53 protein-coding genes, 1 tRNA gene and 1 riboswitch (2 of these 55 only partly in view) are annotated in these 56,840 nt (G+C 63.7%); of the genes, 33 read left to right on the top strand and 21 right to left on the bottom strand.

Annotation, left to right across the window (positions count from 1 at the left end; genetic code table 11):
* The 5 genes from OCL88_RS08025 to OCL88_RS08005 form a co-directional block, all read right to left on the bottom strand.
* Positions 1–883: the 5' portion of an aminotransferase class V-fold PLP-dependent enzyme gene (locus OCL88_RS08025; RefSeq protein WP_264962157.1), read on the bottom strand. 527 nt of this gene lie to the left of the window's left edge; only the first 883 of its 1,410 coding nucleotides appear in the window; its start codon is at positions 881–883; its stop codon lies off the left edge, out of view.
* Between the two features lie 31 nt (positions 884–914).
* Positions 915–1,028, bottom strand: a riboswitch (SAM riboswitch).
* A gap of 180 nt (positions 1,029–1,208) precedes the next feature.
* The gene (gene hisN / locus OCL88_RS08020; RefSeq protein ID WP_021471042.1) at positions 1,209–2,021 is read right to left on the bottom strand and encodes a histidinol-phosphatase; all 813 of its coding nucleotides are present in this window, start codon (positions 2,019–2,021) and stop codon (positions 1,209–1,211) included.
* Positions 2,022–2,076: 55 nt separating this feature from the next.
* On the bottom strand, positions 2,077–3,192 hold the full coding sequence (locus OCL88_RS08015) for a ribosome small subunit-dependent GTPase A (protein WP_021471041.1): 1,116 nt from the start codon (positions 3,190–3,192) through the stop codon (positions 2,077–2,079).
* Positions 3,193–3,194: 2 nt separating this feature from the next.
* A complete protein-coding gene (gene aroA / locus OCL88_RS08010) occupies positions 3,195–4,592 on the bottom strand; it encodes a 3-phosphoshikimate 1-carboxyvinyltransferase (protein WP_264962156.1) in 1,398 nt (465 codons plus the stop codon).
* Between the two features lie 6 nt (positions 4,593–4,598).
* Positions 4,599–5,114, bottom strand: coding sequence for a DoxX family membrane protein (locus tag OCL88_RS08005; RefSeq protein WP_021471039.1), 516 nt, complete (start codon positions 5,112–5,114; stop codon positions 4,599–4,601).
* A gap of 179 nt (positions 5,115–5,293) precedes the next feature.
* Here OCL88_RS08005 and OCL88_RS08000 point away from each other — a divergent pair, with 179 nt between their 5' ends.
* Positions 5,294–6,085: a sigma-70 family RNA polymerase sigma factor gene (locus tag OCL88_RS08000; protein WP_413775453.1), complete on the top strand. Its 792-nt coding sequence runs from the start codon at positions 5,294–5,296 to the stop codon at positions 6,083–6,085.
* Entirely contained in the window at positions 6,082–6,342 is a 261-nt protein-coding gene (gene rsrA, locus OCL88_RS07995; protein WP_021471037.1) for a mycothiol system anti-sigma-R factor, read from the top strand. Before OCL88_RS08000 ends, rsrA begins: the two co-directional genes overlap by 4 nt.
* Before the next feature lie 104 nt (positions 6,343–6,446).
* Here the strand turns inward: rsrA and OCL88_RS21265 are convergent, their stop codons facing one another.
* The 5 genes from OCL88_RS21265 to OCL88_RS07975 form a co-directional block, all read right to left on the bottom strand.
* Positions 6,447–6,521 carry a 50S ribosomal protein bL37 gene (locus tag OCL88_RS21265; RefSeq protein ID WP_369299106.1) on the bottom strand — a complete coding sequence of 25 codons (75 nt, stop codon included), beginning with the start codon at positions 6,519–6,521 and terminating at the stop codon, positions 6,447–6,449.
* A gap of 90 nt (positions 6,522–6,611) precedes the next feature.
* Complete coding sequence (locus tag OCL88_RS07990) at positions 6,612–7,238, bottom strand: PadR family transcriptional regulator (RefSeq protein ID WP_264962155.1); 627 nt, start codon at positions 7,236–7,238, stop codon at positions 6,612–6,614.
* A complete protein-coding gene (locus OCL88_RS07985; RefSeq protein ID WP_264962154.1) occupies positions 7,238–8,086 on the bottom strand; it encodes a DUF4097 family beta strand repeat-containing protein in 849 nt (282 codons plus the stop codon). The genes OCL88_RS07990 and OCL88_RS07985 overlap by 1 nt, the downstream gene beginning before the upstream one ends.
* 97 nt (positions 8,087–8,183) lie before the next feature.
* Positions 8,184–8,783, bottom strand: a complete 600-nt coding sequence (locus OCL88_RS07980) for a GDSL-type esterase/lipase family protein (RefSeq protein WP_021471034.1) — start codon at positions 8,781–8,783, stop codon at positions 8,184–8,186.
* A gap of 135 nt (positions 8,784–8,918) precedes the next feature.
* Entirely contained in the window at positions 8,919–12,719 is a 3,801-nt protein-coding gene (locus tag OCL88_RS07975; RefSeq protein WP_264962153.1) for a multifunctional oxoglutarate decarboxylase/oxoglutarate dehydrogenase thiamine pyrophosphate-binding subunit/dihydrolipoyllysine-residue succinyltransferase subunit, read from the bottom strand.
* A gap of 478 nt (positions 12,720–13,197) precedes the next feature.
* Between OCL88_RS07975 and OCL88_RS07970 the strand changes: the two genes are divergently transcribed.
* From OCL88_RS07970 to OCL88_RS07950, 5 genes are all read left to right on the top strand, one after another.
* Positions 13,198–14,550, top strand: coding sequence for a hemolysin family protein (locus OCL88_RS07970; protein ID WP_264962152.1), 1,353 nt, complete (start codon positions 13,198–13,200; stop codon positions 14,548–14,550).
* Positions 14,547–15,614, top strand: coding sequence for a hemolysin family protein (locus OCL88_RS07965; RefSeq protein ID WP_264962151.1), 1,068 nt, complete (start codon positions 14,547–14,549; stop codon positions 15,612–15,614). The genes OCL88_RS07970 and OCL88_RS07965 overlap by 4 nt, the downstream gene beginning before the upstream one ends.
* A 96-nt stretch (positions 15,615–15,710) precedes the next feature.
* A complete protein-coding gene (locus OCL88_RS07960; protein WP_264962150.1) occupies positions 15,711–16,709 on the top strand; it encodes a metal ABC transporter solute-binding protein, Zn/Mn family in 999 nt (332 codons plus the stop codon).
* Positions 16,710–16,884: 175 nt separating this feature from the next.
* Positions 16,885–17,718: a metal ABC transporter ATP-binding protein gene (locus tag OCL88_RS07955; protein ID WP_264962149.1), complete on the top strand. Its 834-nt coding sequence runs from the start codon at positions 16,885–16,887 to the stop codon at positions 17,716–17,718.
* The gene (locus tag OCL88_RS07950) at positions 17,718–18,608 is read left to right on the top strand and encodes a metal ABC transporter permease (RefSeq protein ID WP_264962148.1); all 891 of its coding nucleotides are present in this window, start codon (positions 17,718–17,720) and stop codon (positions 18,606–18,608) included. The genes OCL88_RS07955 and OCL88_RS07950 overlap by 1 nt, the downstream gene beginning before the upstream one ends.
* 12 nt (positions 18,609–18,620) lie before the next feature.
* Here the strand turns inward: OCL88_RS07950 and OCL88_RS07945 are convergent, their stop codons facing one another.
* Positions 18,621–19,088 (bottom strand): Fur family transcriptional regulator, encoded by a 468-nt coding sequence (locus tag OCL88_RS07945; RefSeq protein ID WP_264962147.1) that lies wholly within the window; start codon positions 19,086–19,088, stop codon positions 18,621–18,623.
* Positions 19,089–19,180: 92 nt separating this feature from the next.
* Between OCL88_RS07945 and OCL88_RS07940 the strand changes: the two genes are divergently transcribed.
* The gene (locus tag OCL88_RS07940) at positions 19,181–19,852 is read left to right on the top strand and encodes an MBL fold metallo-hydrolase (RefSeq protein ID WP_264962146.1); all 672 of its coding nucleotides are present in this window, start codon (positions 19,181–19,183) and stop codon (positions 19,850–19,852) included.
* On the opposite strand, the gene OCL88_RS07935 is transcribed toward OCL88_RS07940, so the two are convergent.
* A complete protein-coding gene (locus tag OCL88_RS07935; protein ID WP_264962145.1) occupies positions 19,849–20,931 on the bottom strand; it encodes a PLP-dependent cysteine synthase family protein in 1,083 nt (360 codons plus the stop codon). The two genes, OCL88_RS07940 and OCL88_RS07935, sit on opposite strands and share 4 nt — an antisense overlap.
* A gap of 108 nt (positions 20,932–21,039) precedes the next feature.
* Here OCL88_RS07935 and OCL88_RS07930 point away from each other — a divergent pair, with 108 nt between their 5' ends.
* From OCL88_RS07930 to OCL88_RS07920, 3 genes are read left to right on the top strand one after another with little or no spacing between them, the layout of a single operon-like run.
* Positions 21,040–21,933 carry a sulfurtransferase gene (locus OCL88_RS07930; RefSeq protein ID WP_264962144.1) on the top strand — a complete coding sequence of 298 codons (894 nt, stop codon included), beginning with the start codon at positions 21,040–21,042 and terminating at the stop codon, positions 21,931–21,933.
* Positions 21,930–23,084 (top strand): NAD(P)-dependent alcohol dehydrogenase, encoded by a 1,155-nt coding sequence (locus OCL88_RS07925; RefSeq protein WP_264962143.1) that lies wholly within the window; start codon positions 21,930–21,932, stop codon positions 23,082–23,084. The genes OCL88_RS07930 and OCL88_RS07925 overlap by 4 nt, the downstream gene beginning before the upstream one ends.
* A complete protein-coding gene (locus OCL88_RS07920) occupies positions 23,081–23,509 on the top strand; it encodes an HIT family protein (RefSeq protein ID WP_062097201.1) in 429 nt (142 codons plus the stop codon). Before OCL88_RS07925 ends, OCL88_RS07920 begins: the two co-directional genes overlap by 4 nt.
* A gap of 6 nt (positions 23,510–23,515) precedes the next feature.
* Here the strand turns inward: OCL88_RS07920 and hrpA are convergent, their stop codons facing one another.
* The 3 genes from hrpA to OCL88_RS07905 all read right to left on the bottom strand — a co-directional run bounded on the left by hrpA (position 23,516) and on the right by OCL88_RS07905 (position 28,847).
* Entirely contained in the window at positions 23,516–27,499 is a 3,984-nt protein-coding gene (gene hrpA, locus OCL88_RS07915; RefSeq protein ID WP_264962142.1) for an ATP-dependent RNA helicase HrpA, read from the bottom strand.
* A gap of 13 nt (positions 27,500–27,512) precedes the next feature.
* Positions 27,513–28,505 carry a helix-turn-helix transcriptional regulator gene (locus tag OCL88_RS07910; protein ID WP_264962141.1) on the bottom strand — a complete coding sequence of 331 codons (993 nt, stop codon included), beginning with the start codon at positions 28,503–28,505 and terminating at the stop codon, positions 27,513–27,515.
* A gap of 171 nt (positions 28,506–28,676) precedes the next feature.
* Complete coding sequence (locus OCL88_RS07905) at positions 28,677–28,847, bottom strand: hypothetical protein (protein ID WP_021471019.1); 171 nt, start codon at positions 28,845–28,847, stop codon at positions 28,677–28,679.
* An 81-nt stretch (positions 28,848–28,928) separates the two neighbouring features.
* Between OCL88_RS07905 and OCL88_RS07900 the strand changes: the two genes are divergently transcribed.
* Positions 28,929–29,897: a GlxA family transcriptional regulator gene (locus tag OCL88_RS07900; protein ID WP_264962140.1), complete on the top strand. Its 969-nt coding sequence runs from the start codon at positions 28,929–28,931 to the stop codon at positions 29,895–29,897.
* Positions 29,898–29,944: 47 nt separating this feature from the next.
* Here the strand turns inward: OCL88_RS07900 and OCL88_RS07895 are convergent, their stop codons facing one another.
* The 6 genes from OCL88_RS07895 to OCL88_RS07870 form a co-directional block, all read right to left on the bottom strand.
* A complete protein-coding gene (locus OCL88_RS07895) occupies positions 29,945–30,247 on the bottom strand; it encodes a protealysin inhibitor emfourin (RefSeq protein ID WP_264962139.1) in 303 nt (100 codons plus the stop codon).
* Positions 30,248–30,324: 77 nt separating this feature from the next.
* A complete protein-coding gene (locus OCL88_RS07890) occupies positions 30,325–31,368 on the bottom strand; it encodes a M4 family metallopeptidase (RefSeq protein WP_264962138.1) in 1,044 nt (347 codons plus the stop codon).
* A 197-nt stretch (positions 31,369–31,565) separates the two neighbouring features.
* Positions 31,566–31,638, bottom strand: a tRNA-Arg gene (locus OCL88_RS07885).
* An 81-nt stretch (positions 31,639–31,719) separates the two neighbouring features.
* Positions 31,720–33,219: an FAD-dependent oxidoreductase gene (locus tag OCL88_RS07880; protein ID WP_264962137.1), complete on the bottom strand. Its 1,500-nt coding sequence runs from the start codon at positions 33,217–33,219 to the stop codon at positions 31,720–31,722.
* The gene (locus OCL88_RS07875) at positions 33,216–34,088 is read right to left on the bottom strand and encodes an FAD:protein FMN transferase (protein WP_264962136.1); all 873 of its coding nucleotides are present in this window, start codon (positions 34,086–34,088) and stop codon (positions 33,216–33,218) included. The genes OCL88_RS07880 and OCL88_RS07875 overlap by 4 nt, the downstream gene beginning before the upstream one ends.
* A 5-nt stretch (positions 34,089–34,093) precedes the next feature.
* A complete protein-coding gene (locus OCL88_RS07870) occupies positions 34,094–34,573 on the bottom strand; it encodes an FMN-binding protein (protein WP_264962135.1) in 480 nt (159 codons plus the stop codon).
* Positions 34,574–34,796: 223 nt separating this feature from the next.
* On the opposite strand from OCL88_RS07870, the gene argS reads away from it, so the two are divergent.
* The 21 genes from argS to atpD form a co-directional block, all read left to right on the top strand.
* Entirely contained in the window at positions 34,797–36,446 is a 1,650-nt protein-coding gene (argS, locus tag OCL88_RS07865; RefSeq protein WP_062097182.1) for an arginine--tRNA ligase, read from the top strand.
* A gap of 3 nt (positions 36,447–36,449) precedes the next feature.
* The gene (lysA, locus tag OCL88_RS07860) at positions 36,450–37,922 is read left to right on the top strand and encodes a diaminopimelate decarboxylase (protein ID WP_062097180.1); all 1,473 of its coding nucleotides are present in this window, start codon (positions 36,450–36,452) and stop codon (positions 37,920–37,922) included.
* The gene (locus tag OCL88_RS07855; protein WP_021471010.1) at positions 37,915–39,231 is read left to right on the top strand and encodes a homoserine dehydrogenase; all 1,317 of its coding nucleotides are present in this window, start codon (positions 37,915–37,917) and stop codon (positions 39,229–39,231) included. The genes lysA and OCL88_RS07855 overlap by 8 nt, the downstream gene beginning before the upstream one ends.
* Positions 39,232–40,335, top strand: coding sequence for a threonine synthase (gene thrC / locus OCL88_RS07850; protein WP_071416297.1), 1,104 nt, complete (start codon positions 39,232–39,234; stop codon positions 40,333–40,335).
* Positions 40,336–40,337: 2 nt separating this feature from the next.
* Complete coding sequence (thrB, locus tag OCL88_RS07845) at positions 40,338–41,312, top strand: homoserine kinase (protein WP_021471008.1); 975 nt, start codon at positions 40,338–40,340, stop codon at positions 41,310–41,312.
* Positions 41,313–41,621: 309 nt separating this feature from the next.
* On the top strand, positions 41,622–43,751 hold the full coding sequence (rho, locus tag OCL88_RS07840) for a transcription termination factor Rho (protein WP_264962134.1): 2,130 nt from the start codon (positions 41,622–41,624) through the stop codon (positions 43,749–43,751).
* Between the two features lie 211 nt (positions 43,752–43,962).
* Positions 43,963–45,036 (top strand): peptide chain release factor 1, encoded by a 1,074-nt coding sequence (gene prfA / locus OCL88_RS07835; protein WP_021471006.1) that lies wholly within the window; start codon positions 43,963–43,965, stop codon positions 45,034–45,036.
* Between the two features lie 19 nt (positions 45,037–45,055).
* Entirely contained in the window at positions 45,056–45,928 is an 873-nt protein-coding gene (prmC, locus tag OCL88_RS07830) for a peptide chain release factor N(5)-glutamine methyltransferase (RefSeq protein ID WP_062097174.1), read from the top strand.
* Between the two features lie 12 nt (positions 45,929–45,940).
* Positions 45,941–46,861, top strand: a complete 921-nt coding sequence (locus OCL88_RS07825) for an L-threonylcarbamoyladenylate synthase (protein ID WP_264962133.1) — start codon at positions 45,941–45,943, stop codon at positions 46,859–46,861.
* On the top strand, positions 46,858–47,649 hold the full coding sequence (locus OCL88_RS07820) for a WecB/TagA/CpsF family glycosyltransferase (RefSeq protein ID WP_264962132.1): 792 nt from the start codon (positions 46,858–46,860) through the stop codon (positions 47,647–47,649). Before OCL88_RS07825 ends, OCL88_RS07820 begins: the two co-directional genes overlap by 4 nt.
* Positions 47,642–48,607 (top strand): glycosyltransferase, encoded by a 966-nt coding sequence (locus OCL88_RS07815; RefSeq protein ID WP_264962131.1) that lies wholly within the window; start codon positions 47,642–47,644, stop codon positions 48,605–48,607. Before OCL88_RS07820 ends, OCL88_RS07815 begins: the two co-directional genes overlap by 8 nt.
* 244 nt (positions 48,608–48,851) lie before the next feature.
* Positions 48,852–49,964, top strand: coding sequence for an MraY family glycosyltransferase (locus tag OCL88_RS07810; protein WP_062097168.1), 1,113 nt, complete (start codon positions 48,852–48,854; stop codon positions 49,962–49,964).
* Positions 49,965–50,083: 119 nt separating this feature from the next.
* The gene (locus OCL88_RS07805) at positions 50,084–50,575 is read left to right on the top strand and encodes a hypothetical protein (RefSeq protein ID WP_021471000.1); all 492 of its coding nucleotides are present in this window, start codon (positions 50,084–50,086) and stop codon (positions 50,573–50,575) included.
* The gene (locus OCL88_RS07800; RefSeq protein ID WP_264962130.1) at positions 50,562–50,897 is read left to right on the top strand and encodes a hypothetical protein; all 336 of its coding nucleotides are present in this window, start codon (positions 50,562–50,564) and stop codon (positions 50,895–50,897) included. Before OCL88_RS07805 ends, OCL88_RS07800 begins: the two co-directional genes overlap by 14 nt.
* An 81-nt stretch (positions 50,898–50,978) precedes the next feature.
* Positions 50,979–51,779 (top strand): F0F1 ATP synthase subunit A, encoded by an 801-nt coding sequence (gene atpB / locus OCL88_RS07795; RefSeq protein ID WP_021470998.1) that lies wholly within the window; start codon positions 50,979–50,981, stop codon positions 51,777–51,779.
* Positions 51,780–51,857: 78 nt separating this feature from the next.
* On the top strand, positions 51,858–52,061 hold the full coding sequence (atpE, locus tag OCL88_RS07790; protein ID WP_009356484.1) for an ATP synthase F0 subunit C: 204 nt from the start codon (positions 51,858–51,860) through the stop codon (positions 52,059–52,061).
* A 53-nt stretch (positions 52,062–52,114) separates the two neighbouring features.
* Complete coding sequence (locus OCL88_RS07785; protein ID WP_021470997.1) at positions 52,115–52,669, top strand: F0F1 ATP synthase subunit B; 555 nt, start codon at positions 52,115–52,117, stop codon at positions 52,667–52,669.
* Positions 52,669–53,496 carry a F0F1 ATP synthase subunit delta gene (locus OCL88_RS07780; RefSeq protein WP_021470996.1) on the top strand — a complete coding sequence of 276 codons (828 nt, stop codon included), beginning with the start codon at positions 52,669–52,671 and terminating at the stop codon, positions 53,494–53,496. The genes OCL88_RS07785 and OCL88_RS07780 overlap by 1 nt, the downstream gene beginning before the upstream one ends.
* Positions 53,497–53,579: 83 nt before the next feature.
* The gene (atpA, locus tag OCL88_RS07775; protein ID WP_264962221.1) at positions 53,580–55,217 is read left to right on the top strand and encodes a F0F1 ATP synthase subunit alpha; all 1,638 of its coding nucleotides are present in this window, start codon (positions 53,580–53,582) and stop codon (positions 55,215–55,217) included.
* Positions 55,218–55,293: 76 nt separating this feature from the next.
* Positions 55,294–56,184 carry a F0F1 ATP synthase subunit gamma gene (locus OCL88_RS07770; protein ID WP_264962129.1) on the top strand — a complete coding sequence of 297 codons (891 nt, stop codon included), beginning with the start codon at positions 55,294–55,296 and terminating at the stop codon, positions 56,182–56,184.
* 82 nt (positions 56,185–56,266) lie between these two features.
* Positions 56,267–56,840 carry the 5' portion of a F0F1 ATP synthase subunit beta gene (gene atpD / locus OCL88_RS07765; protein WP_264962128.1) on the top strand. It continues 878 nt past the right edge of the window, so the window shows 574 of its 1,452 coding nt (coding positions 1–574); it begins with the start codon at positions 56,267–56,269; its stop codon lies off the right edge, out of view.

Raw genomic sequence — 56,840 nt, 5'->3', positions numbered from 1 at the left:
CGCCCTCGTGCCGGGCAGGGCCAGTTGCCCAGCTCACCGAATCCAGGCGCGCTTCACGAACGGCGCCGCCTCCGGCAAGGTGGGGGGTTCCGGCGTCGAGCCAGTCGGGACGGCCGACCACGACGCCTGCGCCGAAGGGCGCGTAGAGCTTGTGCCCCGAGAAGACGACGTAGTCCACGTCGCTCTCGGAAATATTGATGCGCCGGTGCGGGGCGAGCTGGGCTGCATCGACGACGATCCGCGCGTCGAACTCATGCGCCAACGCTGCGAGCTCTGCGATCGGCAGGATTTCGCCGGTGACGTTGGAAGCGCCGGTCACAGCGAGCAGGGATATTCCGCCCTGGCTCAACTCATCGCGCAGGTTGGCGATGGTGGCTGACAACGTAGGGGAGGCGATGACGCTGCGGTGCGGTACACCCTGCCAGGGAAGCAGGTTGGCGTGGTGCTCAATGTCGAGGTACAGGACTTCACCGGCCGGTGCGCCGTCAAGCTGGGGGAGGCATCCGGCGAGGAGGTTCAGCGAATCGGTGGTGTTGCGGGTGAAGATGACTGAATCATCCGGCCGGCCGCCAACGAAGTTCCGCACGATGTTCCGCGAGTTTTCATAGACGGATGTGCTGATTTGGGACGCGTAACCGGCGCCACGGTGCACGCTGGCGTAGTAGGGCAGAATCTCGTTCAGGTAGGCAGAGACGATGGTCAGGGCCGGGGCCGATGCGCCGTAGTCAAGGTTTGCGTACCTGACGTGGCCCCCTTGGATCAGGGGAGCCTGCAGCTCTGCTCCTGTGACGGCGGCCAGCGGTCGCGCTGCGAGGGCTTCGTGTGCCGCGTGGTCATCTCCGAAAGCGGGCAGGACGGTGGAATCGAACGTAACAGTGCTCATGGGACCTCACTCAAGAAGGACCCCTCCAAGGGATCCGCGCTTGCCGTATCCGTTCCGGACCGGCCTGGTCGTCACCCGGGGCACCCCACCGCGAATGGAGGGTTGCCGGCCAGCAAACCGGGGTTTAGCGCTGGCACTCGTGACCTGTAGAAGAGACTAGGGCACCTTCCGTGGACGATTCAAAGCGGAAGAAGTTTGTTAAGCGGTTTGTTACGGAGAGAGCCGAATCCCGTTTTGGTCGAATAATCGACGGCGTTGGCACCCTGAAGTGGGTTTGTCGCCGTCGATTATTCGCAGCAATACGGTTCGGCTGTTGCCGGGCGCGCTAAAGGAGATCGTCGATCTCCGGGTTGAGGCGCTTCAGGACCTCTGAGTGGAGGATGGAATTAGTGGCCAGCGCGTTGCCTCCGAAGGGGCCGTCTTCGCCCTCAAGCGAGGTGAACCTGCCGCCGGCCTCCGTGACGATCGGCACTAAGGCAGCCATATCATAAAGGTTTAGTTCCGGTTCGCAGGCGATGTCTACGGCACCTTCGGCCACCAGGCAGTAGGACCAGAAATCCCCGAAGGCGCGGGTCCGCCAGACGTCGTCAGTGAGCGAAAGGAATTCGTCCAGGTTTCCGCGCTCCTTCCATCCCGAAAGGCTCGAGAAGGACAGTGACGCGTCCGCCAGCGAAGAGACATTGGAGACTTTCAAACGGGTGGCCGACGCGAGGGACCGCCCTGTGTAGGCTCCCATGCCCTTGGCGGCCCACCAGCGTTTGCCGAGTGCCGGCGCGCTGACCACACCCACCACGGGCTCGTCCTCGTCAACGAGGGCGATCAAGGTTGCCCACACCGGCACCCCTCGAACAAAGTTCTTCGTCCCGTCGATGGGGTCGATAATCCAGCGCCGCGATCCATGGCCGCTGCTGCCGAACTCTTCGCCCAGCACGGCGTCGCGGGGACGCGAACGCGAGAGCTGGCCGCGGATGGCTTCCTCGGCTGCCTTGTCCGCATCGGTGACCGGCGTCAGGTCGGGTTTGGTTTCGATCTGCAGGTCCAGGGCCTTGAACCGGTCCATGGTCTGGGCGTCCACCGAATCGGCCAGGACGTGGGCCAGCCGCAGGTCATCGTTGTAACTGGAAACGGGTTGGGTCATGCCACCAAACTATCGCGAAACAATCCCTGCACCCGGGAAGTGGTGCTTTCCCGTCTCAGTTGACGGTGCCGAGTTCCTTGGTTTCCTTCGCCTCCAGGCGCGGGTCCGCTCCGAGGAGCCGGCGCAGGGACGCCAGCCGTGCGGCGCCGGAAGGTCCGGCGTGTCCTTCGTTGACCCAGGCGTCCAGTCCGCAGTTGACGGCGTTGGCGTCGTGTTTGCAGCCCCGTTCGCAGTCTTCGGTGCCGGGCTCGAGGTCCGGGAAGGAGTGCAGGATCCGATCCGGGTCGACGTGGGCCAATCCGAAGGAACGGATACCGGGAGTATCGATGATCCAGCTGCCCGAAGGAGCGTCGGCCAGCTTGAGGGCCAGTGCGGACGATGAAGTATGCCGGCCGCGGCCCGTCACGGCGTTGACTCCGCCGGTTGCCCGTTCCGCGCCCGTCAGCGCATTGACCATGGTGGATTTGCCGACGCCGGAGTGCCCCAGCATGACGGTCACTTTTCCGTCGAGGTGGTCCCGCAGGCGGGACACCGCTTCACTGTCGAGCCGGGCGGACAAGCCGTCGTCCGAGCGGGCATCGATGCCGGATGCCTGTGAATCCGCTGTGCGGCTGATGATGACCGGAAAGTCCAGGCTGAGGTAGTTCGAAAGAAGTTCCGCCGGATCCTTGACGTCCGCTTTGGTGATGAGCAGCAGCGGCTCTATGCCGGCGTCGTAGGCTGCCACCAAGGCGCGGTCGATGAAACCGGTACGCGGCTCCGGGTTGGCTGCGGCCACCACCACTACCAGCTGGTCGGCGTTCGCCACCACTACCCGCTCGATCGGGTCCGTGTCATCGGCGCTGCGACGCAACAGGGTCCGGCGTTCTTCGACGCGGACCAGCCGCGCCAGGGTATCGGGGCTGCCGGAGACGTCGCCCACCAAGGCAACAAAATCGCCCGGAACCACCGGCGTTCGCCGAAGTTCGCGGGCCCTGGCTGCAATGACTACGCGTTCGTTGTCAGAGTCCTCGCCCACGATCGCCGTGTAGCGCCCGCGGTCGACCGTGATGATTCGTCCCACCACGGCGTCGTCGTGGCTGGGGCGGTCCTTGGTGCGGGGCCTGGAACCTTTCTTGTTCGGACGGATGCGGACGTCCGATTCGTCCCAGGAGCGTGCGTCGCGGCCCATGGTCAGCGGTTGCCCCCGGTTGTGCCCGCCTGTGGGAAATCACCGGAATCGCGCGAAGCCTGACCGAGCATGGCGGCCCACATGTGCGGGAACTCGGGCATGGTTTTGGAAGTCGTGGCGATGTCTTCCACTTCCACCCCTTCCACGGCGAGCCCGAGGATGGCACCCGCCGTAGCCATGCGGTGGTCCGCATAGCTGTGCACGACACCGCCGTGCAGGGCAGCTGGACGGATGATGAGACCGTCCGCGGTTTCTTCCGCGTCTCCGCCGAGGCGGTTGATCTCGTTCACCAACGCGGCGAGCCGGTCCGTTTCGTGGCCCCTGAGGTGGGCGATCCCGGTCAGGCGGGAGGGTCCGCTGGCCAAGGCGCACAGGGCGGCAACGGTGGGAGCCAGTTCGCTGGTCTCGTCAAAGTCCGCCCCCTTGATGTCGGGACCGCCCGTGACGGTGAGCGTGCCGTCTTCCAGCATGACGGTTGCCCCCATGGTGGTGAGGATGCTGCGCCAGAGATCACCCACCTGGGTTGTCCGGAGGGGCCAGTTGGGGATTCTGACGGTCCCGCGCGTGGCCAGCGCGGCGGCCAGGAAGGGACCGGCGTTGGACAGGTCCTGTTCGATGCGCTGGTCGAAGGCACGGATGGGGCCGGGAGCCACGCGCCAATGGTTGGGCACCGAATCGTCCACGCTGACCCCGACGCTGCGGAGCACGGATACTGTCATGCTGATGTGGTCGAGGCTTGGCACCGGCTTGCCGACATGTTCAAGATGCAGGCCTTCGGTGAAGCGCGCGCCCACCAGCAACAACGCCGATACGAACTGCGACGAGGCGCTGGCATCGATCACAAGGTGCCCGCCGCGGACTTCGCCGGTGCCTTCCACCGCGAAAGGCAGGGCCGACGGCGTCCTGCCGCCTTCGGCGCGAACCGGAACCCCAAGGGCTACGAGCGCCTCGATGATGGTTCCCATGGGGCGCTTGCGGGCGTGGGGATCGCCGTCGAAGACAGCAGTTCCCCGGCGGAGGGCCGCCACAGGGGGAACAAACCTCATGACAGTTCCGGCAAGGCCGCAGTCGATGGAGGTGTCGGAGGGAGTGTCCGTCGAACTGATGGGGCTGATCTCGAGGTCGGGACCGTAGTCCCCGTCGCCCGGCACCTCGGTGACGGTCGCTCCCAAGTGGCGCAAGGCCTGGACCATCAACGCGGAGTCCCGCGAGTGCAGGGGAGCCCGCAACCTTGACGGCCCATCAGCCAGGGCCGCCAAGATCAGGAACCTGTTGGTTAAGGACTTGGAGCCCGGTACCGTTACCGTGGCATCGACCGGCTGCTTGGCAAAGGGCGCCGGCCAGAGGGATTGTGCTGCGGCGCTTTCCGTGCCGGTGTTTGCTGCGGTGGTACCAGTCATGCTTCCTTATGCTCCAACTGCGTGGTCGACGGCCTTGCGTACTGCTTTGTCTGCGCGCTTGATCTGCTTCCCGGTGACTTTCTTTGCGTCGGCGGCAAGGTGTTCGGCGCGCCATGCCAGGCTGGGGCGTCCGGCAGTGTCCACGGAAGCGAGCAGCACGCCTCCGGTCAGGGAAATGTTCTTCAGCAGCTGGGCACGGCGTGCGTTACGGCCTTCCTTGGTGCTGATATCCGCTGAGCGCCACTCCACGTAGGTGTTAAGAGCCGAGGTCAAAGCGAGCACGGTGGCAGCGAAACGGGACATTTTTCCCAGGCCGAGGAGGGCACCTGCCCCCAACTGCGCGCCACCGATGACGCGGGCCAGGACTTTCTCGTCTGTCTGGAAAGGCAGGGACTCGGAAGCCCGGCGAAGTACCGGCGATAACTGCCTGGCAGTGTCATCCGCGTTCTTCAGTTTGTCCAGCCCGGTAATGACGAAACTTGATGCGAGCATGGGTCGCGCGAGGAAACGGATTACAGACATGTCTTGCCTCCTGGATGATTGGCCACAGGCGTCGTTTGACGTCGTGTTCAAGGGGTGCAGTCTGCTCTAGTCTTGCACCTTTGCGGAATATTTACCCACCGGTGGCCGTTGTGAACAGAAGGCGCGGTGAAGACCGGGCCGCGGCATGGTGTTGCCGCTTCACGAACGGAGTTGGTTTTTTGACCTTGGTGAGGGACCGCACGGATTTACCGGGGCCCACGTCGCCCGCGCAGCAGGATTCACTCCAGCTGACAGTAGACTTGGCATCGATGAGCACCATTGAACCGGCCGCAGCGGCCACGGACCAGGCCGCCGGCGACGACGCTCAGGCCCCGGCCGCCGTCGATCCCTCCACCGAAACCGCCGAGCAGCGCCGGGCGCGCTTTGAGCGCGACGCCATGCAGTATGTGGACCAGCTTTACTCGGCGGCGATGCGCATGGCGCGCAACCCGTCCGATGCCGAGGACCTGGTCCAGGAGGCTTACACCAAAGCTTTCTCTGCGTTCCACCAATACAAGCCGGGCACGAACCTCAAAGCCTGGCTGTATCGGATCCTGACCAATACCTACATCAACCTCTACCGGAAGCGGCAGCGGGAACCCCTGCAGTCCAACTCGGACACGATCGAGGACTGGCAGCTGGCCAAGGCGGAGTCGCACACGTCCGCGGGACTGCGCTCCGCAGAAGCCGAGGCCCTCGACCATCTCCCGGATTCGGACGTCAAGAATGCCTTGCAGTCCATCCCGGAAGAGTTCCGCCTGGCCGTCTACTTCGCGGATGTCGAGGGGTATGCGTACAAGCAGATATCAGAGATCATGAATACCCCGATCGGCACCGTCATGTCGCGCCTGCACCGCGGCAGGAAGATGCTCCGGGACATGCTGGCGGACTACGCCGCCGAACGGGGCTTCCGGGCCCAGACAGAAGACCAGGCCACGGCCGGTAGCAACAATCAGGAGAAAGAGAAATGAGCGACTGCCAGGGATTGGGCGATTGCGACGATACGCGCATGCAGCGTATTTACGAGTACCTCGACGGCGCACTGACCCGTGAGGACCTCGGCGAGATCAAGCAGCACTTGGACGGTTGCGAGGAGTGCTCCGAGCAGTACGATCTCGAGTGCCTCATTCGCACCATGGTCAAGCGCTCCTGCACCGAATCTGCGCCGGAGAACCTCAAGAACTCCATTCTTGACAGGATCCACTCGATCAAGCCCGTGGAGGCCTGAACCGGCTGCAGGTCCACTGACCAAAGCCGCTTAAACGCGAAAGGCCCTGGAAACCGCATGGTTTCCGGGGCCTTTGCTTTAAGCCTTGACTCCAAGCCTCTGGCTTAGGTGTTGGGGCGCTTGCCGTGGTTTGCGCCGCCGCGCTTACGGTCACGACGCTTACGTGCACGCTTGCTCATAGCTGGCCTCCTTCAATGATTGATTCACAATAAAGCTGCCCTCCAGTTTCGCACATCCGGGCAGGGCCTTGCGAACCGGGACGTCCGCACTCAGCTTCGAAGCGAGTTCCGGATGGAGATGCGGGCTTGGTCCAGGACAGTCCGGACTGTCTCCAGGGCCACCAGTGACAAGGGATGCGCCGCGCCTTGTTTCCGCAGTTCCATCCGGATGTCATCGCGGAAGGATTGGACCATGAGTTCGGCTTCTTTGAGGATCCGCTGTCCCTCGGGGGAGTAGGCGTACGTGCCTTCGCCGGCGGTCGGGGTGCGTGCAGAGGTTCGCGCAGTGGTTCGTGCCGCCTCGGCAGTAGCGGCAAGATCAGCCCTGAGTCCGCGCATGTTGCTGCGGATATCAGCCCTCAGTCCGTCGGCCAGCCTCCGGACGGAGGCGGAGATGGTCTCCTCGACGTCGGCCAGTTCCTGGCGTCTGCGGTCAAGTTCGGCCCGGCCCGCGTCAGTGATGGAGTATGTGGTCCGCCTGCCCTCTGATTCGGTGGCCACCAGGCCTTCCTCCTCCAGCTTGGCCAACCGCGGATAGATGGTTCCGGCGCTGGGTGAATAGGTTCCACCGAACCGTTCGCCGAGTGCCTTGATGAGTTCGTAGCCGTGTTTCGGCGCGGACTCGAGCAACGCCAGCAGGTAAAGCCTGAGCGCCCCGTGGGCGAAGACCGGAGGCATCAGAGTCCCGTCCCGCCGGACACCGGGCTGTCGGTTTCCGGAGCAGGCGCGGGGGCATGCATGATGAAGGTTTTGCCGGAGACGGTGTTGGTGCGCAACAGCATAAGCTTCTCGTCAGGGCCCACGATGGTATGGACGTTGCTTCCCGGCTGCGCGTACAGGCGGTCATCAATGACCACAGAGCCGCTGGCCGACTTGGCCACGACGTCAAGCCCGACGTCGTGCGGCAGACGGATGGTGAGGTCACCGGAGACGGAGTTGGCCCCGAAATCGTTGGTGAAATCCTGAAGCTCAAAGGTGAGGTCCCCGCTGACGGTGGATGCCCGGACGTTCGAGAACGTGCCCGAAGCGGTTACTTCACCGGAAACGCTCTTGGCGGTCAGGACGCCGTCGTGGTTTCTGGCGATGACTTCGCCGCTGACGGTGTTGACGTGCAGTTCTCCATTGGTGCCGTCGGCCATGACCGATCCGGAGACCGTATTGAGCCGGATGCGGCCGCTGATGCCTGCCACCAGTCCGTCACCGCTGACCGTTCCGGCCTCTACGTCCACTCCGGGAGGCAGTGCTACGCCGACTATCACCGAATTGGTGCTGGTGTTGTTGACGGTCCCCATCAGGTTACGGAACCAACCCTGCGGTCCTTGGAGCTGGTGCCTGATCTCCAAGCGGCCGTTGACCAGGGTAATGGTGAGGGGATCCCCGCTGATTTCGCTGACCTCGATCCGGACAAACGGCTGATCGTGGGTCACCACGTCGAAGCGGCCTTTCACGATTCCAAGCTTGAGCGAGCGGACGTCGTCCACCTCGATGGTTTGCGGGCCGGTCACGGTCCATAACTCGTCTGACATGATCCCTCCAATTGCGATATATCGCGTTTGATGAAAACACGATATATCGCGAATTGGCGGATGGCAATGGTTGCTGGGACCGGAGCCGGGAGACCGCCTACTCGGGCTGCGCGATATTAAGCCACTGGAACCACCCGCGGTGCAGCACGAGCCAAGCGATCAGTCCATAACCTGCCTGTCCGGGCGTGCCTCCGTTTGCGGCGAGGTCGGTACGCCATTGCTCATGATTAAGCAGCGGGGAGAACGTGTCCACGTAGTGATGGTTCCGCCGGGTGGTCACGTCAGCGAAGGCGGTGTTCAACTCGGCCAGGCGCTTGTTGCGTGCAGGATCAAGCGTGGGCGGAGGACCAACCACGAAGACTTCCACCCCGCTGTGCGACGCACCGTCAAGGATGTTCGCCAGGTTCAGGCGGCTGCGGGCTGTGGAAAGACCGAACTCAAGGTCCCGTCCCGAGAGGCCGATGACCAGCCGGTTCTCGTGGGTATCGCTGAACCGCCGTCCGGCCTCATCCTGCCACCGTGCCGCCAGGCCCTCGGTGCCTTCCATGGGGCAGGGGAGTGCGAAGGACTCAACCGCGACCGCCTCCTGCGGCGTACGCGCCAGGACCCGGCCCAACCAGCCCAAAGCACGCGGGTCACCGAGCCCCGCCAGCAGTTCGTCTCCCACGGCTGCTATGCGCAGCTTCCTGTCTTCCACGGTTACCTCTTCACACTCGTTACGGTCCATGCCCGGCTTACGACGGCGCCGGTTTGCGAACCGGGTATCTGTCCCATTAAACAGAACTGCCCGGCCTGAGACGCACAAGGCGCCTCGGGCCGGGCAGATTTCCTTCTACTGACGTTCGAACACTTGCTTGATCAGGGCATCCTGTTCAGCGGCGTGACGCTTCATGGAACCGGCCGCGGTGGAAGCCGATGCCGGACGCGACACCAGGCGGACCTTGCGATCCAGCTGCGGTGCCAGGTTCAGGCCCATGAACGGCCACGGACCCTGGTTGGCAGGCTCATCCTGTGCCCACACGATGTCGGCGTTCGGGTACTTGGCGAGCTCAGCTTCGATCTCAGCCTTGGGCAGCGGGTAGAGCTGCTCGACGCGGATGATCGCAGTGGACGTGTCGCCGGACTTCTGCCGGTTCGACAGGAGGTCGTAGTACAAGCGGCCGGACACCAGGACTACGCGGTCCACATTGGCCGGCTGGAGCTCGTGCTCTGCGATGACCGGCCGGAATGCGCCGGTGGTGAAGTCCTCGACGGCGGACGCGGCGCCCTTGAGGCGCAGCAACTGCTTCGGCGTGAAGATGATCAGCGGCTTGCGGGGCCGGCTGTAGGCCTGGCGGCGAAGCAGGTGGAAGTGCGATGCGGACGTCGTCGGATTCGCGACGATCATGTTGTCCTCAGCGCACAGCTGCAGGAAGCGCTCAATACGGGCCGAGGAGTGGTCCGGGCCCTGGCCTTCGTAGCCGTGCGGCAGCATCAGGACCAGGGAAGAACGCTGACCCCACTTTTGCTCTGCCGAGGAGATGAACTCATCAATGATGGTCTGCGCACCGTTGACGAAGTCTCCGAACTGCGCCTCCCACAGCACCAGGGCATCCGGACGCTCCACGGAGTATCCGTATTCGAAGCCCATGGCTGCGTATTCGGACAGGAGGGAGTCGTAGATCCACAGCTTGGCTTGGTCGTCAGAGAGGTTCGCCAGGGGCAGCCACTCGTTGCCGTTGGCGCGGTCGTGGAAGACTGCGTGGCGCTGGACGAACGTGCCACGGCGCGAGTCCTGGCCGGCCAGGCGGACGGGAACGCCTTCCATGATGAGCGAACCAAAGGCTGCGATCTCGCCAAAGCCCCAATCGATGCCGCCCTCACGGGACATCTGCTCGCGCTTCTCCAACAGCTGCTTGAGCTTGGAGTGCACGGTGAAGCCATCGGGGATCTCCACGTGGGCCTTGCCGATCCGTGCAAGGGTTTCGGCCGAAATGGCCGTGGACGCGGGGGAGTTGGTGCCAAAGTCCGCCTGCTGGGCAATGGGACGCTCGATGTCCGATACGGCTGCAGAGTCCGCAGTGATGATCGGGATGGGCGAGGTCTGCGCTGCATGCGTCTCCGCGAAGACCCGCTCGAGGCGCTCCTGGTAGTCGCGGAGCAGCTGCTCGGCTTCTTCCTCGGTGATATCGCCACGGCCGATCAGGGATTCGGTGTACAGCTTGCGGACGGAGCGCTTGGCCTCGATGAGGTTATACATCAGCGGCTGCGTCATCGAGGGGTCGTCGCCCTCGTTGTGCCCACGACGGCGGTAGCAGACCATGTCGATGACGACGTCCTTGTGGAAGCGCTGGCGGAACTGGTACGCCAGCTGCGCCACGCGGACAACAGCCTCGGGATCGTCACCGTTCACGTGGAAGACCGGTGCCTGGATCATCTTCGCGACGTCCGTGGAGTACGTGGACGAACGCGAGGAGGACGGAGCCGTAGTGAAGCCCACCTGATTGTTCACGATCACGTGGATCGTGCCGCCGGTGCGGTATCCGCGGAGCTGGGAGAGGTTGAGGGTCTCAGCGACAACACCCTGGCCAGCAAAGGCGGCGTCACCGTGGACCATGATGGGCAGGACGGGGAATGACTCGCCCTGGTCCAGGCGGTCCTGCTTCGCGCGGACGATGCCTTCCAGGACCGGGTCGACGGCTTCAAGGTGGGACGGGTTGGCCGCCAGGTACACCTTGGTCTGCTTGCCGTTGTCCGAGGTGAAGGTGCCTTCGGTACCCAGGTGGTACTTGACGTCGCCGGAACCCTGCACGGAGCGCGGGTCCTGGGTGCCTTCGAACTCGCGGAACACCTGGGCGTAGGTCTTGCCGGCGATGTTGGTCAGCACGTTCAGGCGGCCACGGTGCGCCATGCCGATGGCTACCTCGTCCAGTCCGTCGTCGGCAGCATCGGAGATGATGGCGTCCAGCAGCGGAATCAAGGACTCGCCGCCTTCAAGCGAGAACCGCTTCTGGCCCACGAACTTGGTTTGCAGGAAAGTTTCGAAAGCCTCTGCGGCATTGAGCTTGGAGACGATGCGCAGCTGTTCTTCGCGGCTGGGCTTGGAGTAGGGGTGTTCCAGTTCGTCCTGGAACCACTTGCGCTCGGCAGGTTCCTGGATGTGCATGTACTCGATGCCGGTGGTGCGGCAGTAAGCGTCGCGAAGGACGCCGAGGATGTCACGGAACTTCAGCTGCGGCTTGCCGCCGAAACCGCCCGTGGGCCACTCGCGGTCCAGGTCCCACAGGGTCAGGCCGTAGGTGAGGACGTCAAGGTCCGGGTGCTTGCGCTGGACGTACTCCAGGGGATCGGTGTCGGCCATCAGGTGGCCGCGGACCCGGTAGGAGTGGATGAGCTGCTGGATCCGGGCAACCTTGTTGATTTCGTCTGCCGGATCAACCTGGAGGTCCGGGCTCCAGCGGACGGGTTCGTACGGAATGCGCAGCGCTTCGAAGATCTCGTCGTAGAAGTTCTGGGCGCCCAGCAGGAGTTGGTGGACCAGCTTGAGGAACTCGCCGCTGCCTGCACCCTGGATGACGCGGTGGTCGTAGGTGGAGGTCAGCGTGAGGATCTTGCTGATGGCGTTCTGGGCTATGATCTTCTCGCTCGCGCCCTGGAACTCGGCCGGGTAGTCGAGCGCGCCGACGCCGATGATCGCAGCCTGGCCCTTGGAGAGGCGGGGAACCGAGTGGACGGTGCCGATGCCGCCGGGGTTGGTGAGGGACACGGTGGTGCCGGCGTGGTCGTCGGCGGTGAGCTTGCCGTTCCGGGCACGCTTGATGAGGTCCTCATAGGTGTGCCAGAACTCCGCGAAGTCCATGGTCTCCGCCTTCTTGATGTTGGGAACCATCAGGAGGCGGGTGCCGTCGGGCTTGGGCATGTCAATGGCGATGCCGAAGTTGACGTGGGCGGGCTGGACTGCGCTGGGCTTGCCATCGATTTCGTCGTAGTAGACGTTCATCGACGGGAACTGGGAAAGCGCGCGGACCACGGCGTAGCCAATGAGGTGCGTGAAGGACACCTTGCCGCCGCGGGCGCGCGCAAGGTTGGAGTTGATGACTACGCGGTTGTCAATGAGCAACTTGGCCGGTACTGCCCGCACGCTGGTGGCGGTGGGCACTTCGAGGCTGGTGACCATGTTGGAGGCGATGGCCTTTGCGGGCCCGCGGAGGACTGAAACGACGTCCTCTTCCGGCGCCGTGGGCGCCTTGGTGTTCTTGGGCAGCTGGGCCGGGATCGGCTGTGCCGCGTTGCCGCCGGCGGGCTTCTTTGCCCCGTCCCTGGCAACCGTGGCCGGTTCTTTCTTCGCCGGTGCCGGTGCCGGAGCGGCAGCAGCAGGGGCAGGAGCAGCCTTGGGCGCGGCCGGCGCCGGTGCCGGAGCCGCTGCAGCCGGGGCTACTACGGGAAGTACTTGGGTAGGGGGATTGGCAGCCGTGGCGGCTGCAGAATTTCCGTTGGAAGAAGTGCCCTCGCTGGTATTGAAGGACTCGAAAAGCGGCCACCACTTGGCGTCGACCGAATTCTTGTCCTGCTGGTACCGCTCGTACAGTTCGTCAACGAGCCACTCGTTTCCGCCAAATTCCTCTGGTAGACGGTGGCTGGGCTGCTCTGGCACTTGAAATACGCCTCTTCCATGAGTGTTATTTTCCCGCTGGCCACAGTTGCTGTTCCGCAACGATGTGCCAGGGTCCGCGTCCCGCGAACTCAGACCTTTGCCAGTCTAGTTAGGATCATTGGTTAACTGCCAATAGTGGTGACCTAAATCATGTCGGCTTTCGTGAGCGATGCTCAGGCACCTGTGATTGCGGGAATGAGCGCGGGTCCCGCGGCTTCCCGGGCTGTAGACTAAAACCCTTATGGACAGTAAATCCAGGTGCCGGCCTGGGTACTGCCGGGGGAGCCTGGACGGCACCTCCGCACACCGTACCCAGCACGCCGGCAGCACCCGTTCACATGCCCATCATGAACCGGCGGCCCCTGCCGGTGGACCCGCAGAGTCGTCTGCTGCTGCGCCCGACCAACCTCCGCCGGACCCTCACCCCGCCAATGCGCTGACCGTATTCAGGTCCGCGCTCCGTGGAGGGATGCGGTAGATGGAATGGATTCTCCTCCTGGCCGGTTTTGCCTTGATCCTGGGGACCGGCTTTTTCGTCGCCGTCGAGTTTTCCCTGGTAGCGCTTGACCAGGCGAGCGTGCAGCGGGCCGTGGACGACGGCGACCACGCCGCCGCGGCCCTTCTTAAATGCCTCAAGTCGCTGTCCACGCAGCTGTCCAGCTGCCAACTGGGCATCACTCTCACCACTTTGCTGACGGGTTTCGTCATGGAGCCTTCCGTGGGTCATCTCCTGAGCGGGCCGTTGGCACTGCTGGGCTTGAGCCCGGCAGTCGCGGCCTCCGTAGCGTTGGTTGTGGCCATGGCTCTGGCCACGCTTCTGTCCATGCTCCTGGGTGAGCTCGTGCCCAAGAACATGGCCATAGCCCTCGCGTTTCCTTTGGGCAAGCGCCTTGCCCCTGCGCAACTGGTCTTCACCGCGGTCTTCAAGCCGGCCATTGTGGTGTTGAACGGTTTCTCGAACAAGGTCCTCAACGTCTTCGGCCTGGAAGCAAAGGAGGAGATCTCCGGAGCGCGGACGCCCGCGGAGCTCGCTTCCCTGGTCCGCCGGTCAGCCGAACTGGGAACACTTGACGCAGGTACGGCGAACTTCGTGGCCCGAACGCTGAACTTTTCCGGCAGGACCGCGGCGGATGTCATGACCCCGCGTATCCGGATGGAGACGATCGACGCCGGCCAGCCCGTGTCGGACATCCTGGACGCCGCCCGGCGGACCGGTTACTCGCGCTTTCCCGTGATCGGCGATTCAGCTGATGACATCCGTGGGGTTGTCCACATCAAGAAGGCGGTAGCTGTCCCGGCCGACCGCCGCAGCAAACTGGAAGCCGGTGCGATCATGACCGACGTCCTGCGTGTCCCTGAGACCATCCACCTCGACTCCCTGCTTGCCGAACTGCGGGAGGGCAACCTTCAACTGGCGGTGGTCCTTGACGAATACGGCGGCACGGCCGGAATCGCCACCTTGGAGGACCTGGTGGAGGAAATTGTGGGCGAGGTTTCCGATGAACATGACAAGGTCCGTCCGGGATTGCTGCAGAGCGCTTCGGGGGATTGGTATTTTCCCGGCCTCCTGCGGCCGGACGAAGTCTCGGAGCAGATTCCGGGGCTGAAAGTTCCTGACGAATCGGCCTACGAGACCGTAGGCGGCTACGTCATGAGCAAGCTGGGACGCATCGCCACGGTGGGAGACACTGTGGAGGTCGACGGCGGAACGCTGACGGTCACGAGGATGGATGGTCGAAGGATCGACCGGATCTGTTTCCATCACATAGCTGAACCGCAGGACAACCCGACGGGGACCGATGAGCGCAACCATGAGGCAGGTGCCCTGTGAACGATTGGGTTGGCATCATGTGGCTCGTTGTCCTTTTGATCGGCAACGCCTTCTTTGTCGGCGCCGAGTTCGCCGTCATGTCGGCGCGCCGCAGCCAGATCGAGCCGCTGGCCGAAAGCGGCTCCAAGCGCGCTCAAACTACCTTGCTCGCCATGGAAAACGTGTCGCTCATGCTTGCTTGCGCACAGCTTGGCATCACGGTCTGCTCGCTGTTGATCCTGCAGGTGGCAGAGCCGGCCATCCACCACCTGCTGGCCGGACCCTTGGAAGTGGCGGGTGTTCCGGTCGAACTGGCCGATGTGATCGCTTTTGGGATCGCTTTGTTGTTCGTGACTTTCCTGCACGTGACCTTCGGCGAAATGGTGCCGAAGAACATTTCGGTGTCCGTGGCGGACAAGGCAGCACTGCTGCTGGCGCCGCCGCTGGTGTTCATCGCCAGGATGGTCAAGCCCGTGATCTGGACCTTGAACTGGCTCGCCAACCACATCCTGCGCCTGATGCGGATCGAGCCCAAGGACGAGGTTTCCTCTTCCTTTACCTTGGAGGAAGTGCAGTCGATCGTGCAGGAGTCCACGAGGCACGGTCTGGTGGATGACCAAGCCGGTTTGTTGACCGGCGCGCTTGAGTTCTCCGAACACACCGCTTCCAGCATCATGGTGCCCCTGGACAAGCTGGTGATGCTCAAGACTTCGTCCACTCCCGTGGAGTTGGAAAAAGCGGTCAGCCGTACCGGCTTCTCGCGCTTCCCGATGGTGGACGACGACGGCGAACTCGCCGGGTACCTGCACGTCAAGGACATCCTGTCCATCCCGGAGGAAGGCCGCAGGCACCCCATTGCCGAGGGGCGCATCCGTTCCTTTGCCAACCTCTCGCCCGATGACGAAATCGAAAGGGCTATGTCCGTGATGCAACGGACGGGCTCCCATTTGGCCCGCGTGGTTGGCCCCAAGGGGAATATCCAAGGCGTGCTCTTCCTTGAAGATGTCATTGAGCAGCTCGTGGGGGAGATCCGGGACGCTACGCAGGCCACGGGCATCCGGAGGTTGGGTGGACCGCACCCGTAGCAGTAAGGGATGCGGGATCGTGATTCTCTAAATAGGAATCATTCCTATTAGCAGCTACACTGGACACATTCATTTGTTGTTGTGCCCCATTCTCGTATGAGTAGATCCGAGGTTTCCGTGCGTCGCTACGCCGCCCGCCTGTCCGTTGCCGCTGTTTCCGCCATCGCTGCCCTGGCCCTTTCGTCCTGCTCGGGAAGTACCGGTGCGGGCGGCGGCGGGGAGTCGCCGTCGGCGTCGTCCGGTGTCCTGCAAGTGGTGACTTCCACCAATGTCTACGGGGAGATCGTCAAAGCCGTAGGCGGTGACAAGGTGGACGTGAAGGCGATCATCACCAAGACGAGCCAGGACCCCCACTCCTACGAAGCCAGTGCCCAGGACAAGCTGGTGGTCTCCAAGGCGCAACTCGTCGTGGAAAACGGGGGTGGCTATGACGGATTCCTCCACAAAATCGCCGACGACACCAACGTCGGCCACGAAAACATCGTCAGCGCAGTGGAAGTATCCGGGCTGGCTCCCGAAGGGGAGAACCACAGCGAGGACGCACACGCTGAAGACGACCATGGCCACGACCACGGCGAGTTCAACGAGCACGTTTGGTACAGCCTGGACGCCATGGGCAAGCTCGCGGACAAGGTTGCGGAGAAGCTCAGTGCCTTGGATGCCGCTTCTGCTCCCACCTTCAAAGACAACGCCGCCGGCTTCAAAACCGGCCTTTCGGAGTTGGCTGGAAAGCTGGAGTCATTGAAAGCCAGCCAACAGGGCGCCCCGGTAGCCATCACGGAGCCGGTTCCCCTGTACCTCCTTGAAGCCGCAGGGCTGGTCAACAAGACGCCCGAGGCCTACAGCTCAGCGGTGGAAGAAGGGACGGATGTGCCGGCTTCCGTCCTGAAGGAAACCACAGACATCGTGGCCGGAGTCCGCCTGCTTGCCTACAACAGCCAAACGGAGGGTCCGCAGACCGAGTCCGTGAAGAAAGCCGCTGAAGCTGCGGGCGTGCCGGTGGTGGACTTCACCGAGACCGTGCCCGAAGGCAAAGACTACCTCCAGTGGATGGCCGGCAACGTTGATGCAATCTCGGCTGCCCTGGCCAAATAGCGTCGCCATGGAACGCCGAAGGCCGGGATTCCCGGCCTTTGGCGCAACACCACCCGCCCGGGCGTCCTGAGTTCCTTCCCAGGCGTCCTAAGATGTTCAGGTGGCTGTGGGTCCCTGACCGCTGCCGCGAGGCGATAGGCCCCAACTATTTAAACTGCGCCCTGCCAGGAGGCGCATGGATCGAGGACAACTTTTGACACCGGTAGTGAGCCTCCGCGAAGCGAGCCTTCAGTTCGGCAAGAGGACACTCTGGAAGGGCCTTGACCTCGACATCAGCCCCGGCGAGTTCTTCGCTGTCCTGGGTCCGAACGGAAGCGGCAAGACCAGTTTCCTCAAGGTCCTGCTCGGGCTCCAGGAACTGCAGTCCGGAACGGTGACCCTTGGCGGACGCCCCGTGGAGCGCGGGAGCCGCACCATCGGGTACATTCCGCAGCAAAAGTCCTTCGCCCCTGACACGCCGCTACGTGCCAGGGACCTGGTGGCCTTGGGCATCGACGGCCACCGCTGGGGAGTCCGGCTGGGCACCGGAAAAGTCAATCGGCGCGTTGATGAACTGCTGGAACTCGTCGGGGCCTCCGACTACGCCAAGGTCCCCGTGGGTCAGTTGTCCGGCGGGGAGCAGCAGCGCCTGCGCGTTGCCCAGGCGCTGGCCACCGACCCCGCTGTGCTGCTGTGTGATGAGCCGCTGCTCTCGCTGGACCTGAACCACCAGCAGGGCGTGAGTGCCCTGATCAATGAGCAGTGCCACAAGAGGAACAGTGCCGTGGTGTTCGTGACGCACGAAATCAACCCCGTGATCGACTACGTGGATCGTGTCCTCTACCTGGCCGGCGGACGTTTCCGCGTAGGCACCCCGCAGGAAGTCATGACAACCGACGTGCTCTCCGATCTGTACAACAGCCACGTGGAGGTCATCCAGACCAACGGCAGGTTCGTCGTCGTCGGGCTTCCGGACGCCACCACGCACTTCCACGACGATGCGCACACAGCTGCCGGGGAGGAGTTCTGATGGACCTCGATGGCATCCTGCAGACCATCTTCAATTTCGAGAACTACGGCGAACTGCTGGCGCTGGTCCAGAACTCCATCTGGGCCGGAGCAGTCCTGGGCCTGCTCGGCGGCCTGGTGGGCACGTTTGTGATGAAGCGCGATCTCGCCTTCGCGGTCCATGGCATTTCGGAGTTGTCCTTTGCCGGTGCTGCTTTTGCGTTGCTCATCGGAGCCGACATCATCGTGGGCTCTCTGGTGGGCTCGGTGGCAGCGGCGGTTCTACTGGGCTTCATGGGCGTCAGGGCCAGGGACAAAAACTCGACCATCGGCGTCATCATGCCGTTCGGCCTGGGCCTGGGAATCCTTTTCCTGGCCCTCTATGAGGGACGTGCCGCCAACAAGTTCGGACTGCTCACGGGCCAGATAGTGTCCGTGGATACCGTCCAGCTCCAGACCCTGGCGGGAACGGCGGTTGTGGTCATGGCTGCCCTGGTTCTGATCTGGCGTCCCTTGGGCTTTGCGAGCGTGGATCCTGAAATGGCGGAGGCCCGCGGAGTCCCGGTGCGCGGGCTCGCCATCGGCTTCATGGTGTTGTTGGGCATCACCGTGGCACTGTCCATCCAGATCGTGGGAGCCTTGTTGGTGCTGGCCCTGCTGATTACGCCGGCGGCCGCAGCGCTGAGGGTAACGACGTCGCCCAAGCTGATTGTCCTCCTGAGCGTCCTCTTCGCACTCACGGCCACGGTGGGTGGAATCCTCCTGGCGCTGGGCAGCCGCATCCCCATCAGCCCTTACGTCACCACGTTGTCATTCCTGATCTACGTGGTGTGCCGGGTGATCGGTCGGGTCCGGGCCAACCGCGGCCTCAACGGCCGCGTGTCGCGGGACCAGCCCGCACGCGCCATCTAGGGGACTGCGGAACTAGAGTTTCCCGGCAGCTTTCCGGGCCGTGCACTCGGGGCAGAGCCCGAAAATCTCCACGGTGTGCGCCACTTCCGTGAACCCGTGTTCAGCCGCTGTCCTGGCGGCCCAGGTTTCCACTGAGGGCGCCTCGACCTCCACAGCTTTGCCGCAGTTCCGGCACAGCAGATGGTGATGGTGGCCTGTCACCGCGCAACGCCGGTATACGGCCTCGCCGTCGCCATTGCGGAGCACGTCGATCAGGCCGTCGTCAGCGAGCGACTGCAGGATCCGGTAGGCGGTGGCCAGTGATACTGAGATTCCCTTGTTTTGGAGCAACCGGTACAACTCCTGGGTGCTGACGAAGTCGTCCAGTTCATCCAGGGCGGCGCTGACAGCCAGGCGCTGCTTGGTGACACGCTGTTCCTTGACGCCTCCGGTGGTTGGTGTTGCCTTGCCACCGTTGGCGGAATGGGTGCCCTGTGGCATTGAAAAACTCACTTCCCTGGGATGCTGGCCAACCCCGATTTTACCGCAGGCGGTGCTTGGAATCGTTCGACGGCGGCCCCTAGGCTGTGACCATGAAGCTCACCAAGTACACCCACGCCTGTGTCCGCCTGGAGAAGGACGGGAACGTCCTGGTCATTGATCCCGGTGTTTATTCGGAATCGAAGGAGGCCTTGGAAGGCGCGCAGGCCATACTGGTCACCCACGAGCACCCGGACCACATCGACCAGGCCGTGCTGTTGGAGGCGCTGACGATGAACGAACGCCTGGTGGTCCATGCGCCGGAGGGGGTGGCGCGGACCCTCACCAAGGCAGCCGCTGAGGCATCGGTCGACGCCGGAGAGGAGCGGATTCACGCTGTTGATCCGGAGTCAGTCCTGGACATTGCCGGGTTCGAGGTCAAGACCTTCGGCGGGCAGCATGCCCTGATCCACGGGCAGATCCCCGTGGTGGCCAACATCGGCTACCTCATTGACGGCAATGTGTTCCACCCCGGTGATTCGTTCGTGGTGCCGGACGGCATCCAGGTCAAAACCCTCCTCGTGCCGATCCACGCTCCGTGGTCGAAGGTGGGCGAGGTGGTGGACTTTGTCATCTCCGTCCGGGCCCCGCAGGCCTACCCGGTCCATGACGGGCTGCTCAATGAGGTGGGCCGTGGCTTGGTGGAGGGGCATGTGACACGGTTTGGAGCCCGCTACGGCACGACGTATTCCAGCCTCGCGCCAAGGCAGACCGTGGAGGTTTAGCCGTTCCACGTCCCGGTGTCGAGGAAGTTGTCCAGCATCTGCTCGTAACCGGCAGGTTCCAGGCCCTGCCGTGCCAGCCAGCCGGCGTCGTAATAGCTGCCTGCATACCGCTCACCTGAGTCGCACATCAATGACACGATGCTGCCGCGCCGTCCCTCGGCGACCATCCCGGCGATCAGTTGCCAGACCCCCCACAGGTTGGTTCCGGTGGATGGCCCGGCATGAAGGCCTGCGAGCTTCGCCAGATGCCGCATGGCGGCGATCGAAGCGGCGTCCGGCACTCGGATCATGTGGTCGATCACCGCCGGAACGAAGCTGGGCTCCGCACGCGGACGTCCGATTCCTTCTATGCGTGAGGGCAGCCCGCTGGCGGATCCGCAGTCCCCGTCGAGCCAGGCAGGGTAGAACGCCGAATTCTCCGGATCCACCACGGCAAGCCGTGTGCGGTGCCGGTTATAGCGGAGGTAGCGGCCGATCGTCGCACTGGTTCCTCCCGTGCCGGCGCCCACCACGATCCATTCAGGCACGGGGTGCCGTTCCAGCGCCAGCTGCTGGAAGATCGATTCGGCGATGTTGTTGTTGCCGCGCCAGTCCGTGGCCCGCTCGGCGAAGGTGAACTGGTCCATGTAGTAGCCGCCGGAGGTGCTGGCGGTCTCCTCGGCCACTGCGTAGACTTCCGACGCGTGATCCACCAACAGGCAGGCGCCCCCGAAATCCTCGATCAACGCGATCTTCTCCGGACTGGTGGTTTTGGTCATGACGGCGATGAAGGGCAGGCCGATCAGGCGCGCGAAGTAGGCCTCGGACACGGCGGTGCTTCCGCTGGATGCTTCGACGATGGTGGTTCCCTCGGTGATCCAGCCGTTGACCAAGCCGTAGAGGAACAGCGAGCGTGCCAGGCGGTGCTTCAGGCTGCCGGAGCGGTGCGTGGATTCATCTTTGAGATAGAGGTCCACGCCCCAGTGTTCGGGGAGCGGCACCGCGTAGAGGTGGGTGTCCGCGGAGCGGTTGTTCTCCGCCTCGATCTTCCTGATGGCCTCGTGGGCCCATGCCCTGTCCTGAATGCCTGAATTGCTCACCGGACAAGAATACCGGCGCGGTCCGGCAGGGTCTGGAAGGAGGCAGCCCGACTGCCGCACTAGGCTGGGTGGGGAGCAACGGCAAGGACGCAAGCAAAGGGAGAACTGATGGCCATCCTCATGGACGCAGCCGAAGTGAACAGACGACTCGCGGCGGGGGAGCGGCTTGTGCTGCTGGACGTGCGCTGGGTGCTGGGCCGGACCGACGGGCATGAGGAATATCTGTCCGGGCACCTGCCGGGAGCTGTCTTCGTGGACCTCCCGTCCCAGTTGGCCGACCACGCGCAGCCGGACCGGGGCCGGCACCCCCTTCCGTCCACGGCCCGTTTCCAGGAAGCTGCCCGGAGTTGGGGAATCAACGACGGCGACACAGTGGTCGCGTACGACAACAGCGGCAGCATGGCAGCGGCGCGCGCTTGGTGGATGCTGCGGAATGCGGGCCTTGAAGAGGTGTACCTGCTCGACGGCGGACTGGCCGCCTGGCGCGCGGCAGGCTACCCGGAGGAGACTGGCGAGGTGGCCGCCGTCGCCGGAAACGTCTTCTTGCGTGAGGGCCTCCTGCCCACCATCACCGAGCGTGAGGCCGCGGCGTGGCACGGTGACCGGATTCTCCTCGATGCCCGAGCAGGTGAACGCTACCGGGGCGAGGTTGAGCCGATCGATCCGCGGGCAGGACACATTCCCGGCGCTGTCAGCGCACCAACCACCGCCAACGTGGACGACGCCGGACACTTCCTGCCGGCTGGGGAACTGCGGCGACGCTTCGGCAGCCTGGGTGTCACCGAGGGCGCGAAGATTGCCGTCTACTGCGGTTCGGGGGTGACGGCAGCGCATGAAATAGCGGCGCTGGGCATCGCCGGCTTCGAGGCAGCCCTGTTCCCCGGTTCGTTCTCCCAGTGGTCCAATAACGGAGCGAATCCCGTGGCAGTAGGCGCCGGGCCCTTTGACGGAGCGGGCCCAAGTGGCACGAGCCGCGTTTCCGGGAGTAGCGTCGAACCATGACCCCTGGACGACCTGTACCCCCGCCCCTTGCCAAGCCCATTACCGTCGAGGAAAGCGGGGCCGCGCCGGAAGGCGGGGCCCTGGCAGCCGCGTACGGGGCAACCTCGCCGGAGAGCGGATTGGTACCCCTGACCGTTGCCAGGCGGGCGCCCAAGGACGACGATGTCGAGATCGCCATTGAGTTCTGCGGCCTCTGCCATTCCGACGTCCACGCCACCCGCGCCGAATGGCGGGTGCCGCACTACCCGTTGGTACCAGGCCACGAAATTGTTGGCCGGGTGACCCGGGTGGGTTCCGCCGTGGCTGACTTCGCTCCCGGCGACCGTGTGGGCGTTGGCTGCCTCGTGGACTCCTGCCGGGAATGCGAAAGCTGCCTTGAGGGCCTTGAACAGTATTGCGAACGTGGCAATGTGGGCACTTACGGTGCGAAGGATCCCCGCAACGGCGATGCCGTGACGCAAGGCGGATACTCAACACTGGTAGTGGTTGACCGCCGCTTCGTGCTCCGCATTCCCGAGGTGCTCGACCCTGCCGCAGCCGCACCCCTGCTGTGCGCCGGCATCACCACCTACTCGCCCTTATGCTACTTCGAGGTGGAAGAGGGCGATTCCGTCGGCGTCGTAGGGCTTGGCGGACTGGGGCACATGGCCGTCAAGATCGCCAAGGCCATGGGCGCCGAGGTCACCGTGTTCACCACCTCGGAATCCAAATTCGAGGCCGCCCGTGAACTCGGGGCGGATCGTGTGGTGCTTTCGAAGGACCCGCAGGCGATGGAGGCCGCCGACAGGAGCATCGACGTCATCATCGACACCGTCGCGGCCCCGCACGACCTCAATCCCTATTTCCGCACCCTGCGCTTGGAGGGAGCACTGTTCCAGCTGGGCCTGCCGGCGGAGGACATGCCTCCCGTCAGCCCCGGCCAGCTCATCCGCCGGCGCCTCGCCTACGCGGGATCCCTGATCGGGGGCATCGCGGAAACCCAGGAGATGCTCGATTTCTGCGCTGAGCATGGCGTGGCCAGCGACATCGAGATGGTTGACGCCACCGGACTCAACCAGGCATACGACCGCATGGTGGCCGGCGACGTGAAATACCGTTTTGTCCTGGATACCTCCACTCTTCAGGAACCATCGGAAAGGGCTGACGCATGAGCACGCTGTTCACCAGGATCATCAACGGAGAAATCCCCGGGCGTTTCGTGTGGAAGGACAGCGACGTAGTTGCCTTCCTGACCATCGCGCCCATCACCCCCGGCCACACCCTGGTGGTACCGCGGGAAGAAGTGGATTCGTGGACCCATGCAAGCCCCGAACTGCTGGGCAAGGTCATGGACGTGGCCCAGAAGATCGGCAAGGTCCAGGAAGACCTCTACGACGCCAAGCGTGTTGGCGTGCTCATGGAGGGCTTTGAAGTGGACCACCTGCACGTCCACGTCTGGCCGGCATATTCGATGGCCGACTTCGAGGTGCACAATGTGGACCACAACCCGGATCCGGCGGTCATGGACGCAACAGCCGTGAAGCTTCGGGCGGCACTCCGTTCTGCCGGCCATGCCGGGTTCGTGCCGGAGGACTGAGTACACCTAGGCCGGTGCCAGGGCTTGGTTCAGGACCGTCCGGATCCGTTTCTCGGAGACCGAGTAGGCGGTCCCCAATTCCACGGCGAACAGGCTGACCCTCAGTTCCTCGATCATCCAGCGCACCCGGGTTAACTCCGGCCCCACCCGACGGCCGGGGGTCAATGCCGCCACGGCGTCGTCATAATCGTCCTCGAGGCCTTGGATGACCGCCATGCTGAGGGCATCGCGCTGCACGTTGCCAGGAAGCTTTTCCAACCTCTTCTCCATGGCCTGGAGATAGCGCGGCAACTGGCTCAGCTGGGCGTAGCCCGTCTGTGCCACAAAGCCGGGGTAGACCAGTTGCTCCAGTTGGCTCTTCATGTCGTTGAGCGCGCTGATCAACGGCAGGCTGGTATTGGCCTTAAGCTGCTTCTGGATCCTGCGGGTACTGGAGAGGATGCGTTCGACGACGGCCGTCACCGTGAAGACGGTATCGATCAGTTCCGCGCGGACGACTTCGTACAACGCATCGAAAGCAGTTCGGTCCCAGGGAAGTTCCGCGGGGGTCAGCTTGTCGATGGCGGCCAGGGCGCAGTCGGCGATCAGCGCACTCACGGAACCATGCGGGTTTTGGCTGAACGTCAACTTCTCGGTGTTGCTGAGGTGCTCCAGCACGTACCGGTCCGGGGACGGGATGCGCAGTGCCAGGAGCCGGATGACGCCGCCACGCATGGCAGCTTCCTGTTCCTGCCGGGTTTGGAACACCCGCAAGGCCACCGACTTTCCCTCGTCCACCACTGCCGGGAAGCCGGTCACTGCGTGGCCTTTGACGGTGCGGGTGACCTGCCGTTCAACGGTTCCGAAGTCCCACTCAGTGATACCCGAACGCTCGGCAACTACTCCGTCACCGGCGGCCGCACCTGCCCCTGCATGATTGCCGTGCGGGGTGTTCTCCAGCGGCGTCTCCGGCACCTTCGCTTTGCGGGTGCTGGCGGGCGTGGCTCCAAGTGATTCTGCGATGGCACGCCGGGTTGCCGGCGCCAGGGTCTCCTGCAGTTGGGCAAGGTTTTTGCCCTCGCCCAGCACTTTGCCCCTGCTGTCCACTACCTTGAAGCTCACGCGGAGGTGCTGGGGGACGGCATCCCAGTTCCAGGAACCGGGCGGAATGATGTGGCCACGCAGCCGGCGCAGAACCAGTTCAAGGGATGGCTCAAGTTCGTCCGTGGCGGGATCAAAGTCCTTCTCCAACGCGGCAGTGGCCTGCCGGGCGACATCCGGAGCCGGGACGAAGTTCTTGCGGATCTGCTTGGGAAGGGACTTGATCAAGGCAGTGACCAGGTCCACGCGTTGGCCGGGGATCTGCCAACGGAAGGGGGCATCATCCATTTGGTTCAGGAACAGGACCGGAACCTCGGCGGTGACGCCGTCGGAGGGGTTGGGCGCCGATCCCGGTGCCACAGGGTGGAACTCGTAGCTCAGCGGCAGTTCGAAGCCTTTGTGGCGCCATACCTTGGGATACGCGGATTCGTCGAGGCCCTCGGCGTCCTCGTTCATGAGGAGCGATTCGTCGAAGTCCAACAGCGTGGGATCGGCCTGGCGGGCCTCTTTCCACCACTTGTCGAAATGGCGCTCGGACACAACGTCCGGACCCACCCGGGCATCGTAGAACTCAAAGAGCGTCTGGTCATCCACCAGGATGTCACGCCGCCTCATGCGGGTCTCCAGCTCTTCGACTTCCTGGAGCAGCGCGCGGTTCCGGTGGAAGAACTTGTGGTGGGTCCGCCACTCACCTTCAACCAAGGCATGCCGGATGAACAGCTCGCGCGAGAGTTCGCGGTCAATGCGGCCGTAGTTGACCCTGCGGTCCGGGATGATCGGCACGCCGTAAAGGGTCACTTTTTCATGGGCCAGAACGGCGCCTTGGCGGGATGACCAGTGCGGTTCGCTGTAGGAACGTTTGACCAGGTGCGGGGCAACGATTTCTGCCCACAACGGATCGAACTTCGCCGCTACCCGCGCCCATAGCCTGCTGGTTTCCACCAGTTCGGCCGCCATGACGAAAGCGGGCGACTTCTTGAACAAGGCCGATCCCGGGAAGATGGCGAAGCGGGTGCCGCGGGCCCCGGCGTATTCGCGCTTGCGCTCGTCAAGGACGCCGATGTGGCTCAACAGACCCGACAGCAAGCTGATGTGGATATCGTCGTGGTGGCCCACGGGATCGGCTTCGCGCTTGGTGTCGAGGGTGATTCCCAACGGTTTCGCCAACTGGCGAAGCTGGGTGAAGAGGTCCTGCCACTCGCGGACCCGCAGGTAGTTGATGAACTCGGTGCGGCACAACCTGCGGAACTGGGTGGAGGACAACTCCCGCTGCTTTTCCTGCACGTAGTTCCACAGATTCAGGTACCCGGTGAAGTCGGAATTCTCGTCACGGAAGCGGGCATGCTTTTCCGCCGCGAGCTGCTGCTTGTCCGTGGGGCGCTCGCGGGGATCCTGGATGGTCAGGGCAGCTGCGAGGATCATGACTTCGCGCACGCATCCACGTTTGCCGGCCTCCACGATCATGCGCCCAAGGCGCGGGTCGACGGGGAGCTGGGCAAGCTTTTGCCCGATGGCCGTCAGGCCGCCGCCATCGCGGCCCGGGCCGCGTCCGCCGCGGTTCTTGCCCTGCTTTCCGGCTGACGGGCGGGCAGGTCCCTCGGGCTTGGAAACGCTGAGGGCCCCCAGCTCGCGAAGGAGGGTGACGCCGTCGTTGATTGCCCGCGACTCCGGGGGCTCCACGAACGGGAAGTTCTCCACATCCTTGGGGCTGCGGGCAACGCCCATGGCGGTCATCTGCAGGATGACGGCGGCGAGGTTGGTCCGCAGGATCTCCGGGTCCGTGAACTGCGGACGGGACTCGAAGTCCTCTTCCGAGTAGAGCCGGATGGCAATACCTTCGGACACGCGCCCGCAACGGCCGGACCGCTGGTTGGCCGAGGCCTGCGAAACACGTTCGATCGGCAGGCGTTGAACCTTGGTCCGGTGCGAATAGCGGGAAATTCGCGCTGTTCCGGTGTCGATGACGTACTTGATGCCGGGGACTGTCAGCGATGTCTCGGCGACGTTCGTCGCCAGGATGATGCGGCGTTTGCCACCAGGGTTGAAGACCCGGTGCTGTTCCTGAAGGCTCAACCGCGCATACAACGGCAGTACTTCCGTCCCGGCAAGGCGGCGGTTGCTTTGGATACGGCCGTTGATGGCCTCGGCGGCATCGCGAATCTCGCGCTCGCCGGAGAAGAAGATCAGGATGTCTCCCGGAGCCTCTTGTGCGAGCTCATCAACGGCGTCGCAGACCGCATCCAGCGGATCCCGGTCCTCTTCGAGTTCGTCGTCTGATTCTTCGGCATCGGGGTTCGCCGGCTGGGACAGGGGACGGTAGCGGATTTCGACCGGATACGTCCGCCCGGAAACCTCGATGATCGGGGCGCGGGCGGTGTCGGTGCCAAAGTGGTTCGCGAAGCGTTCGGGGTCGATGGTTGCCGAGGTGATGATGACCTTCAGGTCCGGCCGCTGGGGGAGTATCCGTTTGAGGTAGCCGAGAATGAAGTCGATGTTGAGGCTCCGTTCATGGGCCTCGTCAATGATGATTGTGCTGTATTTGCGCAACAGCTTGTCCCGCTGGATCTCCGCGAGCAGGATACCGTCGGTCATCAGCTTGACCTTGGTGGCGGCACTGACCTCGCCGGTGAACCGGACCTGGAAGCCCACTTCCTGGCCGATCTCCACGCCGAGTTCAGAAGCGATGCGTTCGGCAACCGTCCTGGCCGCGAGGCGCCGGGGCTGTGTGTGACCGATCAGGCCCTGCTCGCCCAAGCCCAGCTCAAGGCACATTTTGGGGATCTGGGTGGTTTTGCCCGAACCGGTCTCGCCGGCAATGATGGTCACCTGGTTTGCGGCGATGGCCGCCATCAGATCCTCGCGGCGCTCGGATACCGGCAGCTCAGCGGGGTAGGAGATATGAATTGTCATGGCTCAGGCCAGTCTACTGCCGGGGGAGAGTGTCCTCTGCGGCGCCAGTCACGTTCCCGGCCGCTGCTTTGAGCCGGCGGGACAGGCTCAGTGCGAACGATGTGAACTCGGCGGGTTCGATGATCTCGAAATCCATGTCCAGGGCTGCCAGCTGGGCTACCGGTGCGGCCAGGTTGTCCCAACCGGCCCGAAGGATGGTGCTGGTGGGACTTTCTGCCGTAAGGGAAGCAAGGTGCGGACCGACGACGGCGGCAACCTCGGCGAGCGGCGCATGCAGCCGCACGACGACGTCGAACCTGTACGGCGAGCGGGTGATCGACTGCTGGACATAGGCGGCCAGGTCCTCAGCCGGTAGCGGCCGAGGTTCATAGCGCTTGCGTTCGCTGGGCAGGGATGCAATGCGGTCCGCGCGGAATGTTCGCCAGTCCTCGCGCCCGACGTCCCAGGCTACGAGGTACCAACGGCGTCCCGTGTCAACCAGCCTGTACGGCTCCACCAAGCGGCTGGACGATTCGCCCTCGGACGTGACGTAGTCAAAGGACACCTGGCGGCGGTCGGCAATCGCCGAGGACAGGACCGTCAACTGCTGAGGGTCCACGGAAGCGGCGTTGCTGGGAAGCGCGGTGACGGCGCCCTTGAGCATGGCGAACCTCGAACGGAGCCGGGAGGGCAACACCTGCTCGAGCTTGGTCAGGGCGCGCACCGAGGCTTCGCCGATGCCGGCCACCGGCCCGGCAGCAACGGAGTTCAGGCCAAGGGCAACCGCCAATGCCTCATTGTCGTCAAGGAGCAGCGGAGGCAGTTGCGCACCGGCGCCGAGTTGGTAGCCGCCCGCGATGCCGGGCGAGGCGTGGATGGGATAGCCGAGGTTCCGCAGCTTCTCGATATCCCGGCGCACGGTACGTTCCGTGACGCCCATGCGCTCAGCCATCGCCGGCCCGGTCCATTCGCGGCGCACCTGCAGCAGGGACAACAGCTGGAGGAGCCGGGCGGAGGTTTGGATCATGCTCGTGAATCTAGCCGAAGCCGTGCCGGCCCGCACAAGGGCGTCCCACGGTTAAGTGCGGATCAGCCGCTGGACATAGGAACGCCCGCCTTCCGGAAGTCTGCAGTACTCCGGCCATGGCGGGCGTTGGGTGGATCGGGCTGTGACCTGTTGCCAGGGACGGCCGGCAGGTCAGTAAATCCGCGGGTTCCAGTAGGGGCTGCTGGGAGCGTCGAAGGCGCTCCAGGGCTCCTTGGAGTTGACCGGAGGATAGTGTCCGCGGCCGTCCCGGAGCAGCGCGCTGACGGTCGCCGCGACGGCGGTAACGAGGACTACGAAGAGGATGATTCCGAAGATTTCCATGACTCAATCCTGCGCTTGGAGGGGACTAAGAAACAGTGGCAGAAACGCCCCAAAAGAACAAATTTCTGCCACACTGGAAATATGTTGAAATCAGTAGCAGTGATCGTGGTTCCCAACTTTTCACTCTTTGAGTTCGGGACTGCATTCGAGGTCTTCGGCATCGACAGGTCGGACCGCGGAGCAGGGGTCCCGGCCTTTGATTTCAGGGTCTGCGCGCCGGAGCCGGGCGATGTGCGGATGAAGTCGGGATTGTCGCTGCACGTCAATCTGGGCTTGGAAGCGGCAGCTGATGCGGACCTCGTGATCATGTCGCCCTTTGGTGCGGACCGCGATGTTCCTGAGTCCGTCCATGAGGCGCTGCGTGCGGCACATGCACGCGGAGCTTGGGTGATGTCGATCTGCTCGGGGGCGTTCGCCCTGGCCAAAGCGGGTCTCCTGGAAGGACGCCGTTGCACCACGCACTGGCGGTACTCGCAGGAGCTCGCTGCGAAGTATCCAGGGGCCAAGGTGGACGAAAACGTCCTTTACGTCCAGGACGGGAACATCATCACCAGCGCGGGAACGGCCGCCGGCATCGACGCATGCCTTCACCTGGTCCGGGTGGAGCTGGGTGCCAACGTTGCGGCGGCCATCGCCCGGGACATGGTGGTCCCTCCGCACCGTGACGGCGGCCAGGCGCAGTTCATTGACCGGCCCATGCCCACGTGCGGTTCGGCGCCCATGGAGGCGCTCCTGCGCTGGATGGTGCAACACCTTGACCAGGAGCACAGTGTCAATGACCTCGCGGCGCGGCTCCACATGTCACCGCGGACTTTTGCCCGTAAGTTCAGGGCGGAGACTGGCGCCACTCCCGCTGCCTGGCTCAACTCCCAAAGGGTTCTCCGGGCCCAGGAACTGTTGGAGACCACGGAGTTGAATATCGACGAAGTTGCCCGCGAAGCAGGGTTCGGCCATTCCGTCCTGCTCCGGCACCACTTCGCCAAGGTGTTGGACACGAGTCCGCAAAGCTATCGCAGGGCCTTCCGCGGCCAGTTGGCAGGGGTTGTGTAGTCCGGGGCCGATCAGAGCACCCGGCCATTCAACTGATTCAGCGGTATTCAGCGGCGGGTACCCCGGCGCCCCGTGGACTCGGAGCCCTCCGCCTTGGCGCATTCCACCAGCTCCTGCCAGGGGCCGGTGACAGCGCCCTCCGGCAGGGTGGCGCGGTGTTGGCCTGCGCGGATCGAGTACATGAAGCGGTCGGGTTCGTTGCTTGTCAGTGCCCGGTTCTTGGCTTCTTCCCACGGGCAGGCTTCCACGATCGGGACCCAGCGTTCCTTCTGGTCGGGGGAGGCCGCGTCCACGCTCCAGACGCGGGTCATGGCTGCTACGCCCCCACTGCGTTGGACGGTTATCTTCATGTCCGGCTGATCCTGCTCCACGGTCCGGTGGTTGCCCAGGCAAGACTGCCGCAAGGATGGAAGTCCCGCAGGCTGGGCTAAACCCTGACCTTCACAGTGTCCCACGCCTTGCCGACGGCGTCATGCTCCGCCGACCCCGCACCGAACAGTTCCTCCGCTGTTGCCAGCGTGGTCCGTGCGAACTTGCCGAAGGTGCAGGCAGGTGGCAGGGTGCCGCTGGTCAGGGTCCCGTACCAGATCTGGCCCGGAGCCTCCCAGGCGTTGCCGCCGAGCTCCGAAGCGACCACGTAGAACGCCTTGTTCGGAATGCCCGAATTGATGTGGACCCCGCCGTTGTCCGCGCTGGTGCGGACGTAGGTGTCCATGGAATCGGGTTGCGGATCCTTGCCCAGAACGTCGTCATCGTAAGCGGTGCCCGGAGCCTTCATGGACCGCAGCGCGACGCCCTGTACGTGGTTGGTGAACAGGCCCTCGCCGATCAACCAGTTGGCTTCCGAAGCGCTTTGCTTCTTGAAGTACTGTTCCACCAGGACCCCGAAGACATCCGACATGGACTCGTTCAGGGCACCGGCCTGGTTGCGGTAGGCCAAACCCGCGGTGAACTGGGTGACGCCGTGGGCCAGCTCGTGTCCGATGACGCTGAGGGACTTGGTGAAACGCTGGAAAACCTCCCCGTCACCGTCGCCGAAAACCATCTGCTGCCCGTCCCAGAAGGCGTTGTCATACAGCCTCCCGTAGTGGACAGTGGCGTCCAGCGGGAGCCCTGCGCCGTCGATTGAGTCCCGGCCAAAGACGTCCGCATAAAGGCTGTACGTGCTGCCCAGGCCCTCATAGGCTTCGTCCGCCGCTACATCGCCGGTGGCGGCAGCGCCTTCCTTGCGGACCAGTTTTCCCGGCAGCTGCTCCACCTCTTGGGCATCGTAGATCGTCCGGTGGGGACCACCCGGGCGGGCTTGCCGGGCCGCCGGGCGGGCTGCGGGCGCGGGCGCCGACCTGACTGCCTGCAGCTCCTTGATGTGCAGCAGGGATTCCTTGGCTGCCGCGGCTACGGCACGCAGCCGCGGTTCATCCTGGGCGGCAAGGCGCCGAAGCAGGTAAGGAGGGACGATGGAACAGATCACGGTATACCCCTTTGTTGTCAGCGGCCCGCGCGAGGCGGTTGGCTACTGTGATCAGCCTAGGTTTGGGCGCTGACATTTTCTTCGGGTGCGCTCCGGCAAGCCTTGAAGTGATAGCGGCCACCCGGGTTGTCTTCCGCCGGGGATCACCGCGGAAAAAGAAAAATACCCCGCCAGCTGCACTGGCGGGGTATTGACTGTGCCCTCGATAGGATTCGAACCTACGGCCTTCTGCTCCGGAGGCAGACGCTCTATCCCCTGAGCTACGAGGGCAACCGGGGTTCCCTCCGTTGCCGGTGGGACGTCCTAGAGCTTAGCAGTACGCGCGTCGCAAAGGAAAACCGCCGCCCGGCCTCAGTATCCGGCAAAGGAATCCACGTGGATCTTCCTGGCCCCTGCTGCCCGGGCCACCGCCCGCAGGTCCTGGACGTTCTTCGGGGAGCCGGAAATATAGACGGCGCGGTCCCGGATATCCGGAACCAGCTCCTGAAGGCGCCTTGGGTCGATGCGGGGCGTACCGGCGTCGTCCATGAACTCCGGCGGAGCCGAACCGTCCGCAAGCCGCGCAACCACCCGGGCCCCGGACTTTTCCAACTGTTCACAGGCGGCCAACTCGGCGCGGCTCCGGGCCAAATACAGCACCACGGTATCCCGCTCCCCGCCGGACGCCAGCTGGGACAGGAAAGGGGTGATCCCGATGCCCGCCGCGATGAGGAGGACCGGGGCTCCCGGGTCGCGCGGCAGCAGGAAATCGCCGCCGACGGCGGTGGCGCCCACCGTGTCGCCGGGCTGCAGGCCCAGCAGCGTCTTCTTGGCCGGGGACAGCGGTTCTCCGGTGCCAACGCCGAACGTTACTTCAGGCGCCCCGGGAGGGCTCGTGATGCTGAAAACCCGACGCATGCCCTTCCCGTTGCGGTCCGGACGCGGGAGGTTGAGTTCCATGAACTGGCCTGCGGCGTACCGGACGGGACGTTGCGGCTCGAAACGGAACTCGGTGGTGCCCGGAGTCAGCGGTTTGGAACCCTTGAACACCAGTTCCACGCGGCCCCGCTGGCCGAGGAAGAAAGCTGCGAGGTTACCCAGCAGCAGCGCCAGTTCCGGAGAGTTGGCCACGAAGCCAAGGTTGTAAGGCACTGCGAAAACAATCCCGACGACGGCGGCGAGCCCGAGTTGCTGCCACCGGCGCGGTGGCAGCGTGAGCGGCTCGGACAGCATGAAACCGGCAAAGAACAGCAGCGGCCGCTGCGCCAGTGGCTGCCACAATGCCTGCCCGACGGTCATGCTGCGGCTCACCAGTTCCGCAAATACGATGCCTGTTGCGACCACCATGAAAACGCCGGCCATCAGCAATTTCCGGATGCGGTACAGGACAGCCAGGACTCCCGGAACCAAGAGCCAGAGCATTGCCGGGGTTGCCGCCCACCACGTGGCGATATTCAGTCCGGTCAGCCCGGTGAGGAACGCACCTGCGGCTGCCGGGTTGAAGATGTGCCGCCCCCGGAACGCCAGGGCGAACTTGGACGCGCTGGCCAGCACGCAGGCAAGCGCGACACCGGCCATGTCCGTGGGGACGAACGTTGGCCAGAAAAGGAAGTAGATCAGCAGCCCGGTAATGAGGGAGGAATCAGGATGGGCCTTCGTCCGGAAAAGGAGCGCGAGCAGGCGGCTGGAGCCGTAGCTCAGGGCCAGGCACAGCACCAGGTGCACCAGCATCTGCGGAAGGCCGAAGGTCAACCATCCCAGCACGTTCAACAGGAGGCTGTACGCCACCAGGATTCCCAGGACCCACAGGATCAGGCGGTACATGGTGAAGCGGCCCAGCCAGGTGTCCAAACGGGCCTTCATGGTGTTCATGTGAACAGTCTCCCCTCGAAACCGGGTGAAAACGTGGCACTCCCGGTGGAGAACACACGGAGCCATTCGAAGTCGAAGGAATCCTCGAGCGTGCCCGGTTCCACCATGAAAAGCGCTGTGGCCAGCGCATCAGCATCCATGGCCGTTGCTGCGATGGTCCAGGAAGCAACGATGGTCCGGATGGGTTGCCCCGTTCTTCCGTCGAGGACGTGGTGCAGGCCGTCCCCCCAAGCCCTGCGGTTGGAAGCCGAAGCGCAAAGGGCGGCATTGTCCAGCTCCACGGTGCCGATCGCCTGCCGGGGGTTGTATGGATGCTCGAGCGCCACAGTCACGGGCCGGCTTCCGCCGTGCAGCATGTCGCCGCTTCCATCGACCAGGAAATCGGAGCGGCCATGTGAACGCAGGACCCCGGCCAGGAGATCAACCAGCTGTCCCTTTCCCGCCGCACCGATATCCAGCATGACCGGTTCCTTGGCGGTCAGCGAGGTTGCATTCCATTCCAGGAGTTCCTCCCAGCCACGGGCGGCAACGGGACTCCCGGAGGGAACCAGGCTGTAGCCGGCGCCATAGCCCAGGCGCTCCAGGCTGGGACCGATGAGGGGAGTCATGGCACCGAGGCTGAGGCGATAGAGCTCCGCGTACAGGTCACGAAGCCCGGCGGCATGCCGGGGGAGGGCGATGGTGCCGGGGGCCTGTGCGAGCTGCGACACAAGCGAGTCCGCACGGAACCGCGAATATGTCCGGTCATAAACGGCGACGGTTTCCAGTAATTCGTCCCTGAGCTGCTCCGGCAGATGATCCGGCGTAGCAATCTCCCACGAGGTGCCGATCCCCTCGAAGCGGAAAACGCTCCAGCCAGGGTGTAGCATGGCGCCTACTTGGCCTGGGACTTGATTTGCTGGACGGCGTCGTTGAATCCCCCGGAGGTCAGGGACGAACCGGCCACTTTTGAAACGTTGAGCTGGTCAATGTCCTTGCCGACAATCTGCGCGGCAATCCCGCCGGCAAATTCACCCTGGAACTTCCTGGTGTTGGGGTTGGACGGGTGCTCGGTGATGTTGACAGCAGAGACTTTGCCTCCTGCAAGGGTCAGCTCCACACCCACCGTTTCCTGTCCGTTGGGGGAGGTGTACGTCCCGTCGGCCTTGTACGTGCCGTCCTTGTAGGGTGAACCGGCAGTACCTGCGGAGCTGCCACCGGAACCCGAAGGACCTGCCGTGCCGGCCTGTCCGTCGTTCCGGGTGGCCGGAGTCTGGGCGGGTGCTTCGGTGGCCGGGGCGCAGGCCGCTGCCGTGCCTGCGATTGAGATACCGGCCAGGCCGACGTAGATGGTCTTGCGGAGGGGCGTGGTCATGGTCTGCTCATTTCGTGTGGACAAGTTCTGTATTCGCGGGACCGCTCGTGCTGTTGGGTGACCCAAAAGGCCACGTGCCTACGGTTTCAACAACGTCGAAATCAGCGTAATGGTTCACTTTGTGCCGCCGCCCTGAAGGAACTGTGTAGCGGCTGTGCGTCGGGTTGCCCACATAAGCGCCCTCAAATTCCGCGACTTTGCGGGCCCCCGGTAGGCTAGATGCGTGACTCCCGAAGAACTCTCTGCTGCCATATCCACTTGCCTGAAGGACGCTGTTGCCGCCGGTGAAATCGCACTGCCCGAATCCGCCGTCCCCGATGACGTCAGGGTGGAGCGACCCAAGAACCGGGATCACGGAGACTGGGCCACCAACATCGCCCTGCAACTTGCCAAGAAGGCCGGCACGAATCCCCGCGAATTTGCCGGGCTCCTGAGCCGCAGGCTGACTGAGATTCCGGGCGTAACAGCGGTGGAAATCGCGGGCCCGGGGTTCCTGAACATCACAGTGGACGCCGCTGCGGCGGGAGTTTTGGCGAAGGCCATCGTTGAGGCCGGTGCCGAATACGGCACCAACAAGGCGCTCGCAGGCCATGTCATCAACATGGAATTCGTTTCCGCCAACCCCACAGGCCCCCTGCACATCGGGCACACCCGCTGGGCCGCCCTCGGTGATTCGATTGCCCGTGTCCTGCGCGCGTCCGGAGCGGATGTGACGGCTGAGTACTACATCAACGACGCCGGCTCGCAGATGAACGTCTTCGCCCATTCCGTGCTGTCCCGCCTCCACGGCAGGGACGTGCCGGACGGCGGTTACCCGGGCGAGTACATCCGGGAACTTGGCGACGAAGTTCTGAAGGCGCACCCGGGAATCAGGGAGCTCACGGACGAGGCCGCACTGCCCGTTATCCGGGCGGCCGCCTACGAGGCCCAGATGGCTGACATCAAGAGCACCCTTGCCGATTTCGGCGTGGAGTTCGATGTCTACTTCTCCGAGAAGGACCTCCACGACGTCGGTGCGATCGAAGCTGCCGTCGCGCGCCTCCGCGAGCAGGGCCATGTGTTCGACGACGGCGGTGCGGTGTGGCTGCGGACCACTGACTTCGGCGATGATAAGGACCGTGTCATGATCCGCGCCAACGGGGAACCCACGTACTTCGCTGCCGACGCCGCCTACTACCTCTCCAAGAAGGACCGCGGCTTCATTGAGAAGATCTACCTCCTGGGTGCGGACCACCACGGCTACATCAACCGCCTGAAGGCCATTGCCGCCTGCGCAGGGGACAATCCCGACACCAACATCGAGGTCCTGATCGGCCAGTTGGTATCGGTCAACGGCGCCAAGCTGTCCAAGCGTGCAGGCAACATCATCGAACTTAAGGACCTTATTTCCTGGCTTGGAAAGGACGCAGTCCGCTACTCGCTGGCCCGGTTCCCTGCCGATTCGCCGCTGACGCTTGATCCGGAGTTGCTCAAGAAGAACAGCAATGAGAACCCCGTGTTCTACGTCCAGTACGCGCACGCCCGTTCCCGTGGAACAGCCAGGAACGCAGCCGAGGCGGGCGTTGACCGGTCCGTTTTCGATGCCTCGCTGCTGGACCACGCGACCGAGAACGAGTTGCTCTCCTACCTTGGCAGCTACCCTTCGATCGTTGCCAAGGCAGCCGAGTTGCGCGAACCCCACCGCGTAGCACGCCACCTCGAAGTTATTGCCGGCGCCTATCACCGCTGGTACGACGCCTGCCGCGTCTCGCCGCAGGGCGAGGAACCCGTACAGGACGTCAACCGCACCCGTTTGTGGCTCAATGACGCCACGAGCCAGGTGCTGGCCAACGGACTCGAACTGCTGGGCGTTTCGGCGCCGGAACGGATGTAAGCGATGACCACCAAGGCTTCACACGCGTCCCCGCTTGCTCCGGAGTGGCTCGCCGTGCCGGAGGACCTGAACGCCCTGCAGGCACCCCTGTGGGCGGCGGGCGTCGACCGTACTGCGGAAGGCGAGGTTGCCATTGACGGTATTACCGTCAGCGAACTGAAGGAACAGTTCGGCACACCGCTCTTCGTCATGAGCGAAACGGACTTCCGCGTTCGCGCACGCGGGTTCAAGGACGCCTTCGATGCGGCTTTCGCAGACATTTGCGGGGGAGTGGACGTTTACTATGCCGGCAAGTCCTTCCTGTGCACGGCCGTTGCCCAGTGGGTTGCGGAGGAGGGCCTCCGCCTGGATACCTGCTCCGGCGGTGAACTGGCGGTTGCTGCCAGGGCCGGGATTCCCGGCAGCAAGTTGAGCCTGCACGGCAACAACAAATCCGACACCGAGATCAACCGCGCGCTGGACATGAAGGTTGGCCGCATCGTGGTGGACAGCCTCGATGAACTCCAGCGGATCGCGCGGATTGCCTCCGGACGCGGAGAAGCAGCCAAAATCATGCTGCGACTCACTCCCGGGGTGCACGCACACACGCACGAGTTCATTGCCACGGCCCACGAAGACCAGAAATTCGGCTTGTCGATGGCCGGGGACACCACCGGTGAAGCAGGGCTGTCTGCGGCGGAAGAAGCAGTCGCCGCTGCGGTCTCCGCTCCCGGCATTGAGCTGCTGGGCCTGCACTGCCACATCGGTTCGCAGATCTTCGAACCGGACGGATTCGCCCTGGCGGCGCAGAAGCTGCTCGCCTTCCAGGCCGCCATGCAGGGCAAGTACGGCATTGTCATGCCTGAACTTGATCTTGGCGGCGGTTACGGAATCGCCTACACGCCCGTGGACACCCCGCGGCCCGCGGCGGAGATCGCAGAGGCAATGGCCGCCGTCGTCCGCGCTACGTGTGCCGAACTCGGCATGGAAGCCCCGCGGATTTCCATCGAGCCTGGCCGGGCCATCGTTGGCAGCACAACCTTCACCCTGTACGAGGTGGGTACGCTCAAAACCGTCCGGGTCGATTCCGGAAACGGCCAGGACGGGGACGGAAACGTTACGTATCCGCGCCGCTATGTGTCGGTGGACGGGGGCATGAGCGACAACCCCCGCCCGGTGCTGTACGACGCGGATTATTCGGCAGTTTTGGCGTCCCGCGGCTCTGTGGAGGAGCCGCAGCTGTCCCGCGTAGTGGGCAAACATTGCGAGAGCGGCGACATAGTTGTTAGAGATGTATATCTGCCCGCGGACGTGGCAGCCGGTGATTTGCTCGCAGTACCGGGTACCGGCGCCTACTGCTGGGCCCTCTCCAGCAACTACAACTACCTTGCCCGGCCGGGCGTCGTCGCAGTGCGCGATGGAGCCGCCAGGCTGATTGTCCGCGGGGAAACCGAAGAAGATCTCTTGAACCGCGACATGGGAGTGGCGAATGTCTGAAGTGCGAAACCTGAAGGTGGCCCTGCTGGGCTGTGGCAACGTGGGGGCCCAGGTCGCGCGGATTCTTATTGACGACGCCGACGCCCTCGCCGCCCGCAGCGGCGCCCGACTGGAACTGTCCGGTATTGCCGTGCGGAACATCGATACCCCGCGCGACGTCGAGTTGCCGAGGGAGCTCTTCACAACCGACGCAGAGACCCTCGTCAAGGACGCGGACCTTGTCATTGAACTCATGGGCGGGATTGAGCCTGCCCGCTCGCTGATCCTGACTGCCGTCCGCAACGGTGCCTGCGTCGTGACCGGCAACAAGGCACTCCTGGCGCAGGACGGACCTACGCTGTACGAAGAAGCGGACAAGGCAGGCGTCCAGCTTTCCTATGAGGCCGCCGTGGCCGGAGCCATCCCCATCCTGCGGCCCATCCGGGACAGCCTTTCCGGCGATCGCATCACGCGCGTCCTGGGCATCGTCAACGGCACCACCAACTTCATCCTGGACCAGATGGACACCACGGGTGCCCAGTTCGCCGACGCCTTGGCCGAGGCCCAGCGCCTTGGCTACGCCGAGGCCGATCCCACGGCCGACGTCGAAGGGCATGACGCTGCCGCGAAGGCCGCGATCCTTGCATCGTTGTCCTTCCACACCCGCTTCTCGCTGGACGACGTCTATTGCGAAGGCATCACCAAGGTCACGGCCTCGGACATCGCCTCCGCCAAGGAAGCCGGCTTTGTCATCAAGCTCCTGGCCATCGCCGAAAAAATCGAGTCCCCGGACAACGGCAGCGGCATCTCAGTGCGCGTGCACCCCACGCTGCTGCCGCGCGAGCATCCGCTGGCAGCCGTCCGCGGTGCCTTCAATGCGGTATTCATCGAGGCTGAAAACGCTGGAGAGCTGATGTTCTACGGCCAGGGGGCGGGCGGAACGCCAACCGCCTCCGCCGTACTGGGCGACCTCGTGTCGGCCGCGCGCCGCCTCGTCCTGGGCGGCCCGGGCCGCACGGAGACGACAACCGGTTACGTCCAGCCCCTTCCCGTGGAAGCCTCGACTACCAGCTATTACATTGGCCTCGACGTCGCCGACCAACCCGGGGTCCTGGCCCGCATCGCCCACATTTTCGCGGAGAACGGCGTCTCCATCGAGATCATGCGCCAGACGATCCACCGGGACGCTTCGTCCGCTGTGGAGTCGGCTGAGCTGAAGATCGTGACGCACCGTGCATCCGAAGCTGCACTTGCAGCAACCGTCGAGGCCGTGAAGGGCCTTGACGTTATCAATTCTGTGACATCCGTACTGCGGGTAGAAGGGGTCTAAGTGGCTCACCAATGGCGCGGAGTAATCCGCGAATACGCTGATCGTTTGCCTGTAACGGAAGCCACGAAGGTCATTACCCTCGGCGAGGGCGGTACGCCGCTTGTCCACGCGCAGAAGCTTTCCGAGCTCACCGGCTCCGAGGTCTACCTCAAGGTCGAAGGCATGAACCCCACCGGCTCCTTCAAGGACCGTGGCATGACCATGGCCATGACGGCTGCGGTAGAGGCCGGGGCCAAGGCCGTTGTGTGTGCTTCCACCGGCAACACCTCCGCTTCGGCAGCTGCCTACGCTACGGCCGCCGGCCTCAAGTGCGCTGTCCTGGTTCCCGAGGGCAAGATTTCCATGGGCAAGCTGAGCCAGGCCATCGCCCACGGTGCCACGCTGCTGCAGGTTGACGGCAACTTTGACAACTGCCTGGACATCGCACGGAAACTGGGCGAGTCCTACCCGGTGTTCCTGGTGAATTCGGTGAACCCTGCCCGTATCCAGGGCCAGAAGACCGGTGCTTTCGAAGTGGTGGACTCCTTGGGCGACGCACCGGACATCCACGTCCTGCCCGTAGGCAACGCCGGCAACATTAGTGCTTACTGGAAGGGCTACAAGGAGTACTCCGCCCCCTTCGAGACCCCCAACGGCACGCTGGCCGCAGTCTCTACCAAGACCCCTGCCATGTGGGGCTTCCAGGCTGCCGGTGCCGCCCCCTTCGTCGCCGGCCATCCCATCACCGAGCCGGACACCATTGCCACGGCCATCCGCATCGGCAATCCGGCCTCGTGGGAAACCGCTGTTGCGGCCCGCGACGAATCGGGCGGCTTGATCGAGGCCGTGACGGACGAGGAAATCCTCGCCGCCCACCGTTGGCTCTCGTCCAAGGAAGGCGTCTTCGTTGAACCCGGCTCGGCCGCAGGCGTCGCCGGCCTGATCAAGAAGCACGCCGCAGGTGAGGTGCCGTCCGGCAAGAAGATCGTCATCACCGTCACCGGCCACGGCCTGAAGGACCCGCAGTGGGCCCTGCGTACCGAGGACGGCAGCGATGTCCAGCCGGTCAAGGTGCCCAACGACGTCGTCACTGTTGCAGCAGAACTGGGACTGGAAGAAAAGTAAGAGTGGAAACAACGCAGCCCACCGCGACTGATCGAACAGAGGTCGCGGCCGGCCAGCGCCTGACGGTCAGGGTGCCCGGTACGAGTGCCAACCTTGGCCCCGGCTACGACAGCCTCGGCCTGGCCTTGTCCATCTACGACACCCTGACCGTGGAAACCCTTTCCTCCGGAGAGCTCGAGTTCGAGCTCTCCGGAGAGGGAGCGGAAACACTTCCCCGGGACTCCTCCCACTTGGTGGTCCGCGCCATCGACCTGGCCCTGGACCGGCTCGGGTTCCAGCGCAACGGGTTGAAGATCATTGCCGAGAACGTCAACCCGCATGGCCGTGGCCTGGGTTCTTCCGCCTCCGCCGTGGTTGCTGCCGTGACAGCTGCCAACGCCATGGTTCCGGACGAGGCCCGCCAGGACCGTGACTGGATCCTGCAGTTGACCAGCGAGATTGAAGGCCACCCTGACAACGTCGCACCCGCAATTTTCGGCGGGTTGGCGCTGTCATGGCAGGACAGCGAGCAGTACAGCAGCACGCGCGCGGACGTCGCGGCATCAGTGGTTCCCGTCGTGGCCGTTCCGGATTTTGAGCTCTCCACCGAAACTGCGCGTGGCCTTCTTCCCGCCTCGGTGGGCCACCATGCGGCAGCCATGAACTCGGGACGGGCAGCGTTGCTGGTCCATGCCCTGACCAGCAAGCCGGAGCTGCTGCTCCCGGGTACTGAGGATTACCTCCACCAGAGCTACCGGGCGGAGGCAATGCGCCCGAGCGCCAACCTGATTTCCTCCTTGCGCTCAGCCGGGTTCGCCGCCGTCGTGTCCGGTGCAGGACCCACTGTCATGGTGCTCGCCAACGGCGAGGCCGAGGCCGCAGCAGTCACCGCCCACATCGACGCCTTTACTTCGGCCAACACACCCGACGTTGCTTGGCGCGTGATGACGCTGGCTGTGGACGTTGAAGGTGCTAGAGTGGAAGTGCACCGGCGGTAAAGCCGCGGGCAGTTCCCTGATTTTGGATCTCGGCAGTATCGCCGTACCCTTTCGTCAACTGCACCAACGTCTGGCGGTGCCGTCTCTTTCCGGCCTGTCTCAGGTGCCGCAGAACTCTCTCTGTTCCCTGATTAAGTCAGCCGGTTGTCCGGGCAACTGGATCCAGTGAAGACGATCAGTATCCGGCCCTGTTGGCCACAATCCATCAGGCACGGCCGAAACCATAGGCTGCAGATCTGAACTGCAGCCCGGAACAAATCATCGCGTCCGGCTCTCGCTCCGGACGCCGTCGAGGGGGAAGGATCCTTCGTGACAGAAACCACTGAGCTGGCTTCAGCTGTGGACACCACATCTTCTGCTGCCGAGTCGTCAACGGCCGCAACCACCAAGAGCAGCGGCCTTGCCGGCTTGAAGCTCGCCCAACTCCAGGCTCTTGCCAGCCAGTTGGGCATTTCCGGGGGATCACGGATGCGCAAGGGTGACCTTGTCAACGCAATTTCCGCCCACCGTGCCGGCACGCCAGCCACCAAGGCGCCTGCCAAGGCACCGTCGAAGGGAAGCGCTGCAGCTGCCCCCAAGGAAGCTCCTGCCGTTGAGCAGCAGCCGGAAAAGTCGGCTCCCGCAGTCGAAACCGCCGGCGAAGCAGCTCCCCAGGAAGCACCGCGACGCGGACGTGGACGCAGCCGCCGGGCAAGCAGCGATGGCGTCGTGGCTGCGGCCGAAGCCGCCGCTGCGGCAACGGCAGAGGCTGGATCGGCTCCCGCCGCTGAAGCCGCACGTACCGAAGAAACGGCCGCTCCTGCGGCCGAAACCGCGGAAGCTCCTGCCGAGCGCCGTCAGCCCCGCACCCGCAATCGCCGTCGTGGTGAAGCCGCCGCTGCAGCCGAGGCGGCAGAGGCACCCGCTGCCGAACCGCGTACGGAGCAGCAGGCCGAGCAGCGGTCCGCTGAACAGCGCACTGAGCGTGAAGGCCGCGACAGCCGTGCAGAGCAGCGTGAAGGCCGTGCCGAGCAGCGCGAACAGGCTGAAGCCGGTGAACAGCCGCAGCGTGAACGCCGCGACAACTCCCGCAACCGCCGTGACGACAACGACGGCGAAGACGGCGGCAACCGCCGTAACCGCCGCAACCGTCGCGACCGCAACGAGCAGAACGACCGCCGAGGCCAGGACAGCCGCGACGGCAACAGCCGCAGCGAACGCTTCCGTGACCGCAATGAGCGCCGCCGCGGACGTTCCCAGGGACCGGACGTAGACGACGTCGAGGTCACTGAAGACGACGTGCTGCTGCCCGTCGCCGGCATCCTGGACGTCCTGGAGAACTACGCGTTCATCCGCACCTCCGGCTACCTTCCGGGAGCCAACGATGTTTACGTATCGCTCGCCCAGGTCAAGAAGTACAACCTGCGCAAGGGCGACGCCGTGGTCGGTGCCATCCGTGCGCCGCGCGAAGGCGAAGACCGCAACCAGCAGTCGTCCCGCCAGAAGTTCAACGCCCTGGTCCGGGTCACGTCGGTAAACGGCAAGACTCCCGAGGAGCTCAAGGACCGCGTTGAATTCGCCAAGCTTGTGCCGCTCTACCCCTCGGAGCGACTCCGCCTCGAAACGGACCCGAAGAAGATCGGCCCCCGTGTCATCGACCTCGTGGCTCCCATCGGCAAGGGCCAGCGTGGCCTCATCGTCTCCCCGCCCAAGGCCGGCAAGACGCTGATCCTGCAGTCCATCGCGAATGCCATCACCACCAACAATCCTGAGGTCCACCTCATGATGGTGCTGGTTGACGAACGCCCTGAAGAAGTCACCGACATGCAGCGCACCGTCAAGGGTGAGGTCATTGCCTCCACCTTCGACCGGCCTGCAGACGACCACACCACGGTCGCCGAACTTTCGATCGAACGTGCCAAGCGCCTCGTTGAAATGGGCATGGATGTTGTTGTCCTCCTCGATTCCATGACCCGACTCGGACGTGCGTACAACCTCGCAGCACCGGCCTCCGGACGCATCCTGTCCGGTGGTGTGGATTCCGCAGCCCTGTACCCGCCCAAGCGCTTCTTCGGCGCCGCCCGCAACATCGAAAACGGCGGTTCGCTGACCATCCTGGCAACGGCCCTCGTGGAAACCGGTTCCAAGATGGACGAGGTCATCTTCGAAGAGTTCAAGGGCACGGGCAACATGGAACTGCGCCTGTCCCGCCAGTTGGCTGACAAGCGCATCTTCCCGGCCGTGGACGTCAACGCCTCCGGTACCCGCCGCGAAGAGAACCTGCTCTCCCCGGAAGAGGTCAAGATCATGTGGAAGCTGCGCAGGGTCCTCTCCGGCCTGGAACAGCAGCAGAGCCTTGAACTGCTGACCAACAAGATCCGGGAAACGCAAAGCAACGTCGAGTTCCTCATGCAGGTCCAGAAGACGACGCTTGGAGCGAAGTCGGACAACGACAAATAGCTGCTCCAATGAGCCGCTGATACTGCTGCCCCCGCCCCTTCGCCGGGTGGCTTGCGATCTTCGATCCCAAGCCGCCCGGCTCCGGCAGGCCCGAAGCCACTCCCGGGGCAGCAGAATCAGCGGCTCGTCTGCGTTCGGCCCACCTTCCATGGGCTGTCAGTGACCACACGATGCAGTTATTAGACTTGTACAAGGCGAAAGAGGTTTGAGAATGTTTGAGTCCGTACAGGGACTTCTGGATGAGCATGCTGCCATCCAGGCCCGGTTGAGCGATCCTGCTGTCTACGCCGATCAGTCGCTGGCCCGTAAGTTGGGGCGGCGGTCTGCCCAGCTTCAGGGCATCGTGGAGGCGTACAACAAGTGGCGCGGACTCAATGATGACCTCGAAGCGGCCAAGGAAATGGCTGCCGAGGACCCCGACTTTGCTGCCGAGGTGGACCAGATCGAGGAGCAGATCCCCGCGGCCCAGGAGCGGCTGCGCCGGTTGCTGATTCCCCGCGATCCTGACGACGCCCGCAACGTCATCCTCGAAGTAAAGGGCGGTGAAGGCGGCGACGAGGCAGCGTTGTTCGCCGGGGACCTCCTGCGCATGTACATGCGTTACGCCGAATCCCGAGGCTGGAAGACTGAAATGATTTCCGCCACGGAATCGGACCTGGGCGGCTACAAGGACGTTTCCGTGGCCATCAAGGGCAACTCCAACGATCCCGCTGAGGGTGTCTTTGCCCGCCTCAAGTTCGAGGGCGGCGTCCACCGCGTGCAGCGTGTTCCGGTCACGGAGTCCCAGGGCCGCATCCATACGTCCGCCGCCGGTGTCCTGGTGCTTCCCGAAGTGGACGAGCCCGAGGAAATCGAGATCAACCAAAACGATCTCAAGATCGACGTTTACCGTTCGTCCGGACCGGGTGGACAGTCGGTCAACACCACCGACTCCGCTGTCCGCATCACCCACTTGCCGACGGGCATCGTTGTGGCCATGCAGAACGAGAAATCGCAGTTGCAGAACCGTGAAGCCGCCATGCGCGTGCTCCGTGCCCGCCTCCTGGCCCACCAGCAGGAGCAAATCGACGCCGCCAACTCCGAACAGCGCAAGTCCCAGATCCGCACCATGGACCGTTCCGAGCGCATCCGTACGTACAACTTCCCGGAAAACCGCATCGCCGACCACCGCACCGGCTACAAGGCATACAACCTTGACGCCGTCATGAACGGTGATTTGGAACCGGTCATCCAATCCGCCATTGAGATGGATGAACAGTCGCGCCTGGATGCCATCGGCGAATAGCAGCCGGACGCAGGTAACCATGTCGTTTCACCCTGGCCAGAGCCTCGCGGACGCGGTTCGCGAGGCCACAGCCGTTCTGGCCGATGCCGGAGTCCCCAGTCCGCGCGTCGACGCGGAATTGCTTGCCGACCATCTGCTCGGTGTCGGTTTGGGGCGGCTCCGGGCCATGCTGTTGGGCACCACCCCGGCGCCCGAGGGCTACGCCTCCCTGGTGGCCGAACGTGCCTCGCGCGTCCCGCTGCAGCACATTACCGGCGTCGCCTATTTCCGGCACCTGGAACTGCACGTCGGCCCCGGTGTTTTTGTTCCCCGGCCAGAGACTGAATCCGTGGTGCAGCTGGTCATCGACCGGATCGCCTCACTTGACCGTCCCAAAGTAGCGGACCTCGGCACCGGCTCAGGTGCCATCGCGGGCTCCATTGCACACGAAGTGCCGGGTTCGGAAGTCCATGCGGTGGAGTTCAGCCACTTGGCTTTTGCCTGGGCCGCAAGGAACCTCGCGCCTTTGGGAGTCATCCTCGTTGAAGGAGACCTGCGGGATGCCTTGGTCGAACATGACGGAACCTTTGACGTCGTCGTCTCCAATCCGCCCTACATACCCGCCGAAGCTATCCCGAATGAACCGGAAGTGGCGTTGCACGATCCCCCTGAGGCCCTGTACGGCGGGGGAGCGGACGGCATGGAACTTCCGACGGCGGCAGCGGCCTCGGCGGCCCGCCTGCTGAAACCAGGGGGGTACTTCGTCATGGAACACGCCGAAGTCCAAGCCGGGTGGATAGCCGGCATGTTGGGGCGTGCCGGCAAGTGGCAGGACATCACCACGCACTTCGACCTCAACGGCAAGGAACGGGCCACGAGCGCGGTGCTGGCGAAGACGGCCACCGAAGAGTGAAAGAATAGCGCTGTGACCACAACCTACAATTGCACTTCCGATGACCAGCGGGCTGAGGGACTTCAGCATGCACAGCGTGCCATCAGCGAGAAGAAGTGCATCGTCCTGCCGACCGACACCGTTTACGGGATCGCAGCGGACGCTTTCTCGCCCCTGGCTGTGACCATGTTGCTTGCTTCCAAGGGCCGCAGCCGCCAGATGCCGCCGCCCGTACTGATACCCAGGATCAACGCCTTGGACGGACTGGCCACCGACGTCCCGGCAGACGCCCGTGCGCTGGCGCAGGCTTTTTGGCCTGGCGGACTGACGCTTATCCTGCACGCACAGCCTTCCCTCGATTGGGACCTCGGGGATACCAAGGGCACGGTAGCCCTCAGGATGCCCGATGATGAGCTCGCCCTGGAGTTGCTTGGGCTGACGGGTCCCTTGGCGGTTTCATCGGCCAACCGCACTGGCCAGGAAGCAGCGCAGACGGCTTCCGAGGCACGAATGCAGCTGGCCGAGTCCGTTGAGGTTTACCTTGAAGGCGGCTTCCGGCCCCTCCAAGGCACAGCCGCAGTTCCGTCCACCATCGTGGACGCAACCCGGACGCCGTTCCGGGTGGTGCGCCAAGGCGCCGTCCCGCTTGAAAGCCTTCGGGAGATTGTGCCTTCCGTGCTGGGTTTCGGCGAAACAGCACCTGAGTCGCCTGCCGAAGCAGACGCCGGGAGTACGGCGCCGGAGGCCGAGCCTGTGAACGCGGGGCCTGGAGATGCAGGGCCCGTGAACGCCGAGCCTGTGGACGCGGGGCCCGTAGACGCAGCGCCCGTAGACGCAGCGCCCGTGGACGCAGCGCCCGTGGACGCAGAGCGGCCGGACGCCGGATCCGCTGAAGCGCACACCGCGAACGTAGCGCCACCGTCCAATGCAGCCGGCGAAGCCAAGCCCGAATGATCCCGGCCCGTCAGCGCGTCCCCGTCCTCGACGTCGACGCAACACCGCTGCGCGCGGATGACGTCGTCCAAGCACTCGAAGGCCTGATCAGTGACGGCACTACGAGCACGGTGCTCGGCCACAACCTGCACAGCGTCACCCTTTTCCACACGCGCCAGGATTTCCGGACGCTCTATGACGGCAGCGCGGTTGTCCTGCTCGACGGAGCGCCCGTGGCGATGCTCTGGGGAGCGGCGCGCCGGCCGCACTTGAAGTCACGTGGACAGCGGAGCATGGACTACCGGCTGGGTTCCATGGATTGGATTCCGGAGCTCGGCAGGGTCAACAACCTTGAACGCGTCGCCGTGGTTGGCGCAGGACGGGATGCCAATACCAAGGCCGTGGCGCAGATCCGTTCGATCATTCCGACAGCGACTGTCGACGGCATGCCCGGGGAGGACTGGGACCATGCCCTCGAAACTGCCGTGGTGGACTGGCTTGGCGATTTCCGTCCCCAGCTGGTGCTCCTCGGACTGGGGATGCCCCTGCAGGAAAGCGTCCTGAGTCGCAGGCTCCACCAGTTGCCCCCCGCCGTGTACTGCGCGGTGGGCGGGGCGATTGAGCAGGTGGCGGGTGTTCAAAAGCTCGCGCCGCGCTGGCTGGGCCGCCTGGGGCTCGAGTGGGCGTGGCGGCTCGTCCTGCATCCCGGACGGGTGGCCTACCGCGTATTTGTCGAACCGTGGAAGCTGGCAGGCATTTTGCTGCGCCGCCGCCTCCAACCGACCCGAGCAAAGGGAAGTAATGTCTAATCCCGTTGTGGTGGCCGTCGTGGTCACCTATAACCGGCGAGAGCTCCTTGAGACAACGTTGGCGGGTATCGCTGCCGGCACCCAAGTGCCCGACGTCGTCGTTATTGTGGACAATGCTTCGACGGACGGAACCGCAGAATACCTGCGCACCTACGCCGGGCCCTTGAAGACGGACCTTGTGACGTTGAACAGCAACGTCGGCGGCGCCGGAGGGTTCGTTGTTGGCATGGAGCGCGCCGTCCTCGACCACGCTGCGGACCACGTCTGGATCATGGATGACGACACTGAGCCGCAGGCCAACGCACTCCGGGAAGCCCTGGATGTCTCCGAAGGCTACGGCGCCGCGACGGGAGTACTCCCTGCCTTCATCGCGAGCCGCGTGGTCTGGACCGACGGTCGCGACCATCCCATGAACCGGATGCGGCCCCGCATCGGTGCCAGTGAAGCCGCGCGCGCCGCAGCATCCCGCGTCGGGGCGACGCAGATCCGCAGTGCGTCGTTTGTCTCCGTCTTGATCCGGGCCGAGGAGATCAGGCGGAACGGGCTGCCCATTGCGGACTATTTCATCTGGAATGACGATCTTGAGTTCACGGCGCGCATCTCACGGCACGGCGTGGCCCTCGCCAGCGGCGCGTCCGTGGCCAACCATCACACCAAGGTGTTCGGGGACGCCGGAGCAGATCCAGGTCCCCGCTTCTACTACGAGGTCCGTAACAAGCTGTGGGTCTATACCCGGTCGAATGCCTTGACTCCGTGGGAGAAGGTCTTGTTCACCGGAGCTTCGCTGCGCAACTGGGCACGCACCATCGCGTCATCGCCCAACCGCAGGATGCTGTTGGGCGGGTTCGCCAAGGGCGTTCGCGACAGCTACAGGCCGCCGCGTTCCAACGCGTCGGTGCTTGCGGGAATCTACCCGCTGCGGGACGTCCAAAAGGACCTCCAGCGCGGCCCCCGCTAGGGAACGGTGCCGCGGGCGGTCCCCGAAAAGTCAACAGGTCCCGGCTGCGTCACGCCGACGCCCGGAGCCGTTGGCATTAGTATCGTCTACTAGAGTCCACGTAAAACCAGCAACATTCGGCACAGCCGGTGCAGGCATGGCGACGGAGTAGTTCCATTTATCCAAAGACAGCATTCCACACACCGAGCTGCCCCGAACCCCACCATTTTCCGGCGTCGATGACGCTGCGTTCCGGAGCCGCATCATGATTATGTACCTGCTGATGGCCCTCACGGCTGCCGTGGTGGCCTACGCGGGCACCTGGGGTGCGCGGGTCCTTGGCAATAAGCTTCGCCTGTACCAGCCCATCCGCAGCAGGGACATGCACTCGGCGCTGATCTCCAAGCTGGGGGGACTGGGAATCTTTGCGGGGTTCTTCGCTGCCCTGGTGGTGGCCGGTAACTCCTTCTTTGTCAAGGATATTTTCCGGCAGAACGATGCCCCGTGGGGGATCCTGGCCGGCGCGGTGGTTATCGTGGCGGTCGGAGTCGCCGATGACATCCTGGACATCCGCTGGTGGATCAAGCTGCTGGGCCAGGCCGCGGCCGCGCTGATCGTGGCCATCTGGGGCGTCCGCATGTCCGTGGTTCCCTTCATTCCGGAACCGGTCTTCATCCAGTCCGAACTCGTCCAGATCGCCCTGACGGCCGGATTGATCGTCACCACCATGAACGCGGTGAACTTCATCGACGGACTGGACGGCCTTGCCGCCGGCGTAGCGACGATCGGCGGGGGCGCCTTCTTCCTCACCGCGTACTGGGTCCACCGGAACAACCCCTCCACCGACAACTCCGATCTGGCAACGCTCCTGATGGCCATTCTGGTGGGCAGTTGCATCGGCTTCCTCCCGCATAACTGGTTCCCGGCGAAGATCTTCATGGGCGACTCCGGGGCGATGCTGATCGGGCTCCTGATGGCCTCTGCCGGCGTCGTGGCCACCGGACAGATCGAGTCCGGCCTCTATGACCGCGCCAACGGCATTCCGACCATCATTCCGATCCTGTTGCCGTTCGCCGTGCTGTCATTGCCGCTGCTTGATTTCGGCATGGCCGTGGTGCGCAGGACGGCCCGCGGCCAGTCGCCGTGGTCCGCCGACCGCGGGCACCTCCACCACAAGCTGGTGGACCTTGGCTACTCGCACCGCACCGCCGTCGTGATGCTTTACGTCTGGACCTGCATTCTTGCTTTCGGCGGCGTGGCTTTCGCCGTCTTTCCCTGGCAGATCGTCCTGATCGTGGACATCGTTGCGGCTCTGGTCATGGCGGCCATTACCGCGTGGCCCTACTTCACCCGTCATACGGCACGGCCGGGGGAGTAGTCCATGACGTCCGGTTAGGGCCGAAGTTCTATCTCATGTAGAATTCTTGGTGCGGACAGTCACTCGCCCGTATCCCCGCTTTGAGAATCTGGCTCCCTGCCACAAGGATTGGTTTCCCCATGACATCCAACGCCCGATCCGGACATGCGTCCGGCCGCCGCGGCGATGGAATTTTTGGTGGGATCTCCTCTCTTTGGCTTCGGTTGCTGGTGCTGAGCTCCCTGGCATCCGGCATCGCTGCCGCCGTGACATGCGTTGTGGCAGCAATGGTCGACGGCGGGCAAGGCGCGCTTTCGACGGCGGCCGGAGCCTTGCTGGTGATGCTCTTCTTCGCCATCAGCCTCCTGATAGGGCACTTCGTCGGCCGTGCAAATCCTTCCGGCGCCATTGGCCTTTTTGTTGCGACGTATTTCGTCAAGGTCGTGGGCTTCGCCGTGGTGCTTTTTGCCCTCGGCAGGCCTGACTGGATCATCGGCCGCTGGTTCCTCATCGGGGCCGTCGTGGGCGTAGTGGCATGGCAGGCTGCAGAACTCTACGGATTCAGCAAGGCACGCCTGCAGATTTTCAACGACCCCACCGAACCGAAGGGCGGCCCGGATGCCACTGCGTAAGCGCAAGACGTCCACGGAGAACGCCACATCAGTTTCCAGTGACGCCGGTGACGCGGCCGAAGCCTCGAACGACGGCGGATACAACGCCGGCATCGCGGTCTTCAGCTACATCATTGGCGGGATCATTGTCTGGAGTTTGATAGGCTGGGGACTGGATAATCTGTGGGGGACCCGCTGGATTGTGCTCCTTGGCGCTCTGCTTGGAGCCGCAGGAGGGTTCTATCTTTCCCATATGCACGGCCTCACCAAGCAACGCACTTCTGCTGGCGAGAGTAGCGCAGACCGCGGTCCGTCCAAAGACGGGAACAGTAATGCCAAATAATTTCACATGGAATGGGGATGCATTGAGTGTGTCCGCTTTCCGCCCAATGCCCAATGATGGACACAGCAGAGAGGAAACGCGTTGATCGCGCTTGCGCTCCCAGCCCAGGATTCGGGGTCCTTCACCCCACCCGGAATCGAAGAAATGCACCTGCCGGCAATCCTGCCTTGGGGTGCTGCGGACGGCTTCTCCAAGCAAATGCTGCTGGTGATCCTGTCGGTCGTCATTATCGCCGCTTTCTTTGTGGCCGCCGCGCGGAAGCAGCAGCTGGTCCCCGGCAAGCTGCAGTTCGCAGGCGAGATGGCCTACGGCTTCGTCCGTAACAGCATCGCCAAGGACATCATCGGCGGCAAAGACTTCATCAAGTACGTGCCCCTGCTGTTCAGCCTGTTCTTCTTCATCCTGGTGAACAACATCTACGGCGCCATTCCCGTCATCCAGCTCCCGAGCTTCTCCCACGTCGGCGGCGCCTATGTCCTCGCGGGCATCGTGTACTTCACCTGGATCATCATCGGCATCAAGAAGAACGGCCTGAAGTACTTCAAGCTCGCGACCGTTCCTTCGGGCGTGCCGTGGTACATCCTCCCGATCGTCGTACCGATCGAAATCATCTCCAACTTCCTGGTCCGCCCGGTAACGCACAGCCTCCGTCTGTTTGCCACCATGCTGGCCGGCCACCTCATCGTCATGCTCGCCGGCTCCGGCATCGAGTTCCTCGTCATGCAGGAGAACATCCTGCTCAAGGGAACCTCGGTCCTGGTGCTCGTCGGCGCGATCGCCATGTACATGCTCGAAGCACTGATCATGGCGCTGCAGGCTTACGTGTTCACCCTGCTGACCGCGATCTACATCGAAGGCGCCCTGCACGCCGACAGCCACTAAGGCACACAGTCTTCCCCTGATGGGGATTGAAGTAAACCAAACAACCTGCCACACGGGTGGCATCTTGAAAGGAAAAAAATGGAAGGCAATCTCAACCTCGTAGGTTACGGTCTGTCCGCAATCGGCGGTGGTATCGGTGTGGGTCTCGTGTTCGCGGCTTACATCAACGGTGTTGCTCGTCAGCCGGAAGCTCAGCGCGTGCTGCAGCCGATCGCATTCCTTGGTCTGGCACTGACCGAAGCTCTTGCCATCCTCGGCCTCGTCTTCGCTTTCGTTCTCTAGTTTCAACTTCAGAACAGCGAATTCCGCAACCGAGTAGATAGGACGGGTGAAATATGAATCAGCTGATCATCTCAGCCGCCACTGAAGGCGAAGAGGCAAACCCGCTCGTTCCCAACGTCTGGGAAATGGGCGTTGTCCTCGTCGGCTTCGCAGTCCTTCTGTTCATCGTGGTCAAGTTCATTGTCCCGATGTTCGAGAAGACGTTCGCTGAGCGCGCCGAAGCGATCGAAGGTGGCATCGCAAAGGCGGAGCAGGCCCAGGCCGAGGCTTCCGCAGCTCTTGAAGAGTACAAGCAGCAGCTCACCGATGCCCGTGCCGAGGCCAACCGCATCCGCGAGGAAGCACGCGCCGAAGGTGCCCAGATCCTGGCGGACCTGAAGGCAAAGGCGGCTGCCGAGTCTGCACGCATTACCGAGCAGGCACACGCAGCCATCGAGTCGGAGCGCGCAGCTGCTGTTGTGTCCCTCCGCTCCGAGGTCGGCACATTGGCTACCACGCTGGCAGGTCGCATTGTTGGTGAAGCACTGACGGACGACGAGCGTGCCGCGCGCGTTGTTGACCGCTTCCTGGCTGATCTGGAGACCCAGAACGCAGGTGCAGCTAGCTAATGGCAGGTATATCGAGCGAATCGCTGACCACGGCGCTGGCGGACTTGGAAGCCAAGCTTCCTCTGGCCTCGCTGCAGTTGGCTAAGGACCTCTTCGGAATCCTGGGAACGGTGGACAGCTCGGCTGGCTTGCGCCGCGCCCTGACTGATCCGTCCCGCAGCGGAGACGAGAAGTCGGCGCTGGTCAAGCAGCTGGTTGGCGGAAAAGTCTCCGCTGATGCTGCTGAGATCGCAGGCGGACTGGCCAGCTCACGCTGGGCATCTGCTCGTGATATCGGCGATGCACTCGAGACGCTTGCCGCCACGGTCGTCATTGCCGTAGCTGAAAAGAAGTCGGCCGTTTCTGCCTCCGGAATCACGGGGCTGGAAGAGCTGGAAAACGACCTGTTTGCCTTCAACCAGGTTGTCGCTTCCAGCCACGAAGTACAACGTGCCTTGTCTGAGCCGCAGGCAACGGACGCAGCCAAGCTCGCACTTGTCGGGAAGCTGCTTCCAGGCATCAGCGAGGAGGCCAAGGTCCTCATCGGCCAGGCCGTTACGGCGCCGCGCGGTGTTAAGCCGAGCAAGCTCGTCGAGTCCTTCGCGAAGCTTGCAGCCAAGCGTCAGCAGCGCTGGATTGCAACCGTCAGCGTTACCCGTCCGTTGACGGAAACGCAGGCCAGCCGACTGCAGGCCGGGCTGAACGCGCTGTACGGCCGCGAACTGAAGGTCAACGTCAACGTTGAACCGTCGCTGATCGGCGGAATCCGGGTTCAGGTGGGAGACGAAGTGCTGGACGCTTCCGTTATCGCCCGCCTGACCGAACTCCGCCGCCAGCTCGCCGGCTAGCCAGGCAAAGCACAACTAACTGATATAAAACCCGGTCATCGTGAGCAACGATGATCACGAAAACAGGAGAGCAGGGACTGCAGATGGCCGAATTGACCATCAACGCCGACGACGTCCGTAATGCGTTGAACGAGTTCGCGGCGTCCTACGAACCCGGTAACGCAGAGCGCGTAGAGGTTGGTCGCGTGACCGCCGCCAGTGACGGCATCGCCCGTGTTGAGGGTCTTCCCTCGGTCATGGCGAACGAGCTGCTTCGCTTCGAAGACGGCACCCTGGGCCTCGCCCAGAACCTCGACGTCCGCGAAATCGGTGTGATCGTACTCGGTGACTTCACCGGAATTGAAGAAGGCCAGGAAGTTCACCGCACCGGTGAGATCCTGTCCGTGCCCGTTGGCGACGCCTTCCTGGGCCGTGTGGTCGACCCCCTGGGCCAGCCCATTGACGACCTCGGCGAGATCAAGGCCGAAGCCACCCGTGCACTGGAGCTGCAGGCTCCGGGCGTGACCGAGCGCAAGTCCGTTCACGAACCGATGCAGACCGGCCTTAAGGCTATCGACGCCATGATCCCGATCGGCCGTGGCCAGCGTCAGCTGATCATTGGTGACCGCCAGACCGGCAAGACCGCTATCGCGGTGGACACCATCATCAACCAGAAGGCCAACTGGGCTTCCGGAGATGTCAACAAGCAGGTTCGTTGCGTTTACGTCGGTGTCGGCCAGAAGGCTTCCACCATCGCAGCCGTCCGCCAGACGCTCGAAGACCACGGTGCACTGGAGTACACCACCATCGTGGCTTCCCCGGCATCTGACCCCGCCGGCTTCAAGTACCTGGCACCTTACGCAGGTTCGGCCATTGGCCAGCACTGGATGTACGGCGGCAAGCACGTCCTGGTGATCTTCGATGACCTGTCCAAGCAGGCCGAAGCTTACCGCGCTGTGTCCCTCCTGCTGCGTCGTCCGCCGGGACGTGAAGCATACCCGGGTGACGTCTTCTACTTGCACTCCCGCCTGCTGGAGCGTTGTGCGAAGCTCTCCGACGAGTTGGGCGCAGGTTCCATGACCGGTCTTCCGATCGTCGAGACCAAGGCGAACGACGTTTCCGCCTACATCCCGACCAACGTGATCTCCATCACCGATGGCCAGATCTTCCTCCAGTCGGACCTCTTCAACGCCAACCAGCGTCCCGCTGTTGACGTTGGTGTGTCCGTCTCCCGCGTGGGTGGTTCGGCACAGGTCAAGTCCATGAAGAAGGTCTCCGGTACCTTGAAGCTGGACTTGGCTCAGTACCGCGACATGCAGGCATTCGCCATGTTCGCCTCGGACCTGGACGCTGCTTCCCGTCAGCAGCTGACCCGTGGCGCACGTCTGATGGAGCTCCTCAAGCAGGGCCAGTACTCGCCGTTCCCGGTCGAGGAGCAGGTTGTCTCCATCTGGGCCGGTACCAACGGTTACCTGGACGACGTTCCGGTTGAGGACATCAGCCGCTTCGAAGCCGAGTTCCTGGAGCACCTGAGGCACCAGTCCTCCATCCTGACCACGCTGGCCCAGACCAACGTCCTGGATGACGACACCACCGCAGCGCTGAAGGAAGCCATCGTTTCCTTCAAGAAGGGCTTCTTCGGTGAAGGCGACAACCGTCTGGTTGGTGCCGGCCACGAAGAGTACGAAGCGATCTCGGGCGGCGACGTCGACCAGGAAAAGATCGTCAAGCAGAAGCGCTAGTTTCGATGACCTGCTCTGCCGGGGTCCGCAAGGGCCCCGGCAGGGCAGTACGTCGGGAACTTAGGAAAGGATAAGTATGGGAGCCCAGATCCGGGTCTACCGTCAGAAGATCAGCTCGACGACGTCGATGCGCAAGATCTTCAAGGCGATGGAACTGATCGCTACCTCGCGCATTGGCAAGGCCCGCGCCCGCGTAGCAGCTTCACTGCCGTACGCGAACGCCATCACCCGCGCCGTTTCTGCTGTCGCGACTCAGAGCGAAATCGACCACCCGCTGACCACCGAGCCGGAGCAGATCCGTCGGGCCGCAGTCCTGGTTATTACCTCGGACCGTGGCCTCGCAGGATCCTACTCCGCCAGCGTGCTCAAGCAGGCCGAAGGCCTCAGCGAGCTGCTTCGCGAAGAAGGCAAGGAAATCAAGTCTTACCTGGTCGGCCGCAAGGCGCAGGCTTACTTCGAATTCCGCAACCGTGAATACGCCCGCGTTTGGACCGGCGGCACGGATGCGCCGGAATTCGGGACTGCCCGTGAAATCGGTGCTGCCCTCCTCGAAGACTTCGCCACCGCGTATGAAGAGGGAGGCGTGGACGAGATCCACGTCGTCTACACCCGCTTCAAGTCCATGGTGACGCAGGAACCGACGGTCATCCGTTTGCTCCCGCTCGAGGTCGTGGAAGAGGAAGCAGCCTCGGAGTCCGAGCTGCTGCCGCTGTACGAATTTGAACCGGAAACCGAGCAGGTCCTTGATGCCCTGCTTCCGCGTTACATCGAATCCCGCATCTTCGCAGCCATGCTGCAGGCCGCAGCTTCCGAGCTCGCAGCCCGCCAGCGCGCCATGAAGTCGGCCGGTGACAACGCAACGGAACTGATCAAGAAGTACACGCGCCTTCGCAACACGGCCCGTCAGGCCGAAATTACGCAGGAGCTTTCCGAGATCGTGGCCGGCGCAGACGCCCTCGCGTCCTAGCCGGTAGGGATCCGGCCCGAAGCCGCACCTGCACCAAACAGATAAACTTAACCCACGCCATCTACTGAGTGAAGTGAGAGAGATGACTGCCACTGCTACCGAACACGTAGCAACGGCCGGTGCAACCGGTCGTATTGCCCGTGTTATTGGTCCGGTTGTCGACGTCGAATTCCCGGCTGACGCAATCCCCGAGATCTACAACGCGCTGACCACCGAGGTTACCCTCAACGGCCAGACCAAGACCATCACGTTCGAGACCTCCCAGCACCTGGGTGACAACCTCGTCCGCGCCATCTCCCTGCAGGCAACCGACGGCCTCGTCCGCGGCACCACTGTCCAGGACTCCGGCGCTCCGATCTCCGTGCCCGTTGGCGACGGAGTCAAGGGCCACATCTTCAACGTCCTCGGCAAGCCGCTTGACGTCGACGAGTCGGAAATCAAGGCTGACGCCTACTGGCCGATCCACCGCAAGGCTCCGAGCTTCGCTTCGCTCGAGGGTTCCACGGAGATGCTTGAAACCGGCATCAAGGTCATCGACCTCCTGACCCCCTACATCAAGGGTGGAAAGATTGGTCTGTTCGGTGGCGCCGGTGTGGGCAAGACCGTCCTGATCCAGGAAATGATCACCCGTGTTGCCCGTAACTTCGGTGGTACCT

The sequence above is a fragment of the Paenarthrobacter sp. PAE-2 genome (genome assembly GCF_026013155.1).
Lineage (GTDB): Bacteria > Actinomycetota > Actinomycetes > Actinomycetales > Micrococcaceae > Arthrobacter > Arthrobacter ureafaciens.
Note: the sequence above shows the minus strand (reverse complement) of the source record. Positions and strands in the feature narration are given on the sequence as shown.

What these genes read in the sequence shown, in the direction of transcription:
- hisN (WP_021471042.1), bottom strand. Translation starts at nt 2,021, where the DNA reads ATGACCCAACCCGTTTCCAGTTACAACGATGACCTGCGGCTGGCCCAC.
- OCL88_RS08015 (WP_021471041.1), bottom strand. Translation starts at nt 3,192, where the DNA reads ATGGGCCGCGACGCACGCTCCTGGGACGAATCGGACGTCCGCATCCGT.
- aroA (WP_264962156.1), bottom strand. Translation starts at nt 4,592, where the DNA reads ATGACTGGTACCACCGCAGCAAACACCGGCACGGAAAGCGCCGCAGCA.
- OCL88_RS08005 (WP_021471039.1), bottom strand. Translation starts at nt 5,114, where the DNA reads ATGTCTGTAATCCGTTTCCTCGCGCGACCCATGCTCGCATCAAGTTTC.
- rsrA (WP_021471037.1), top strand. Translation starts at nt 6,082, where the DNA reads ATGAGCGACTGCCAGGGATTGGGCGATTGCGACGATACGCGCATGCAG.
- OCL88_RS07990 (WP_264962155.1), bottom strand. Translation starts at nt 7,238, where the DNA reads ATGCCTCCGGTCTTCGCCCACGGGGCGCTCAGGCTTTACCTGCTGGCG.
- OCL88_RS07985 (WP_264962154.1), bottom strand. Translation starts at nt 8,086, where the DNA reads ATGTCAGACGAGTTATGGACCGTGACCGGCCCGCAAACCATCGAGGTG.
- OCL88_RS07970 (WP_264962152.1), top strand. Translation starts at nt 13,198, where the DNA reads ATGGAATGGATTCTCCTCCTGGCCGGTTTTGCCTTGATCCTGGGGACC.
- OCL88_RS07960 (WP_264962150.1), top strand. Translation starts at nt 15,711, where the DNA reads ATGAGTAGATCCGAGGTTTCCGTGCGTCGCTACGCCGCCCGCCTGTCC.
- OCL88_RS07955 (WP_264962149.1), top strand. Translation starts at nt 16,885, where the DNA reads ATGGATCGAGGACAACTTTTGACACCGGTAGTGAGCCTCCGCGAAGCG.
- OCL88_RS07950 (WP_264962148.1), top strand. Translation starts at nt 17,718, where the DNA reads ATGGACCTCGATGGCATCCTGCAGACCATCTTCAATTTCGAGAACTAC.
- OCL88_RS07945 (WP_264962147.1), bottom strand. Translation starts at nt 19,088, where the DNA reads ATGCCACAGGGCACCCATTCCGCCAACGGTGGCAAGGCAACACCAACC.
- OCL88_RS07940 (WP_264962146.1), top strand. Translation starts at nt 19,181, where the DNA reads ATGAAGCTCACCAAGTACACCCACGCCTGTGTCCGCCTGGAGAAGGAC.
- OCL88_RS07930 (WP_264962144.1), top strand. Translation starts at nt 21,040, where the DNA reads ATGGCCATCCTCATGGACGCAGCCGAAGTGAACAGACGACTCGCGGCG.
- OCL88_RS07925 (WP_264962143.1), top strand. Translation starts at nt 21,930, where the DNA reads ATGACCCCTGGACGACCTGTACCCCCGCCCCTTGCCAAGCCCATTACC.
- OCL88_RS07920 (WP_062097201.1), top strand. Translation starts at nt 23,081, where the DNA reads ATGAGCACGCTGTTCACCAGGATCATCAACGGAGAAATCCCCGGGCGT.
- hrpA (WP_264962142.1), bottom strand. Translation starts at nt 27,499, where the DNA reads ATGACAATTCATATCTCCTACCCCGCTGAGCTGCCGGTATCCGAGCGC.
- OCL88_RS07910 (WP_264962141.1), bottom strand. Translation starts at nt 28,505, where the DNA reads ATGATCCAAACCTCCGCCCGGCTCCTCCAGCTGTTGTCCCTGCTGCAG.
- OCL88_RS07905 (WP_021471019.1), bottom strand. Translation starts at nt 28,847, where the DNA reads ATGGAAATCTTCGGAATCATCCTCTTCGTAGTCCTCGTTACCGCCGTC.
- OCL88_RS07900 (WP_264962140.1), top strand. Translation starts at nt 28,929, where the DNA reads ATGTTGAAATCAGTAGCAGTGATCGTGGTTCCCAACTTTTCACTCTTT.
- OCL88_RS07895 (WP_264962139.1), bottom strand. Translation starts at nt 30,247, where the DNA reads ATGAAGATAACCGTCCAACGCAGTGGGGGCGTAGCAGCCATGACCCGC.
- OCL88_RS07880 (WP_264962137.1), bottom strand. Translation starts at nt 33,219, where the DNA reads ATGAACACCATGAAGGCCCGTTTGGACACCTGGCTGGGCCGCTTCACC.
- OCL88_RS07875 (WP_264962136.1), bottom strand. Translation starts at nt 34,088, where the DNA reads ATGCTACACCCTGGCTGGAGCGTTTTCCGCTTCGAGGGGATCGGCACC.
- OCL88_RS07870 (WP_264962135.1), bottom strand. Translation starts at nt 34,573, where the DNA reads ATGACCACGCCCCTCCGCAAGACCATCTACGTCGGCCTGGCCGGTATC.
- lysA (WP_062097180.1), top strand. Translation starts at nt 36,450, where the DNA reads ATGACCACCAAGGCTTCACACGCGTCCCCGCTTGCTCCGGAGTGGCTC.
- OCL88_RS07855 (WP_021471010.1), top strand. Translation starts at nt 37,915, where the DNA reads ATGTCTGAAGTGCGAAACCTGAAGGTGGCCCTGCTGGGCTGTGGCAAC.
- prfA (WP_021471006.1), top strand. Translation starts at nt 43,963, where the DNA reads ATGTTTGAGTCCGTACAGGGACTTCTGGATGAGCATGCTGCCATCCAG.
- prmC (WP_062097174.1), top strand. Translation starts at nt 45,056, where the DNA reads ATGTCGTTTCACCCTGGCCAGAGCCTCGCGGACGCGGTTCGCGAGGCC.
- OCL88_RS07820 (WP_264962132.1), top strand. Translation starts at nt 46,858, where the DNA reads ATGATCCCGGCCCGTCAGCGCGTCCCCGTCCTCGACGTCGACGCAACA.
- OCL88_RS07815 (WP_264962131.1), top strand. Translation starts at nt 47,642, where the DNA reads ATGTCTAATCCCGTTGTGGTGGCCGTCGTGGTCACCTATAACCGGCGA.
- OCL88_RS07810 (WP_062097168.1), top strand. Translation starts at nt 48,852, where the DNA reads ATGATTATGTACCTGCTGATGGCCCTCACGGCTGCCGTGGTGGCCTAC.
- OCL88_RS07805 (WP_021471000.1), top strand. Translation starts at nt 50,084, where the DNA reads ATGACATCCAACGCCCGATCCGGACATGCGTCCGGCCGCCGCGGCGAT.
- OCL88_RS07800 (WP_264962130.1), top strand. Translation starts at nt 50,562, where the DNA reads ATGCCACTGCGTAAGCGCAAGACGTCCACGGAGAACGCCACATCAGTT.
- atpE (WP_009356484.1), top strand. Translation starts at nt 51,858, where the DNA reads ATGGAAGGCAATCTCAACCTCGTAGGTTACGGTCTGTCCGCAATCGGC.
- OCL88_RS07785 (WP_021470997.1), top strand. Translation starts at nt 52,115, where the DNA reads ATGAATCAGCTGATCATCTCAGCCGCCACTGAAGGCGAAGAGGCAAAC.
- OCL88_RS07780 (WP_021470996.1), top strand. Translation starts at nt 52,669, where the DNA reads ATGGCAGGTATATCGAGCGAATCGCTGACCACGGCGCTGGCGGACTTG.
- atpA (WP_264962221.1), top strand. Translation starts at nt 53,580, where the DNA reads ATGGCCGAATTGACCATCAACGCCGACGACGTCCGTAATGCGTTGAAC.
- OCL88_RS07770 (WP_264962129.1), top strand. Translation starts at nt 55,294, where the DNA reads ATGGGAGCCCAGATCCGGGTCTACCGTCAGAAGATCAGCTCGACGACG.